Below are 54,365 nucleotides of genomic sequence, written 5' to 3' on the forward strand. Positions count from 1 at the left end.
CGCCTCGCCCTACGGCACGCTGCCGCCCGCCTCGCCCCTGGCGCAGCGCAAGCCCGTGAGCCTGCCGCGACTGGCCGACATGCATGCGCGCGGCGAGAAGATCGCCATGCTCACCGCCTACGACGCCACCTTCGCAGCCATGGCCGACGCGGCCGGCATCGACTGCCTGCTGGTCGGTGACTCGCTGGGCATGGTCTGCCAGGGCCTGAACAGCACCGTGGGCGTGAGCCTGGAAGCCATGCGCTATCACACCGACAGCGTCTCGCGCGGCCTGCGCCGCGTGCAGGGCACGACCTGGCTGATCGCCGACCTGCCCTTCGGCAGTTACCAGGAGTCGCGCGAGCAGGCCCTGGCCAGCGCCACCGTGCTGATGCAGGCCGGCGCGCACATGGTCAAGCTCGAAGGCGGCGGCTGGACCACCGAAACGGTGCGCTTCCTGGTCGAGCGCGGCATTCCCGTGTGCGCCCACCTGGGCCTGACGCCGCAGACCGTGCATGCGCTCGGCGGCTACCGCGTGCAGGGCAAGGGCGACACCGCCGGCGCGCTGCTCAAGCAGCAGGCCCACGCGCTGCAGGATGCGGGCGCCGCCATGCTGGTGCTCGAGATGGTGCCGGCCGCGCTGGCCGCCGAACTCACCACGGAGCTGAAACACTGCGCCACCATCGGCATCGGCGCCGGCAAGGGCACCGCGGGCCAGGTGCTCGTGCTGCACGACATGCTGGGCATCAACCTCGGGAAGATGCCGAAGTTCGTGCGCAACTTCATGGCCGACGCGCCGGGCGTGCTGCCCGCGCTGCAGGCCTACATGCAGGCCGTGAAGAACGGCAGCTTCCCCGACGACCGCCTCCACGCCTGGTAAGCACAGAAGGACACCGACCATGTACATCGCCAAGACCATCGACGAACTGCGCCAGCACCTGTCTTCCAGCCAACGCCCCGCCTTCGTGCCCACCATGGGCAACCTGCACGAGGGCCACCTCGCGCTCGTGCGCCAGGCCAAGCCGCTGGGCGACGCCACGGTGGCCAGCATCTTCGTGAACCGCCTGCAGTTCCTGCCGCACGAGGACTTCGACACCTACCCGCGCACCTGGGACAGCGACTGCGAGAAGCTGCGCGCCGCCGGTTGCGACGTGCTGTTCGCGCCCGACGAGAAGGCGCTCTACCCCGAGCCCCAGACCTGCAAGGTGCACCCCGACCCGGCACTGGCCGACCTGCTCGAAGGGCACTTCCGCCCGGGCTTCTTCATCGGCGTGTGCACGGTGGTGATGAAGCTGTTCCAGTGCGTGCAGCCGCGCGTGGCCGTGTTCGGCAAGAAGGACTACCAGCAACTCATGATGATCCGCCACATGGTGCGGCAGTTCGCGCTGCCGATCGAGATCGTCGGCGGCGAGACCTTCCGCGCCGACGACGGCCTGGCGCTCTCGTCGCGCAACGGCTACCTGAGCGCCACCGAACGCGCCGAGGCCGTGCAGCTGTCGAAGGCATTGCGGGCCATGGCCGAGGCCGTGCGCGCCGGCGAGCGCGACGTGGCCGCCCTCGAGGCGCGCGCCATGCAGTCGCTCGCGCAGCGCGGCTGGCAGCCCGACTACGTGGTGTTGCGCCGCCGCGCCGACCTGCAGGCGCCGCAACCCGGCGATGCGCTCGTGGCCCTGGCCGCCGCGCGGCTGGGCAGCACGCGGCTCATCGACAACCTCGAAATCGACACTCCTCTTTCGGCATGACCTACAGCGTCAAGGAAATCTTCTACACGCTGCAAGGCGAAGGCGGCCAGGCCGGCATGCCGGCCGTGTTCTGCCGCTTCGCCGGCTGCAACCTCTGGACCGGCCGCGAGGAAGACCGCGACACGGCCGTCTGCCGTTTCTGCGACACCGACTTCGTCGGCACCGACGGCACGCTGGGCGGCAAGTTCAAGAGCGCCGACCAACTCGCCGACACCATCGCCGCGCAATGGCCCGCCGGTGACACCGCGCACCGGCTGGTCGTGCTCACGGGCGGCGAGCCGCTGCTGCAGGTCGATGCGGCGCTGGTCGATGCGCTGCACGCGCGGCACTTCCGCATCGCGGTCGAGAGCAACGGCACGGTCGCCGCACCCGCGGGCATCGACTGGCTGTGCATCAGCCCCAAGGCCGGCGCGCCGTGGGTGCAGCAGCGCGGCCAGGAGCTGAAGCTGGTGTGGCCGCAGGCCGGCATCGACCTCGATGCGATGGCGCGCACGGGCGAATTCACGCACCGCTTCCTGCAGCCGATGGACGGGCCCGACCGGCTCGCCAACACCGAGCTGTGCATCGCCGAATGCATGAAGCAGCCGGTGTGGCGCCTGAGCGTGCAGACCCACAAGATCACGGGCATCCGCTGACGCGGCGGCCCCTTTCAGTTTCGAGTTTCTTTTTTGACGATGCGCTTCACCATCAGCCAACGCTTCTTCTTCGACGCCGCCCACACGCTCAAACGCGAGATCGAGGTTGAAGGCAGCCGCCGTATTCATGGCCACACCTACCACGCGGAGGTGTGGCTGGCGGGCGAGCGCGACCCGGTGACGGGCATGGTGATCGACCTGGGCCTGCTGCGCCGCCGGCTCGAGGACGTGCGCGAGCAGCTCGACCACCACCTGCTGGACGACGTGCCGGGGCTGCATCCGCCGACGCTGGAGAACCTGTGCGTGTTCATCGCCGACGCACTGCCCGACCTGCGGCCGTCGCTGGCGCGCGTGCGCGTGTGGCGCGAGGCGCTGGGCGACAGCTGTACGGTGGAGTTCTAGCCGCCCGTCAGGCGGCGCCGATGCCGGCCACCAGGCTGCCCGGCGCCTGGCCGTTCTTCAGCCCGGCGGTGAACGCCAGCATGCGGTCGATCGGCACGCGCGCGCGCACGCCCAGCGCCGGATCGACGTGGATCTCGCCCGCGCCGGTCTCCAGTGCATTCGCCAGTTCGACCAGCCCGTTCATCGCCATCCACGGGCAGTGCGCGCAGCTCTTGCAGGTGCCGCCGTTGCCCGCCGTGGGCGCTTCGATGAAGGTCTTGCCGGGGTTCAGCGTGCGCAGCTTGTGCAGCATGCCGGTGTCGGTCGCGACGATGAACTCGGTCGCGTCGAAGCGCTGCGCCGCGTTCAGGATCGCCGAGGTGGAGCCCACCGCATGCGCCAGCGCGATCACGTCCGAGGGCGACTCGGGGTGCACCAGCACCTTGGCCTTCGGGTGCTCCTTCATGAGCAGCTCGAGCTCGAGCGCCTTGAATTCGTCGTGCACGATGCAGGCGCCGTTCCAGCTGACCATGTCGGCGCCGGTCTGGCGGCGGATGTAGTCGCCCAGGTGGCGGTCGGGGCCCCAGAGGATTTTCTGGCCGGCCGCGTGCAGCGCGTTCACCACGTCGAGCGCGCAGCTGGAGGTGACGAGCCAGTCGGCGCGCGCCTTCACGGCCGCGCTGGTATTGGCGTAGACCACCACGGTGCGGTCGGGATGCTCGTCGCAGAAGGCACTGAACGCGTCGACCGGGCAGCCCAGGTCGAGCGAGCAGTTGGCGTCCAGGTCGGGCATCAGCACGCGCTTTTCGGGCGAGAGGATCTTCGAGGTCTCGCCCATGAAGCGCACGCCCGACACCACCAGTGTGGTGGCGGCGTGGTCGCGGCCGAAGCGCGCCATTTCGAGCGAATCGCTCACGATGCCGCCGGTTTCCTCGGCCAGGTCCTGCAGGTCGGGGTGCACGTAGAAGTGCGACACCATCACCGCGTTGCGCTCGCGCAGCAGGCGGCGGATGCGCTCCTTCAGCGCAATGCGCTCGTCGGGCGAAGGCTCGGGGGGCACGCGGGCCCAGGCGTGGCGCGTGTCGCAGACCGCGCCTTGCGCGGGCTGTTCGTAGTCGACATCGATGACGGAAGCGGTCGTCATGGCGGTTCAGTGGGTCAGGAAGCGCATCGAGTAGTCGATGGCCTTCACGTCCTTGGTCAACGCGCCGATCGAGATCCGGTCGACACCGGTCTCGGCCAGGGCACGCAGGCCGTCGAGCGTGACGCCGCCCGAGATCTCGAGCACGGCCTTGCGGCCCTCGCCCACGGCGTCGTTCAGGCGCACGGCCTCGCGCAGCGTGGGCAGGTCCATGTTGTCGAGCAGCACCATGCGGGCGCCGGCGTCCAGCGCTTCCTGCAGCTGGGCCAGGGTCTCGACTTCGACCTCGACAAAGGCGGCCTGCGCGGCCACGGGCGCCACCGCGCGCAGGGCGGCGGCCACGCCACCGGCCGCGGCGATGTGGTTTTCCTTGATGAGCACCGCGTCGTACAGGCCGATGCGGTGGTTCAGCCCGCCGCCGGTGCGCACGGCGTACTTCTGCGCCAGGCGCAGGCCCGGCAGGGTCTTGCGGGTGTCGACGATGCGGGCACGGGTGCCCTTCACGGCGTCGGCGTACAGCGCGGTCTTGGTGGCGACGGCGCTCAGCAGCTGCAGGAAGTTGAGCGCGGTGCGCTCGGCCGTCAGCAGCGCGCGGGCGCCGCCTTCGATTTCGAGCACGGGCTGGTCGGCGGCGCAGCGCTGGCCCTCGGCGCACAGCCAGGTGATGCGCGCCTGCGGATCGAGCCGCCGCACGGTGGCCTCGACCCAGGGCGCGCCGCACACCACGGCGGTTTCGCGCGCGAGCACGCGGGCATGGGCGGTGCGGGAAGCGTCGACCAGCGAGGCGGTCAGGTCGCCGTCGGCGACGTCTTCCTGCAGGGCGCGGGCGACGTCGGACTCGGCCAGCGCGGCGACGGCCGACGCCGAGAAATCAAAGCGAGGGCTCATGTCTCTGGAATCTCTAATCTTCTTCAGGAGGAATGGCGCGAGGCCGGGCCGGCGGGCGGCTGCACCGACTCGGGCACCGGGTCGCGCCCGGTCAGCGCCGCCACGGCGTCGCGCGGGCTCACCTGGCCGTCGAGCAGCGCGACCACGCCTTCGGCGATGGGCATCTCGATGCCCAGGCCGCGCGCGCGCTGCACCACGGTGCGGGCGCAATACACGCCCTCGGCCACGTGGCCCAGCGAATCGACGGCCTGCGCCAGCGTGCGGCCCTGGGCCAGCAGCAGCCCGACCTTGCGGTTGCGCGACAGGTCGCCGGTGGCGGTCAGCACGAGGTCGCCCAGGCCCGACAGGCCCATGAAGGTGTCGGCGCGGGCGCCGAGCGCCAGGCCGAAGCGGGTCATCTCGGCCAGGCCGCGGGTGATCAGCGCCGCGCGGGCGTTGAGCCCGAGCGCGAGGCCGTCGCACAGCCCGGTGGCGATGGCGAGCACGTTCTTCACGGCGCCGCCGACTTCGACACCGACGATGTCGTCGTTGGCGTACACGCGCAGGGCCGGGCCATGGAAGGCGTCGACCAGCGCATCGCGCACGCTGGCGTGCGGGCTGGCGGCCACCAGCGCGGTCGGGCGCCCTTCGGCGACCTCCTGCGCAAAGCTGGGGCCGCTGAGCACGCCCGCCTTCAGTTCAGGGGCGACCTGCGCCCAGATCTCGTGGGCGAGCAGGCCGTAGGCGGTGGGAGAGGTGCTGTCGAGCGCGGGCTCGACGCCCTTGCACAGCCACGCCACCTGGGCGCTGGTGCCGCGCAGGGCGATCAGCTGGTCGCGCAGCGCGGCCATGGGCGTGGCGACGATGACGAGGTCGGCCCCGGCCTGCGCCTGGGCGATGTCGCCCGCGCGCACGGCCAGCGAGGCCGGCAGGGCCAGCCCGGGAAGGTAGCGGGTGTTTTCACGCGCGGCCGACATGGCGTCGGCCTGGGCGGCATCGCGCGCCCACAGCGTGACCTCGTGGCGGGCCGCCGCGTTGACTGCGACGGCCGTGCCCCAGGCACCGGCGCCATGAACGCAGATCTTCATCGTGCGCTGGCGGCGTCGTGCGGCCGGTTTACTGGGCCAGGGTGGGGGCAGCCTGGCCGGCGGCCTGGGCTTGCTGCTGCTCGTACATGGCCTGGAAGTTGATTTCGGCCAGGTGCACGGGCGGGAAGCCGCCGCGCTGGATCACGTCGGCCACGTTGCCGCGCAGGTACGGGTAGACGATCTGCGGGCAGGCGATGCCCAGGATCGGGCCCATCTGGTCTTCCGGCAGGTTGCGGATCTCGAAGATGCCGGCTTGCTTGGCTTCGACCAGGAACACGGTGCGGTCTTCGATCTTGGTCTGCACGGTGGCCGACACGGTGATCTCGAAGATGCCGTCGGCCACGGGCTGGGCGTCCACGCCGAGCTGGATGTCGACGGTGGGTTGCGTCTGCTCCAGCAGGATCGCGGGCGAGTTGGGTTGTTCGAGCGACAGGTCCTTGAGGTAGACGCGCTGGATCTGGAACACGGGATCTTGGGCTTGCTGGTCGGCCATGGCTGAACTTTCGAGGATCAAAACAATGCCCGCCGGGGAGAGGGTCCCGCAGCGGGCTGCAGATGAGGGAACAAACGATTATCGCCCGACGGCCCGCGCACTTTCGTGACGCCCGGCCGCCGTGGGCTTCAGGCGCCTTGCAGCAACGGAACGAGGCCGCCGCGGCTGTCCAGGGCCATGAGGTCGTCGCAGCCGCCCACGTGGGTGTCGCCGATGAAGATCTGCGGCACCGTGCGGCGCTGGGTGATCTCCATCATGGTGGTGCGGGCTTGCGGGTCGGTGTCGATGCGGATCTCTTCGATCTGCTCGACGCCCTTGGCCTTGAGGATCTGCTTTGCACGCGTGCAGTACGGGCAGACGGCGGTGGTGTACATCTTGACGGCTTGCATGCGCTCTACCTTGGGAACGATCAGGCTTTTTCAACCGGCAGGTTAGCCTCTTTCCAGGCCTTGAGCCCGCCAGCGACGGCTTGGGCCTGCTCGTAGCCGAGCTTCTTGGCCGTGGCCACGGCGCGCTGTGCGCGGGCGCCGGTGGCGCACACCAGCAGCAGCGGCACGTTCTTGTTCTTGACCGTGCTGGCCAGCTTCTCGTCCAGCAGGTTCAAGGGCACGTTCTTGGCGCCGATCATGTGGCCGGTCGCGAATTCTTCGGGTTCGCGCACGTCGACCAGCACCGCGCGTTCGCGGTTGATGAGCTGCACGGCGCCCTGGGCCGTGAGCGTGCCGCCGCCCGCACCCCGGAGCATCGGCCAGGCCAGCATGCCGCCCGAAGTGAGCGCCATCAGGATCAGCATCCAGTTCGCGGTGACGAATTCGATCAATTTCACGGGGGTTCCTTGGATGGCAAACCCGGGATTTTAGAATGCTGGTTTTCCCACGCGCTGCCAAAGGCCTCCGACATGCACAAACTGGTACTGATCCGCCACGGCGAATCGACCTGGAACCTCGAAAACCGCTTCACCGGCTGGACCGACGTCGACCTGACCGAAACCGGCGTCGAGCAGGCCAAGCAGGCCGGCCGGCTGCTCAAGGCCGAGGGCTACGACTTCGACGTGGCCTACACCAGCGTGCTCAAGCGCGCCACCCGCACCCTCTGGCACACGCTCGACGAACTCGACCGCACCTGGCTGCCCGTGGTGCACTCCTGGCGCCTGAACGAACGCCACTACGGCGGCCTGCAGGGCCTGAACAAGGCCGAAACGGCCAAGAAGTACGGCGACGAGCAGGTGCTGGTCTGGCGCCGCAGCTACAGCACCCCGCCGCCGCCGCTGGAAGCGGACGACCCGCGCAGCGAGCGCTCCGACGTGCGCTACGCCAAGCTGTCGCCCGAGCAGATCCCGCTGACCGAATGCCTGAAGGACACGGTGGCGCGCGTGCTGCCGTTCTGGAACGAATCGATGGCCCCGGCCATCCGCACCGGCCGCCGCCTGGTCGTGGCCGCGCACGGCAACTCGATCCGCGCGCTGGTGAAGTACCTGGACGGCATCTCGGACGACGCCATCGTCGGCCTGAACATCCCGAACGGCATCCCGCTCGTGTACGAGCTGGACGACGACCTCAAGCCCCTGCGCCACTACTACCTGGGCGATGCCGCGGCCGCCGAAAAGGCCGCCGCCGCGGTGGCTTCGCAGGGCAAGGGCTGAAGACGTAAGCAAAAGAAGAAAACCCCGCCTGCCGGTTCCTCCGTGGAACCCCGGCAGGCAATTTGCTTCCAAGCTGTGTATATTGGTTCGACAGCCGTCGACATACAGGACATTTCACTCATGATGGGCCAGAAACTGAAGATCACCGGCTGGGTCGCCGCCGGCGCCGTTGCTGGCGTCCTGACCACCGTCTCGCTGCAGACGGTCGCGCGGGGTTCGCTCGCGCCGCTCCCGCTCGAGGAGTTGCAGCAGCTCGCGGCCGTCTTCGGGATGGTCAAGAGCGACTATGTCGAGGCGGTCGACGAGAAGAAACTCATCTCGGACGCCATCTCGGGCATGGTCGCCGGGCTCGATCCGCACTCGCAGTACTTCGACAAGAAGTCCTTCAAGGAATTCCGAGAGGGCACCACGGGCCGCTTCGTCGGCGTGGGCATCGAGATCTCGCAGGAAGACGGCCTCATCAAGGTCGTCTCGCCCATCGAGGGCTCGCCGGCCTTCCGCGCCGGCTTGAAGCCGAACGACCTGATCACCAAGATCGACGACACCGCCGTGCGCGGCCTGTCGCTGAACGAAGCCGTCAAGCGCATGCGCGGCGAGGCCAACACCAAGGTGCTGCTGACCATCTTCCGCAAGGACGAGAGCCGCACCTTCCCGGTCACGATCACGCGCGAGGAAATCCGTACCCAGTCGGTGCGCGGCAAGATGATCGAGCCGGGCTACGGCTGGATCCGCCTGTCGCAGTTCCAGGAGCGCACGGTCGACGACTTCGTCAAGAAGATCGAGGAGCTCTACAAGGAAGACCCGAACCTCAAGGGCCTGGTGCTCGACCTGCGCAACGATCCGGGCGGCCTGCTCGACGCGGCGGTGGCGGTGTCGGCGGCCTTCCTGCCCGAGAACGTCACGGTGGTCACCACCGACGGCCAGCTGGCCGAAAGCAAGTCGATCTACAAGGCGGCGCCCGAGTACTACCAGCGCCGTTCGGGCAGCGACCCGCTGCGCAACCTGCCGGCAGCGCTCAAGAACGTGCCGCTGGTGGTGCTGGTGAACGAAGGCTCGGCCTCGGCCAGCGAGATCGTGGCCGGCGCACTGCAGGACCACAAGCGCGCCACCATCATGGGCAGCCAGACCTTCGGCAAGGGCTCGGTGCAGACGGTGCGCCCGCTCGGCCCGGACACCGGCCTGAAGATCACCACCGCGCGCTACTACACGCCCAGCGGCACCTCGATCCAGGCCAAGGGCATCGTGCCCAACGTGCTGGTCGACGAAAGCGCCGAGGGCAGCCCCTTCGCCGCCCTGCGCATGCGCGAGGCCGACCTCGAGAAGCACCTGGCCAGCGGCCAGGGCCCCGAGGTGAAGGACCCCGAGCGTGAAAAGGCCCGCGACGAAGCCCGCAAGCGCCTCGAGGAAGAAGCCAAGAAGCCGCCGCAGGACCGCAAGGTGCCCGAGTTCGGCACCGACAAGGACTTCCCGCTGGTGCAGGCGCTCAACCGCCTGAAGGGCCAGCCGGTGCTCGTCAGCAAGACGCAGGTCATCGTCGACAACAAGGACGAGAAGAAGGAAAACTGATCCCGGCGAGCGGGCCGCACGCACCGTGCGGTTCGCGCCACCGGCGTTTTCCCCTCCCCCGCACAGGCCCAGGCAGGCGCGCATGGACGATCACGACCTGCTGCGCTATTCGCGGCACATCCTCCTCGAAGAATTCGGCATCGACGGCCAGGCGCGCGTCAGTGCCGGGCAGGTGCTCGTCATCGGCGCCGGCGGGCTGGGCTCGCCGGTGGCCCTGTACCTCGCGGCAGCGGGAGTCGGCCACATCGTGCTGGTCGACGACGACGAGGTCGATCTCACCAACCTGCAGCGGCAGGTCGCCCACACCCAGGCGCGGGTGGGCCAGCCCAAGGTCGCATCGGCCGCGCAGGCCATGCGCGACATCAACCCCGGCATCGCCATCGAGACCCACGCCGTGCGCGCCGACGAGGCGCTGCTGTCGCGGCTCGTGGCCGAGGCCGACGTGGTGGTCGACTGCTGCGACAACTTCGCCACCCGGCAGGCCGTGAACCGCGCCTGCGTGGCGCACGCCAAGCCGCTGGTGGCGGGCGCGGCGATCCGTTTCGACGGCCAGCTGAGCGTGTACGACACGCGCGACGCCGCCTGCCCCTGCTACGCCTGCCTGTTCCCGCCCGAGGCCAGCTTCGAGGAAACCCGCTGCGCGGTGCTCGGCGTGTTCGGCCCGGTCGTCGGAACCATCGGCACGCTGCAGGCCAGCGAGGCGCTCAAGCTGCTGGCCGGCATCGGGCCGTCGCTGGCGGGCAAACTGCTGATGTTCGACGGGCGCAGCACGGGCTTCGACACCCTGCGCGTCTCGCGCGACCCGCACTGCAGCGTCTGCGCGCAGCGGCCCCAGACCGGCGCCTGAGCGCCCGCCTGCCCTCTTCTTTCTTTCGTTAAGGCTGGCGAGCCCCCTTGGCCCGCGCCGCACCGCGCGCGGCGGCCCCGGCCGTGGGCCGGTTCGCCAGTGCCAGCACGCCCGTGCAGTCGGCGTTCTCGCCAGGGCCGGTCTCGATGGTCGCGGCCAGCGCCAGCAGCGGGTTGATGGCGCCGAGCGCCAGCGCCGCCAGACCGCGGCCGGCCAGCGGCCCGATCTCGACGCCGCCCTTGGGCGCGCCGAAGGTGCCGCTCACGACCAGCGGCGTGCGAAGCGACAGGAAGCTCGCGCTCTTGGGCTCGGGCCGGATCACGAAGTCCAGCGACTCGGTCGCGAGGTTGGCCTGGCCGGTGGCGGTGAAGACGGCGTTGGTGGTGTCCAGCACCAGCGTGCGCCCGTTCATCACGCCCTTGTTCACGTCGAAGGCCAGCGCGGCGCAGCGCAGCTCGACGTCGCGGTCGCCGCGCAGCAGGAACTTCAGGATGTCGCCACCCACCAGCGTCGCGAACACCGGCATCAGGTTGCCGAACTGGCCGCGCCCCGACAGCACCGCCATGTCGCCCGACGCGCCGCCCAGCCAGCTGGCCACCGAATTGCCCGCGCCCGACAGGTTGATGCGCCCGTCGAGCCGGCCGACGCTGTTGCCCGAGTTCTCGAGCTTGGGAATGAGCCGGGCCAGCCGCAGCCCGCGCACGTCGAGCGAGGCGCGGATGTCGGCCGGCGTCTTGGTGGCGTCGATGCGGATCGCGCCCACGAGCTTGCCGTTGGCCACGCCCAGGTCCAGCGGGTCGAGCGACAGCACGCCGTCGGTCAGCCGGATCTTGACGCTGCCGCGGTCCAGCGGCACTTCGCGCACATTGCGGATGCGCTCGGCCGTGTAGGCCACGTCGGCGTTCATGGCGTGCAGCCGACCGAAGTCGAAGGGCGTGGTGGGCAGCACCTTGCCGCCGGGCGGTCGCTTGGGCTGGGCCGAGGCGACCGGCGCCACGCCCTCCACCGCGTTGGCGGAACGCGCCGTGGGCGGCAGGCCGATCAGCGGGCCGAGGTCGTCCATGTCCATCACGCGCGAGCGCAGCGTGCCCGACAGGCGCGGCACCTTGCCGGCTTGGTCGAAGGCCATGTCGCCGCCGATGTCCGACAGGCCCAGCCGGCCGTTGAGCCCCGCCGCCTCCCAGAGCTTGCCGCGCTTGCGCAGGCCGCCGCTCAGCGCATAGGGCGGGGTCTGCGGCAGCACGATGCCCAGCAGCGGGTACAGCGCGCTCAGCGTCTGGCCCTTGATCTGGAACGTGGCGTCGATGCCGTCGAAGCCTGCGAGCTGGGCCACGGTGCCGCTGGCCTTCAGCTTCGTCTGGCCGGCGGCGGCATTGATCTCGAGCGGGAACGGCGGCGCGCCCGCGGCGTTGATCTGCAGCACGTTGCCGGTGCGCCCGTCGGCCGTGAGCGGCTGGCCCTTGTAGCGGCCCTTGATGCGGTAGTGCAGCGGCAGCTCGCCGCGGGTGCTGTCGTAGTCCAGGTCGGCGTGCACGTCGACGCCCAGGTGCGTGGCCAGGAAGTCGACGGCGCCCTTGTCGACCTGGATCAGGCCGATGGTGGGCACGGTGCCGGTGTCGGAGGTGTCCTTGCCGAAGGCCCAGGTGCGGCGCCCGTCGGGTTCCATCTGCAGGCCGACGGTGGGCGCGGTCAGCGCCAGGCTCGGAATGACCACCCGCTTGTCGATCAGCGGCCACAGGCGGATCTCGAAGCTCGCGCGCTCGGCCTTCACCAGGTAGGGATCGCGCGCCCAGTCGGGGTTGGCGAACTCGATGCCGTCGACGTGGATGGTGGCGGCCTTCCAGCCCAGGTCCACGTCGAGCCGGCGGGTGATCTCGAACTTGCGCCCGGTCTTCTCGCTCACGAAGCGGTTGAGCGGCTTGCGCAGCGTGTCCCACGGAAAGAAGGCCACGAGGAGCGCGAACGCGGTCAGCAGGACGGCGACCAGCAGCACGAAGGCCGCCAGCAGCTTCTGCCAGCGCGGCCGGGTGCGAAGGGATTGGGTTGCCATGCTCGATTCTTACCCGGATGCGCGCCCGAACCGGGTCGGCGGCGGGCCGCAGACCCCGTGCGGCTTGGCCTACGGGCGGGCGCGAGGCGGCGTGGAGACAGCCGCCTGCACATGCGTCAGAACCCGCCTACAACGCGCGGCCCTTGAACCCTGCATGATCCGCTGCGGGAAAGCCTCAATGTCCATGGGCAGGCTCTCTCCTCCGCAGGGCGCTTGGACACGAGCACCTGCCCACCTCAGAGGAAGCGCGGTTCGGCATGGATTCCAGATTGCAGACCTACGTTGTCGAAGACAACCCCACGATCCGTGAAAACCTCATCGGCACTCTGGAAGAGCTCACCTGCACCACGGTCGTCGGCTTTGCGGAAACCGAGCAGCACGCGCGCGACTGGCTGCGCGACCACGCCGACGAGTGGCACCTGGCCATCGTCGATCTCTTTCTCAAGCAGGGGAGTGGCCTGGGCATCCTGCAGGCCTGCCAGTCGCGCAAGCCCGGCCAGAAGGTGGTGGTGCTCAGCAACTATGCGACGCCCGACATCCGGCGCCGCTGCGCCGAGTTCGGGGTCGACGCGGTGTTCGACAAGTCGAACGAGATCGACGCACTGGTCGACTTCTGCATCCGCCAGGCCGCCGCGCTGCGGTCCGCGCCCGGCGATGCCTAGGCGCAGCTCAATCGATGAGCTTGTTCTTCAGCGCGTAGTAGGTCAGGTCGCTGTTGGAGGACAGGTTCATCTTCTCCATCAGCCGCGTGCGGTAGGTGCTCACCGTCTTCACCGACAGCGACAGCGTCTTGGCGATGTCGCCAGCGGTCTCGCCCTTGGCCAGCTTCAGGAACACCTGGAACTCGCGCTCCGAGAGCTGCTCGTGCGGCGCGGCGTCGTCCTTGCGGTCGAGCTGGCGGGCCAGCAGTTCGGCCACAGCGGGCGTGATGTAGCGCCGGCCCAGCGAGATGGTGCGAATGGCGTTCACGATCTCGATCGGATCGCACTCCTTGTTGAGGTAGCCGCTGGCGCCCTGACGGATCAGGTTCATCGCGTAGTGCTCCTCGGGGTAGCCGCTGAGGATCAGGATGCCCACGTCCGGCGCCTTGGCGCGGATCATGGCGAGTGCATCGATACCACTTTGTCCCGGCATGGAGAGATCCATCACCAGCACGTCCAGTTCGGTGGTGCGTACCAGCTCGATGGCTTCACGGCCGCTCGCTGCCTCGCCCGCCACGCGCAGGTCCACGTGCTCGGAGAAGAACTGCCGGAGGCCCGATCGCACGATGGCGTGGTCGTCCACAATTCCAATTTTGATCATCTGTTACTTTCGTCGTTGTGCCGCAGCTTTGGAAGCCGCAGCATGCCGGTCCCTGATTGTTATCAATTATTCACGAAGTTGCATTGAATGCGACCCTAAGGGTGTCATGCACTGGTTAGCCCCCCAAAAAATGGCCGTGAGCCTGTTGCTCGCGGCACTGGCCGCATTGGCCCTCGTGGGCATCAACGAGGCAGGATACCGGCAATCGAGCCGCGCCCTGGCGGACATCGACGAGGCGCAGCAGATCCGCGGCACGCTCAACCAGATCCTGCAGAACATGCTGGACGCCGAAACCGGCCAGCGCGGCTTCCTGCTCACGGGTGAAGCCGCCTACCGCCAGCCCTACGACATCGCGGTCAAGCAGGTGGACGGCAACCTGGCCACGCTGCGCCAGCTGTACGCCGAACGCCCGGCCGAGCGCACCCAGCTGTCCGAGCTGTCCAAGCACGTGCTGCGCAAGATCGCCGAGATGGACATGAGCGTGCGGCTGCGCCACGAGGGCAACGAGGACGCCTGGAAGTTCGTCATGACCACCGACGTCGGCCGCGAGGAGATGGAAGCCATCCGCGCCACGGCCAACGAGCTGGTGAAGACCAGCAACGCGACGCTGCAGGCCGGCCAGCTGCAGGTGATGAAGTCGCTGCAGCTGGCGCGCGTCGGCACCGGCATCGTGGCGCTCGCGGCGCTGATCGCCTTCTTCCTGTACCTGCGCCAGACGCACGCGCTGCGCTCGGTGGGCGAGCGCCAGCAGGAGGCGCTGCAACGCGAACGCAACGCCCTCGAAGACGAGGTGCGCGAGCGCACCGCCTCGCTGGCCGAACTCGCCACCCACCTGCAGGACGTGCGCGAGACCGAGCGCGGCTACCTGGCGCGCGAACTGCACGACGAACTGGGCTCGCTGCTCACGGCCGCCAAGCTCGACGTGGCGCGGCTGAAGTCGCGCCTGGCCGACTCGCCCGACGCGATCCAGCGGCTGCAGCATCTGACCGAGCTGCTCAACAGCGGCATCGCGCTGAAGCGCCGCATCATCGAGGACCTGCGGCCTTCGTCGCTCTCCAACCTCGGGCTGGTCGCCTCGCTTGAAATCCTGGGGCGCGAGTTCGGAGAGCGCTCGGGCCTGGAGATCGAGATGGCGCTGGAGCCCGTGACCATGGACGAATCGCGCCAGCTCACGATCTACCGCATGGTGCAGGAGAGCCTGACCAACATCGGCAAGTACGCCGAGGCGAGCGAAGCCACCATCGTGCTGAAGAACTACGCCAACCACGTGATCGTGGAAGTCGCCGACAACGGCAAGGGCTTCGACGCGCAGCGCATGCGCCCGTCGACGCACGGCCTGGCGGGCATGCGCCACCGGGTCGAGGCGGCGCGCGGCAAGCTCACCATCACCTCGGCGCCCGGCCAGGGTACGCGGCTCACCGCGATGCTGCCGGTGGTGAAGCCGGCACCGCAGACCGGCACGACGGCGAGCCCCGACACGCCGGCGCCGCGCAGCGCCTGACGCAGGCGCTGGCATTTCTTCACGCCCCGGGCCTGCGGCGACTCGGTCGCCTCCTACGCACCCCCGCCCCGGTCGCTGACAGGGCCGATGCGGCCCTGCCCTTAAGGTGGGTCCTGTGTCATCCGGCACCGGGCCGCGTCTTCAGCGATGCGCCCGGATGCATGGTTTCAAACCACAAAGAGGGAAGCCTCGAAGGAGTTCCGCATGCTGCACTACGCCGTGGTATTTCTGGTCATCGCACTCATCGCTGCCGTGTTCGGCTTCGGTGGCATTGCCGCCAGCGCGGTGGGGATCGCCAAGGTCCTTTTCATCATCTTTGCCGTGCTCGCCATCGCCAGCTTCCTGGCCGGCTTGCTACGACGCAAGTAGCGTAGTTACGATCCATAGGCTCCCGCATTTCATCTTCCCGGAAAGGACTCTCCCATGAACACGACCAAGACCCCTTCGCAACTCGCTGACGACGTGCGCCAGACCGCCCAGGAGGCGGCCGAAACCACCCGCGCCTACGCTCAGAACGCGGTGAATGCGGCGGGCGAAAAGGTCCGCGAACTGCGCCGCGACGCCGAACCGGGTGTCGAGCAGTTGGCCGCACGCGTGCAGCAAGCCGTGCAGCGCGGTCTCGACGCCGCTTCGACCACCAGCGCCCGCGCGCACCGCCGCATCGAACAGGCCGCCGACGTGACCGGCCGCTACATCTCCGACCAGCCCGTGCGCTCGGTGCTGCTGGCCGCCGCTGCCGGCGCCGCCATCACGGCGCTGATCGTGCTGGCCAGCCGCCGCAACCGCGACGACTACTGATCCGTTGCATCGCCACTGACCGACCGACCCCGCCCGACCACCCTCGCACATGCTTCATCCGATCTTCTCGACGGTGCTCGGGCACCCGGAGCTCATTGCCGATCACATCGCCAACTACGCAGCCCTTGTCCGGCAGGAGAGTGCCGTGGCGGGGCGCGGCCTGGTTGCCCGACTGGTCGCGGGCGTCCTGGCCGTGGCCACCGCCGTGCTCGCCCTCGGGCTGATCGGCGTGGCCGTGCTGCTCGGCGTGCTGCACGGCAGCTTCCACTGGGTGCTGGTGGCCGTGCCTGCCGTGGCGGTGGTCATCGCGGCGATCTGCACCTGGATCGCCACCCGCCCGAGTCCGAACTACGGCTTCGACGATCTGCGCGCCCAGCTGGCCGCGGACCTCGACGCGCTGCATGCCGCCGGAGCCCGCCATGAGCAGCCATGACCCCCGCCGCCCTGCCGCAGCGCAGCTGACGCCGCAACAGCGGCTGGCCCTTTCTCGCCGCGCGCTCGTGCGGCAACTGAACGGCGAGCCCGACGCACCGGCGCCCCATCGCGCCTTGGCTGCCGGTGACGCCGACGACGATCTCGAATACGCACACACCGACGCCGGCGATGCGCCACCCGCCTCGCCAGGGCGCCGCCACAACGTCTGGAGCGCGATGGCGCGCGGCGTGGTGCAGCGCTGGTGGCGCCGCCATCCCGCGCACGCGGCGGGCCAGCTGGCCCGCCCCCTGCTCGAACACTACGCTCGCACCGAGCCCGTCAAGCTCATGGCCGCCGCGGCCGCCACGGGCTCGCTGCTGGTGCTCGTGCGGCCCTGGCGGCTGCTCTCGGCCACGGCCGTGATCGCGGCGGTGCTCAAGACCTCCGACGTGGCCGACCTGGTCAACACGCTGCTGCAGAAGCCTGGGCGGCCGCCTCGGCAAGACCCGCCCTGACCTGCACGCCTGCTGCACACAGACAAGAAAAAGCCCGGTCGAACCGGGCTTTTTGCTGGGCGCGGCGGAAGGGCCGATCAGCCCTTCACTTCGAGCTGGTTGTTCACCGACTTCACGCCCTGCACGGCCTTGGCGATCTCCTCGGCGCGCGACTTGGCGGCGGCCGTCGGTGCCGGGCCCTTGAGGCTCACGGCGCCGCCCTTGGTGTCGACGTCGATCTTGATCGCGCTCAGGTCCGGGTCCTTGGCCAGGCCGGCCGAGACCGAGGCGGTGATCGCGGCATCGTCGACCGTGGCGGTCACAGCGGCGGTGGCGTCCTTGGCGGCTTCCTTCACATCGGCGGTGGCACCGGCCATGCCGGTCTTGGCGTCGGCCGCGGCCTGTTCGGTCTTGGCCTTGGCATCGGAGGCCGCCTGCTCGGTCTTGGCGACGGCGCTGTCGAGCTTCTCGCCGGCCGTCTGGTTGCCCGGCTTGTCGCAGGCGGCCAGGGTCAGCGCGGCGCCGGCGGCGAGCACGGCGAGCCAGGTGCGCGAGGTGGCAAAGGGAGCGAGGGAACGGTTCGACGTTGTCATGGGAAATCCTCCTGCGGTCGGAATGGGTGCATGGACCGGCTTGGTCCACGCCAGTCAATCTAGTCCCCGCCGCCCGCGCCCGGGTGTCGCCGCAGGCCCGAAGCGCTGTAGGACAAGCAAGCGACGGCAGGCGGCTCAGGCGCTGACGATCCAGCCTTCGAGCGGGTCCATGGACCCCGGCAATCCGTAGCCCGGACCGGCGCTGCCGGCGCGCTGGCGGGCCCAGGCGGCCTGCAGCAGGCACAGCACCGCGTCGAGTTCGTCGCCCTTGGCGTCGGCGCGCAGCACGTCGCGCTGCGCGACCGTGAGTTGAAGGCGCAGGCCGAGCCGCGTGCGCCCGGCTTCCAGCGCGGCCAGCAGGTCGGCGCGCGCGGCTTCGCGTTCGGGCGACTGGCGCGCGAGGTCGTCGCTCTTGTAGCTGCGCCGGCCGATCAGCTCGCGGGCCAGCAGGCCGGGATACGCCTCCAGCGCGATGCGCTCCTTGTGCGCGCCCGTGTGCAGGCCCGGCAAGGTGGCGCCGACGGCGAGCAGGCGCGGCACGCCGGCATGCAGCATGTAGGCGACGGGCGGGTTCACCCACTTCATCGACGGGCTCGAGCCGGCCGGCGCGTCGGTCGCACGGTGCGCGAACTTGCCGCCGACCGGACGCGCCGCGCAGAAGGCGGCGAAGGTGTCGCGGATCTCGGTGCGGCTCAGGCCGGCGTAGTGGGCGATCAGCGCGTCCCATGCGGTCGGCCACTGCAGGTGCTCGACCAGTTCGCGTGGCAGGCCGAAGGGAAAGTCGAACCCGCCGACCCAGGCGGGCGTGCTGCTGTCGAGCCACTGGCCCCAGGCGTCGAGCGTGGCGAAGCGGCGCAGGCCGGTCAGCGTGACGGCGTCCGTGCCGGCCAGTTCACCGACGGCCACGACGATGGGTTTGCGGGCGGTCGGTGCGCTCGAGAAATCGCAGCCGAAGAGCATCGCCCGCCTTCGGTCAACCCAGTGCGAGGGCGATCACGCCGGCCGCGATGAACAGCGCGCCCAGCAGCCGCAGCATGCGATCGCCTTCGCGCAGCAGGTGCCCGCCGATCAGCGCGGCGAACAGCATCGACACCTCGCGCGCCGGCGCGACGTGCGAGATGGGCGCCTGCTGCACCGCGTACAGCACCAGCACGTACGAGACGGGGCTGATCGCCGCCACCAGCAGCGCGTACTTCCACTGCTCACGCCACATGCGCGCGGTGGTCGCGCGGTCCTGCAGCGCGGCGGGCAGCAGCAGCACGAGGCGCACGAAGTTGCTCATGTAGTCGAGCAGGATCGGCGACATGGCGAGGAACTTGACGGCGTAGCTGTCGGTGACCGTGTAGGCCGCGATGAAGGCGCCGGTCAGCACGCCGTAGCGCATGCCCTTCTGTACGCGCTCGCGCTGCACCGGGTCATGCTTCTTGTGAAAGAGGCGCGGGCCGCCGGCCACCAGGAACACGCCGAGCACCACGCCGAAGATGCCGGCCACGCCGACAAGGCTGATCTTCTCGCCCAGGAACAGGATCGCGACCAGCGACGACAGCAGCGGCCCCGAGCCACGCGCCAGCGGGTAGACCACCGTGAGGTCCGACTTGCGGTAGCCGCGCAGCAGCACGACGTAATAGAAGACGTGCAGCACGCCGCTCAGCACGATGAAGGCCCACTCCTTCGTGCCCCAGGTCGGCACGACGCTCCAGCCGAGCGTGATGCCCACGGGCGCCCACACCACGGCCATGAACACGCCGCTCTGGAACGCGAAGCGCGAATCGCCGTTCGCCTTCTTGGCGGCGATGTTCCAGCTGGCGTGGATGACGCCAGCCAGCAGGATCAGTGCGAAAGCGGAAAGGGGCACCCCGGTCGAACCGGGATCAGTGGCGGCCGACGATGGCCGCGGTGGCCATCAGTTCTTCGAGCAGCGCGAGCGAGACCTTGCCCGAGACCTTGTAGGGGTCGAGTTCGGGCTTCTCGGAGTACTTCAGCAGCGTCGAGGCGTTGAGCTTGGAGAGGTTGACCTGCCCCATCGTCCAGCCACCGAAGCGGCGCTCGGAGATTTCCTCGTAGTGCAGCAGCACCACGTCCTTGTGGCGCGGATCGCGCTGGATGTGGCCGTAGAGGTCGCTGATGGCGTCGCGCCCACCCTCGATGGCCTGCAGGAAGGTGCCGGCACCGTAGCAGAGGATGCCGGTGATGCCGCAGGCCGGATTGTGCGTGCGCGATTTCGCGAGGATCGCCTCGATGGCCTCGGGGCTGGTATCGACGGCGCGACTGGCATAGAGAAGTCGGACCAGCATGGCTCAGCTCTTTCTTGGCAGGAGAGACAGGAATTCGCGGCGCAGGCTCGGGTCTTTCAGGAACACGCCGCGCATGACGGAGTTGATCATCTTGCTGTCCATTTCCTTCACGCCGCGCCAGGCCATGCAGAAGTGCTCGGCCTCCATGACCAGTGCGAGGCCGTCGGGCTGCGTCTTTTCCTGGATCAGGTCGGCCAGCTGCACCACGGCTTCTTCCTGGATCTGCGGACGGCCCATGACCCATTCGGCCAGGCGTGCGTACTTGGACAGGCCGATCACGTTGGTGTGCTCGTTGGGCATCACGCCGATCCACAGCTTGCCGATGATCGGGCAGAAGTGGTGCGAGCAGGCGCTGCGCACGGTGATCGGGCCGACGATCATCAGCTCGTTCAGGTGCTCGGCGTTGGGAAACTCGGTGAGCGGAGGTGCCGGCACATAGCGGCCGCGGAACACCTCGTTGAGGTACATCTTGGCCACGCGGCGCGCGGTGTTGTCGGTGTTGTGGTCGTTCTCGACGTCGATGACCAGGCTCTCGAGCACGCCCTTCATCTTGACCTCGACCTCGTCGAGCAGCGACTCCAGTTCGCCCGGCTGGATGAACTCGGCGATGTTGTCGTTGGCGTTGAAACGCTTGCGCGCTGCATTCAGTCGCTCGCGGATCTTGACGGAGACGGGGGTGCCCTCGTCATCGTCTTTTCGATCGGGAAGCGGTTCGACGTCGGTTTTCCTCAGCATGGCGGGGATCGTACCAGTGAATGGCCCCAGGGGATTCGGGCTGCAACGCCCGCCCCTTCTCGGAGCAATGCTATCAATTAGGTAGCGCGAAGTCGGCTACCAGCGGAAGGTGGTCGGACATGCGGGCCCAGATCGGGCCGCGCGGCACGTTGCAGGCCAGCGGTTCGAGCTGGCGGCCATAGACGAAATCGAGCTGCGTCACGGGCAGGCGCGAGGGGTATGTGAGCGTGCGCGGGCCGCGCAGGTCGCTGGTGTCGCGCAGGCCCATGGCGTTCATGGCGTAGCGCATGCGCGCGCCCCAGTCGTTGAAGTCGCCGGCCACCACCACGGCCTCGTCGGCCGGCACCTCGCGCTCGATGAACTCGCGCAGCCGGGCCACCTGCCGCACGCGGCTGCCCTTGATGAGCCCCAGGTGCACCACGATGGCGTGCACCCGGCGCCCTTCGATGTCGATCACGGCATGCAGCAGGCCGCGCTGCTCGAAGCGGTGGTCGGAGATGTCCTGGTGACCGGTGCGAATCACCGGCCAGCGCGTGAGCAACGCGTTGCCGTGCTCGCCGTGGCGCGTGACGGCGTTGGTCTCGTAGACGGCCGTGTAGCCCTCGGGCGCCAGAAAGTCGGCCTGCGGCAGCTCGGGCCAGCGCGGAAAGCGGGCCGCGGCCTGGCGGTTCATCTTGCGCACTTCCTGCAGGCAGACGATGTCGGCATCGAGCTGCTCGATGGCGTGGCCCAGGTTGTGGATCTCGAGCCGACGCGCCGGCCCGATCCCCTGCACACCCTTGTGGATGTTGTAGGTCGCGACCCGGAGGTTCTGCGTTGCTGCTGCTGCGGCGGCCGGTGGGTTCATCGCGCAAATTCTGGCAGCAACAGAATGGCTTCGGCGTTCGACGGGGAAAAGCAGGCGTCCGCCGCCTCGTGGTACGGCAGCCATTGCCAGTCGGTGTGCTCGCGCGGATCGAGCCCGGGTGTCAGGCGCTCGGGCACGCACAGGCCGAACAGGTGCTCGGTGTTGTGGGTGATGCCGGGTTCGTAGCGCGCGCGCCAGCCGGGGTAGATCTCGTAGACGTTGCGCAGTTGCCAGTCGACCAGCTGCGACGCCAGCGGCGTGCCCTCGCCGCACTGGATGCCGGTTTCCTCGGCCACCTCGCGCGCCGCGGTGAGCGCCAGCGGCTCGTCGAGGGCGTCCTTGCTGCCGGTGACCGATTGCCAGAACTCGTGGGCATCGGCGCGCCGGATCAGCAGCACGTCGAGCACGGGCGTGTGGATCACGACCAGCACCGACTCGGGGATCTTCCAGGGTCGGGTGCCAGTCGTCATGCCGGCATCAGGCTGCGGCTTGGGGCGTGTTGCGCAGCTTGATGTGCAGTTCGCGCAGTTGCTTCTCGTCGACCGGGCTCGGCGCCTGCGTCAGCAGGTCTTGCGCGCGCTGGGTCTTGGGGAAGGCGATCACGTCGCGGATCGACTCGGCGCCGGTCATGAGCATGACGAGGCGGTCCAGGCCGATGGCGATGCCGCCGTGCGGGGGCGCGCCGTACTGCAGCGCGTCGAGCAGGAAGCCGAACTTGAGCTGCGCGTCTTCGGCGCTGATCTTCAGCGCGCGGAACACCTTGCTCTGCACTTCCTCGCGGTGGATACGCACCGAGCCGCCGCCCATCTCGATGCCGTTGAGCACCATGTCGTAGGCCTTGGCGATGCACTTCTCGGGCGCGGTGTCCATGAGGTCTTCATGGCCGTCCTTCGGCGCGGTGAACGGGTGGTGCACGGCGCTCCAGCGCTGGCCTTCCTCGTCGAACTCGAACATCGGGAAGTCGACCACCCACAGCGGGGCCCAGCGGTCCTCGAAGAGGCCGGCCTTCTTGCCGAAGGCGCTGTGGCCGATCTTCACGCGCAGCGCGCCGATGGCGTCGTTGACGACCTTTTCCTTGTCGGCGCCGAAGAACAGGATGTCGCCGTTGCGCGCACCCGTGCGGGCAATGATCTCGGCCAGCGTGGCGTCGTCGAGGTTCTTGACGATCGGGCTTTGCAGGCCTTCGCGGCCGGCGGCTGCGTCGTTGACCTTGATGTAGGCCAGGCCCTTGGCACCGTAGATTTTCACGAACTCCTGGTAGGCGTCGATTTCGCCGCGCGACAGGCCGCCTTCGGCACCGCCGCCGGGCACGCGCAGTGCGACGACGCGGCCGCCGGTCATGGTGGCGGCGTTCGAGAACACCTTGAACTCGACGCGCTTCATCAGCTCGGTGAGTTCGGTGAATTCGAGCTTCACGCGCAGGTCGGGCTTGTCCGAGCCGTACTTGAACATCGCATCGGCGTAGCTCATGGTCGGGAACACCGGCAGGTCGATGTCCGCGGCGTTGCGGAACATGGTGCGGACCATGCCTTCGAACATCTCGCGGATTTCCTCTTCGGCGAGGAACGAGGTCTCGATGTCGATCTGCGTGAATTCAGGCTGGCGGTCGGCGCGCAGGTCTTCGTCGCGGAAGCACTTCACGATCTGGTAGTAGCGGTCGTAGCCGGCCACCATCAGCAGCTGCTTGAAGAGCTGCGGCGACTGCGGCAGCGCGAAGAAGCTGCCGTCGTGCACGCGGCTGGGCACGAGGTAGTCGCGCGCACCTTCGGGCGTGGACTTGCCGAGCATCGGGGTCTCGATGTCGATGAAGCCGTTGGCATCGAGGAACTTGCGCGTTTCCATCGTCACCTTGTAGCGCAGCATCATGTTGCGCTGCATGGCCGGGCGGCGCAGGTCGAGCACGCGGTGCGTGAGGCGGGTGGTTTCCGACAGGTTGTCGTCGTCCAGCAGGAACGGGGGCGTGACCGACGGGTTCAGCACCTTCAGTTCGTGGCACAGCACTTCGATCTTGCCGCTCTTGAGGCTGTCGTTGGTCGTGCCTTCGGGGCGCGCGCGCACCAGGCCGGTGATCTGCACGCAGAACTCGTTGCGCAGGTTCTCGGCCACGGCGAAGGTCGAGGCGCGGTCGGGGTCGCACACCACCTGCACATAGCCTTCGCGGTCGCGCACGTCGATGAAGATCACGCCGCCGTGGTCGCGGCGACGGTTGACCCACCCGCACAGGGTGACGGTCTGGCCCAACAGGGCTTCGGTCACAAGACCGCAATAGTGAGTACGCATGGCCATAGAGATGACTTCCGGCGCCGTCGTGGCGCGTTCGTTTTTATGAGTTGGATGGCTTGATCGCCACCGAGGAGGGGCCGCCTGGAACGACCACGCCCATCGAGACGATGTACTTGAGCGCTTCGTCCACGCTCATCTTCAGTTCGACGCAGTCACTGCGCTTGAGCATGACGAAGTAGCCGCCCGTGGGGTTGGGCGTGGTCGGCACGTAGACGCTGAGGAATTCCTCGCTGCCCAGGTACTCGGCTACCTCGTTGCCCGGCGCGCCGGTCACGAAGGCAATGGTCCACACGCTCTCGCGCGGCCACTGGATCAGCACTGCCGTGCGGAATGCGTTGCCGTTCTCGGAGAACAGCGTGTCCGACACCTGCTTGACGCTCGAGTAGATCGAGCGCACGACCGGAATGCGGCGCACCACGGCGTCGCCCCAGCCGAGCAGGCGCTTGCCGACGAAGTTGCTCGCAATGGCACCGACCACCAGCAGGATGGCCAGCGTGAGCAGCACACCGAGCCCGCGGATGTTGTTGTCGTAGAGCCAGCGCTGCCATGCGCCCGGCAGCACCCACAGCGTCTGGTCGAGCGTGTCGATGATCCACTTCAGCACCGCCAGGGTGATGAACAGCGGAACGATCACCAGCAAGCCGGAGAACAACCATTTGCGCAGGGCGGACATGGGAGAGGGTTCCGTCAGTCGCCGCTCTTGGCGGCAGCCGTTGCAGCGGGGGCCGGCGCGGGAGCGGGCGCCGGTGCGGGGCTGGAGGCGGGGGACGAAGAAGAAGCATCGGCCGACTTGGCACCGTCGCCGGACGCAGCGGGCGCTGTGGCGGCCTCGGACTTCTTGCCGCCGCCCTCGCGGAAGTCGGTCACGTACCAGCCCGAGCCCTTGAGCTGGAAGCCGGCGGCCGTGACCTGCTTTTCAAATGCGCTCGCACCGCATTCCGGGCACACCGAGAGCGGCGTGTCCGACATCTTCTGCAGAACGTCCTTGGCAAAGCCGCAGGAACTGCACTTGTAGGCGTAAATGGGCATGGGAAATCGGGGTGGGAATGAGCGACGCAGCTGCCGCTCGCAAAGCCCTCGATTATAGGGGCGCCCCCGCCCGCAGGGGCCGTGGGGCGCGGCCCAGCCCGCCGTCAGGCCGGCTCGGTCGCCAGGAGGCGGTGCGGCGTGTGAGTGTTCGCTATCCATTGCGGCAGCAGCGAGCCGACAACCATGCCCGCGAACGAGGACAGCACGCCCGCCAGCTGGGCCGGGAAGGCGGTACCCCAAGGCATGGCCATGAACAGCAGCCAGACGCCGATGCCCCCCACGATCGAGGCGATGGCGCCCTGGGTGGTGGCACGGCGCCAGTACAGGCCGCACACCAGCGGCACGAAGGCCCCGACCAGCGGCACCTGGTAGGCGCCCGAGACCAGTTCGTAGATCGGCGTGCCCTGCATGCGGATCGCGTAGGCCAGCACGGCGGCGCTGAACAGCAGCACCGTGATGCGCATGGTCATCAGGTTCTCGCGGTCGGTGCCGGCGGGACGAAACTGGCGCCAGATGTTCTCGGTGAAGGTGACGCTGGGCGCCAGCAGGGTGGCCGAGGCGGTCGACTTGATGGCCGACAGCAGCGCGCCGAAGAACAGCACCTGCATCACGAAGGGCATCTTCTGCAGCACCAGCGTGGGCAGCACCTTCTGCGGATCTTCCTTCAGCAGCACAGCCACCTCCTCCGGCATGATCAGCAGCGCGCTGGCCACGAGGAACATCGGCACGAAGGCGAACAGGATGTAGGCCACGCCGCCGATCACCGGACCGCGGGTCGCGGCCTTGACGCTGTTGGCCGACATCACGCGCTGGAACACGTCCTGCTGCGGAATGGAGCCCAGCATCATCGTGATGGCCGCGGCGAAGAAGAACACCATGTCGTGCCAGTTGGGCTCGGGCCAGAACTTGAAGAGGTCCTTGCTGACCGCGAAGGCCACCACCTTGTCGGCGCCGCCGGCCATGTCGCCCGCGAACATCGCGATGACCGCGAGGCCGACGACCAGGATGATCATCTGGATGAAGTCGGTCACGGCCACCGACCACATGCCGCCGAACAGCGTGTAGGCCAGGATCGAGACCACGCCGATCACCATGCCCAGCGGGATGCTGATGGCGCCGGCCGACAGCACGTTGAACACCAGCCCCAGCGCCGTGACCTGCGCCGACACCCAGCCCAGGTAGCTCAGCATGATGATCAGCGAACAGGCCACTTCCACGCTGCGGCCGTAGCGCTCGCGGTAGTAGTCGCTGATGGTCAAGAGCGTCATGCGGTACAGCTTGCCCGCGAAGAACAGGCCCACCAGGATCAGGCAGGTGCCCGCGCCGAACGGGTCTTCGACCACGCCGCTGAGGCCACCCTCGATGAACTTGGCCGGGATGCCGAGCACCGTCTCGGACCCGAACCAGGTCGCGAAGGTGGTCGTGATGATCATGAACAGCGGCAGGTGCCGCCCCGCGATCGCGAAGTCGGTGGTGTTCTTCACCCGTTTGGCCGCATACAGGCCGATGGCGATGGTGACCAGCAGATAGACGATGACCAGCGTCAACAACACGGCAAAACTCCTCCAGCCTCTAGAACAAACGCACGCGCACCAGCACTTGCATGGCGAGCAACCCCAGGACGAATCCGATGCCGCCATAGAGGATGGCCTGCAGCAGCCGGTTGGTGCGCTTTTGCGCGGCCAGCAGCTCCTGCAACTCGCGGCGGTGATCGGGCGGCCGATTTTCCAGGAAATCGTGCAGCAAGCGCGGCAATTGCGGCAGCAATTTCGCGTAGCGCGGCGCCTCGGCCCGCAGCTGCTGGAACAGCTTCTTCGGCCCGATCTGGTCGATCATCCACTTCTCGAGGAAGGGCTTGGCCGTGGCCCAGAGGTCGAGCTCGGGGTCGATGCTGCGGCCCAGGCCCTCGATGTTCAGCAGGGTCTTCTGCAGCAGCACCAGCTGCGGCTGGATCTCGACGTGGAAGCGGCGCGAGGTCTGGAACAGGCGCATCAGCACCATGCCCAGCGAGATCTCCTTCAGCGGCCGGTCGAAGTACGGCTCGCACACGGTGCGGATCGCGGCCTCGAGCTCGTCGATGCGCGTGCCCTGCGGCACCCAGCCGCTCTCCAGGTGCAGCTCGGCCACGCGCTTGTAGTCGCGCCGGAAGAAGGCCGCGAAGTTCTGCGCGAGGTACTCCTTGTCGGACTCGGTGAGCGTGCCGATGATGCCGAAGTCGAGCGAGATGTAGCGCCCGAAGGTCTCGGGCGCCAGGCTCACCTGGATGTTGCCCGGGTGCATGTCGGCATGGAAGAAGCCGTCGCGGAACACCTGTGTGAAGAAGATCGTCACGCCGTCGCGCGCGAGCTTGGGAATGTCGACGCCGGCGGCGCGCAGCTTGTCGATCTGGGCAATGGGCACGCCGTTCATGCGCTCCATCACGATGACTTCGGGGTGGCAGAAGTCCCAGAACATCTCGGGGATCAGCACCAGGTCGAGCGAGGCCATGTTGCGGCGCAGCTGCGCGGCGTTGGCGGCCTCGCGCACGAGGTCGAGCTCGTCGTGCAGGTACTTGTCGAACTCGCCGACCACCTCGCGCGGCTTCAGGCGCTTGCCGTCGGGCGAGAGCTTCTCGATCCAGCCGGCCATCATGGCCATGAGGGCCAGGTCCTTCTCGATCACGCCGCGCATGTTGGGGCGCAGCACCTTCACCGCCACGTCGCGGATCTCGCCCTGGTTGGTGCGGATGGTCGCGAAGTGCACCTGCGCGATCGAGGCGCTGGCGATGGGCGTTTCGTCGAACTGCACGAACACGTCGCTCACCGGGCGGCGGAAGGCGCGCTCGATGGTCGCGACCGCCACCGCCGAGGGGAACGGCGGCACGCGGTCCTGCAGGAAGGCGAGCTCGTCGGCGATGTCGGGCGGCAGCAGGTCGCGCCGCGTGGACAGCACCTGGCCGAACTTCACGAAGATGGGGCCCAGCCGCTCCAATGCCTCGCGCAGGCGCTGGCCGCGCGGCGCGTCGAGGTTGCGTCCAACGGAGACGATGCGTGCCACCACGCGCAGCCAGGGCTTCTGGAAGCTCGTGAGCACGAGCTCGTCCAGGCCATAGCGCAGTGCGACCCAGACGATGAACAGGCCGCGATAGAAGCGACTCATTCGGCGTGGCCCGCCGCACCGCCGGCACGGGCCGAGCGGTCGCCGACGAACTGGCGCAGCGCGCCGACCACGCGCCGCACGCCGTTGCCCAGCGTGTGCGCGGGCACGTCGCCGATCACGCGGGCCAGGTCGTCCTCGACGTCCCAGCGCACGTGGTCGACCAGCCAGTTGACCTCGGCCGCGAGCTGCACGTCGCCGACGATCTGCACGGAGGGCTTGTCGCCGCGCAGCGTGGCGCGGGCGATGTCGAAGGGGGAGTCATCGATCACGGTGAGCGTGAGTTCGGGCGTGGAGCCGGCAGGTGCCAGGTCGAGCAGGCCGGCCGGCGTGGCCACCAGTTCCATCGTCACGAAGCGCCACTGGAAGCGCACCACCCTGCCCTGCTGGCGCAGCAGCCGCTGCTGCGCTTCGGGCTCCTGCTGCAGCACGTGGTTCAGGAACAGGACCGCGCGGTGCTGGATCTCGTGGACGGCCCAGGCCGGCGGTTGCAGGCGTTCGCCGATGCGGTTGAACAGGTCGCCGAGCAAAGAAAAAGGGGACGATGGTGTAGCCATGGTCCCCATTATCCCGTCAGTGCTACGGCCGGGTGACGGCCGTGGCTCAGGTTTTTGTCACTGCAGCGCTTGCACGCCCGCCACCAGCCAGCCGGCGCTGCCGGTCTTGGTCATGTTCCAGACTTCGCGGAACGGGGCCGGGCCCGCCGAGGCGTCTTCGCGGATCATGCCGGAGAACTCCACGCTCGCCATGTAGGCGTCGGGCAGCTCTTCGATGCCCAGCAGCTTCGCGTCGAGCATCACGACCTCGGTCTTGTTGAGCGCACCGCCCGTGTGGCTGGCGCGGTCGGCCAGCTGCGTGCGGATCTCTTCGACCATGCTGTCGGTCATCATGGAACGCAGCATCGACACGTCGGCGCGGTCCCAGGCGTCTTGCAGGGTCACGAAGTTGCGCTTGGCGGCGGTGAGGAAGCCGTCGGCATCGAAGCCCGCGGGGATGCCCCAGGACTGCGAACCGGCCAGTGCCGAACCGATCATGCTGCCGCCGGCTGCGGCACCCGCGGCCGAGAGGCTGCTGCCGTGCGATGCCGGCGCGGCGTCGAACGCCGCGGTGTTGCGCTCCCACGGCCGTGCCGAGGCGTCGTTGCCGACGTTGGCCGGGCTGTACTGTGCCGGTGCGCGTGCATCGGCGGGGCTGCCGGCGCCCTGGAAGGCGAAAGCGCCCTGGCGGTTGGCGTTGCCCGACGACGCGGCCGAGCGCGCCTTGAAGATGCGCCACACCGCGAGCGCGGCAAAAGCCAGCAGCGCGATCAGCAGGATGTTGGCGAAGCCGGCACCCAGGCCCAGCGAATTCGCGAGCCATGCCAGGCCCAGGCCGGCGGCGAGACCGCCGAGCATCGCGCCCCATGGACGCTTCGGTGCAGCGGCTGCGGGCGTTGCGGGCTTGGGCGCCGCATTGGTCGCGTTCTGCTGCGCGGGGGCCGCGGGCTGCGTGGCCTGGCGCTGCGTCACGTTGGACGACTGGCGACCGACGGACTTGCCGCCACCCATGCGAGCAGCTTCCGCCTGAACGCTCACCAGCACCAGTGCTGCTGCCAAGAACAAAGAACCCAAACTCTTCATGCCGTCTCCTCTTGAGCGAAAAATTCGCGTCGTCATCGTGATCAACACTTGATTCCAACATGGAGGGCTGCAATTCCCCCCGTCATGTTGTGATAGTCCACATGTCCGAAACCGCCCTCTTTCATAAGGGTCTTGAGCTCCTCTTGCGAGGGATGCATCCGGATCGATTCAGCCAGGTAGCGGTAGCTCGCATCGTCGCCGGCCACGAGCTTGCCCAGGCGCGGCAGCACGTTGAACGAATACCAGTCGTAGGCCTTCGTGAGCGGCTTGGCGACCTTCGAGAACTCGAGCACCAGCAGCTTGCCGCGCGGCTTGAGCACGCGGTTCATCTCCTTGAGTGCGATGTCCTTGTGCGTCATGTTGCGCAGGCCGAAGGCCACGGTGACCACGTCGAAATGGTCATCGGGAAAGGGCAGCTTCTCGGCGTCGCAGACCGTGGTGGGCAGCACCACGCCGGCGTCGAGCAGGCGGTTGCGGCCGGTGCGCAGCATGGCTTCGTTGATGTCGGTATGGACCACCTGGCCCGTGGCGCCGACCTTCTTGGAGAAGGCGAGTGCGAGGTCGCCGGTGCCGCCCGCGATGTCGAGCACGCGCGAGCCTTCGCCCACGTTCGCGACCATCACGGTGTAGGCCTTCCAGGCCCGGTGCAGTCCGGCCGACATCAGGTCGTTCATGATGTCGTAGCGCGACGCCACCGAGTCGAAGACGCCGCGAACGCGTTGCGCCTTCTCGCTTTCGTCGACTTTCTCGAAGCCGAAGTGGGTTGTACTCATGCGCTGGATGTTAGGCCGGAAGGCATTCCTTCAAGGCGACGACCCCGCGGGCACGGCGGACATTTGTTGCTTTTTCCTCCAACGGAGGGCCGCCGCAACGCGCGTCTTTGCTGTGTGTAAGGCTATCTTTTCAATAGCAACAGGGTATGTTTACCCTCGGTTCCCGCGGCGCTCAGTGGCTGCTGCAGGCGTGGCCGCCCTTGTCGGCCATCGGGGCATCGCGGTCCACGCCGGCCGCGGCCAGGCGCCGCTCGTAGTCGGCCCACAGCTCGGCCTGCCGCGCGCCCAGGTCGTACAGCAGGCTCCAGGTGTAGATGCCGGAGTTGTGGCCGTCGCTGAAGGCCGGCTGCACGGCGTAGTTGCCCACCGGCTCGAGCCCGACCAGGTCGACATCGCGCTTGCCGGTCTGCAACACCTCCTGCCCCGGGCCGTGGCCCTGCACCTCGGCCGACGGCGAGTAGATGCGCATCAGCTCGAAGGGGATGCGGAAGGTGGCGCCGTCCGAGAAGCCGACCTCGAGCACGCGCGACTGCCCGTGCACGGTGATCGATTGGGGTGTCGGCGCGCCGGCTTGCAAACCTGCCATGGGGAATCCGTTCGGAAGAAGAGAGAAAGAGAAAAGGGGTGGGACTCGCGCAGTATGCCGCGCGCTGCGCGCCAGCGTGCCGACCGCCTGCGCTTAGCATCGCTGCATGCCGTCACGCACACGCTCTCCCCTCCTCCTGTCGCGTCCGAACCGGGCCGCCCTCGTCCTCTGCGCCGCGCTCGCGGGCACTGCCCTCGCCCCACCGGCCCATGCCTTCTGGGGCCTGATCGGCAAGGCGGCAGGCAAGGCTGCAACCGCCGGCAAGGCGGCCGGCGTGGCGGGCAAGGGCGCGGCGGTCGGCGCCGGTGCGGTGGCGGCCGAAGGTGCAACCGGCGTGGCCGCGAAGGGCGCGATGGCGCTGGGCGACGACGCAGCACATGCCGCCCAAGCGGGCTCGCGCGGCTTCGGCGGCGCGCATGAACTGAGCACCGTGAACGCCGCGCTGCCGCCCGAGGTCGCGGCCTACCTCGCCAAGCCGGCGAAGGAGCTCACGCCCAAGGACACGTCGTTCATGATGGACAGCTACCGGCAGATGGTCGAGCGCGCTGGCAAGAGCGGCGACTTCACCGCCGTCGAGCGCATGCCGACCTCGGCGGGCACCGCGCGCACGCTGCCTGCGGAGCCGGTCAAGGCTGCAGCAACACCACAGCCGACGACCACTGCAGCAACCGCGTCACCCGGCAGCTCGGGCGCACTGCCCTTCCACGCGGTGCGCCTGCTGGCCCACGCCGCACATGCGGGCAACAAGAGCGCGCAGGCCGAGCTCGATCGCGTGTGCAGGGATGGCAGCGTGGCCTCGAAGCGCTTCTCGAAGGAAACGCGCGCCACGCCGGAATTCAAGCAGGCTTGTGCGGACCGCAAGGCAGGCAGCGCGACGCGCACCGCCGCGGCCAGCTAGGAAAAAGCGACGGCCTCAGGCCAGCGACGCGAGCCGGCGGACCATGTCGGCTTCCGCCTGCGGCAGCAGCGCCTGAACGGCGGCCAGCCGCTCGGCCGGCGCGGTGCGCTGCACGGCAGCCCAGACCGAACCGGGGAAATGGCTGTCCCAGTCGAAACGCGCGATCACGTGCCAGTGCAGGTGCGCCACCATGTTACCGAGCGCGGCGATGTTGAGCTTGGTGGGCGCCAGCGCGTCGCGCAGGCACTGCTCCACGCGCACCACGGCCTCCATGCACAGCACGCGGTCGGCCGCGTCGAGGTCGGAGAACTCCGCCGCATGGTCGCGCCACACCACGCGGTAGAAGGCCGGAAAGCCTTCTTCCTGCGCATGGATGACGCGCAGCTTCGCGCCTTCGAACACGACACGCCCGCCGGGCGTGTCGCACAGCGGGCAACCCGCCACTGCCGTCATACGAGCACCCGCTCGATGCCGCCCTGGTTGGCGGCCGCCACGTAGTTCGGCATCCAGTCGTCGCCGAGCAGCTTGTTCGCCATCTCGACCACGATGTAGTCGGCTTCGAGCAGGCCGTTGTTCAGGTCGTTGCCGTAGCGCGAGAGGCCTTGCAGACAGCTCGGGCAGCTGGTGAGGATCTTCACGTTGTCGGTCGCGCCAACATTGCCGCTCTCGCGCAGCGCGGCCTCGCCCTTCTTCAGCTCTTCCTCCTTGCGGAAGCGGATCTGCGTCGAGATGTCGGGCCGCGACACGCCCAGCGTGCCCGACTCGCCGCAGCAGCGGTCGTTCTTGAGCACGTTGTCGCCGACCAGCGCCTTCACGGTCTTCATCGGGTCCTGCTGCTTCATCGGCGAATGGCAGGGGTCGTGGTACAGGTAGCCGCCACCGCCCGCATCGGCCAGGGTGATGCCCTTTTCGAGCAGGTACTCGTGGATGTCGATGATCCGGCAGCCCGGGAAGATCTTGTCGAACTGGTAGCCCTGCAACTGGTCGTAGCAGGTGCCGCAGCTCACCACCACCGTCTTGATGTCGAGGTAGTTGAGCGTGTTGGCGACGCGGTGGAAGAGCACGCGGTTGTCCGTGATCATCTTCTCGGCCTTGTCGAACTGGCCGCTGCCGCGCTGCGGGTAGCCGCAGCACAGGTAGCCCGGCGGCAACACCGTCTGCACGCCCGCATGCCAGAGCATCGCCTGCGTGGCCAGGCCGACCTGCGAGAACAGCCGCTCCGAGCCACACCCCGGGAAGTAGAAGACCGCCTCGGTTTCCGAGCTGGTCGTCTTCGGGTTGCGGATGATCGGCACGTAGTCCGCATCTTCGATGTCGAGCAGCGCGCGTGCCGTCTTCTTCGGCAGGTTGCCCGGCATCTTCTTGTTGATGAAGTGGATCACCTGCTCCTTGATGGGCGCAGGCCCCAGCGTGGCCGGCGGCGCGCCGGTCTGCTTCTTCGCAAGGCCGCGCAGCAGGTCGTTGGCCATGCGCTGCGCCTTGAAGCCGATGCCCACCATGCCCGCGCGCACCGCCTTGATGGTCTGCGGGTTGGTCGCGTTCAGGAAGAACATCGCGGCCGCGTTGCCGGGGCGGAAGCTCTTCTGGCCCATCTTGCGCAGCAGGTTGCGCATGTTCATCGACACATCGCCGAAGTCGATCTTCACGGGACACGGCGTGAGGCACTTGTGGCACACGGTGCAGTGGTCGGCCACGTCCTCGAACTCTTCCCAGTGCTTGATGCTGATGCCGCGCCGCGTCTGCTCCTCGTAAAGGAAGGCCTCGACCAGCAGCGAGGTCGCGAGGATCTTGTTGCGCGGGCTGTAGAGCAGGTTGGCGCGCGGCACGTGCGTGGCGCACACCGGCTTGCACTTGCCGCAGCGCAGGCAGTCCTTGACGCTGTCGGCGATGGCGCCGATGTCGCTCTGCTGCATGATCAGCGACTCGTGCCCCATGAGGCCGAAGCTCGGCGTGTAGGCATTGGTCAGGTCGGCGTGCAGCGTCTGCGCCTGCCCCGCGGGCGCGCGCAGCAGCTTGCCCTTGTTGAAGCGGCCCTCGGGGTCGACCCGGGCCTTGTACTCGGTGAAGGGGCGCAGCTCTTCATCGGTGAGGAACTCGAGCTTGGTGATGCCGATGCCGTGCTCGCCCGAGATCACGCCGTCCAGGCTGCGTGCCAGCGCCATGATGCGCACCACCGCGGCATGCGCGGTCTGCAGCATCTCGTAGTTGTCGCTGTTGACGGGCAGGTTGGTGTGCACGTTGCCGTCGCCCGCGTGCATGTGCAGCGCGACCCACACGCGGCCCTTGAGCACCTGCTTGTGGATGGCGGTGCACTCGGCCAGGATCGGCCCGAACTCGGCGCCCGAAAAAATCTCCTGCAGCGGCTGGCGCAACTGGGTCTTCCAGCTGGCGCGCAGCGTGTGGTCCTGCAGTTGCGGGAACAGTGAGTCGACGTTCTCGAGCCAGCCGGCCCACAGCGCGCGCACCTCGTGCACCAGCGCCACGGCCTGCGCCACGCGGTCTTCGAGCAGCTCGGCCGCCGGAATCTCGTGCGCGTCGTCGGTCTTGCCCAGCGGCAGGTTGCCGCGCGTGAGGAAGGCTTCGAGCGCGTCGGTGAGCGCCAGCTTGTTCTGCAGCGACAGCTCGATGTTGATGCGCTCGATGCCGTCGCTGTACTCGGCCATGCGCGGCAGCGGGATCACCACGTCTTCGTTGATCTTGAAGGCGTTGGTGTGCTTGCTGATGGCGGCCGTGCGCTTGCGGTCGAGCCAGAATTTCTTGCGTGCCTCGGGGCTGATGGCAATGAAGCCTTCGCCGCTGCGCGAGTTGGCGATGCGCACCACTTCCGAGGTGACACGGGCCACCGCGTCGGCGTCGTCGCCGGCGATGTCGCCGAACAGCACCATCTTGGGCAGGCCGCCGTGCTTCTTCGACTTGGTGGCGTAGCCCACGGCCTTCAGGTAGCGGTCGTCCAGGTGCTCGAGGCCGGCCAGCAGCACGCCCGAGCGCTTTTGCTCGGCGAACATGAAGTCCTTGATCTCGACAATGCTGGGCACGGCGTCCTTCGCATTGCCGAAGAATTCGAGGCACACGGTGCGCGTGTGCGCCGGCATCTTGTGCACCACCCAGCGGCAGCTGGTGATGAGGCCGTCGCAGCCCTCTTTCTGGATGCCCGGCAGGCCCGAGAGGAACTTGTCGGTCACGTCCTTGCCCAGGCCTTCCTTGCGGAAGGTGCGGCCCGGGATGTCGAGGCGCTCGGTGCGCAGCTTGGTCTTGCCGTCGGCGGCGTAGTACTGCAGCTCGAACACGGCGCTCTCGGCGTCGTGGATCTTGCCCAGGTTGTGGCCGATGCGGGTCACTTCGAGCCATTCGGCCTGCGGCGTGACCATGCGCCACGAGGCGAGGTTGTCCAGCGCCGTGCCCCACAGCACGGCCTTCTTGCCGCCGGCGTTCATGGCGACGTTGCCGCCGACGCACGAGGCCTCGGCGGAGGTCGGGTCGACCGCGAACACGAAGCCCGCGCGCTCGGCCGCGTCGGCCACGCGCTGGGTGACCACGCCTGCCTCGGTCCAGATGGTGGGCACGGGGTGGTCGAGGCCGGGCATCGACACGTGCTCGACCTCGGTCATGGCCTCGAGCTTCTCGGTGTTGATGACCACGCTCTTCCAGGTCAGCGGGATCGCGCCGCCGGTGTAGCCGGTGCCGCCCCCGCGCGGAATGATGGTCAGGCCCAGCTCGATGCAGCCCTTGACCAGCAAGGCCATCTCGGCCTCGGTGTCGGGGCACAGCACGACGAAGGGGTACTCGACGCGCCAGTCGGTGGCGTCGGTCACGTGCGACACGCGCGAGAGGCCGTCGAACTTGATGTTGTCCTTGGCCGTGAGCCGGCCCAGCACGCGGGTGGCCTTGCGGCGCAGCGCGGCGACGTCGCGGAAGGTGTCGTCGAAGGCGGCGACGGCCTGGCTGACGAGCCCGGTGAGCTCGCCCACCAGCTGGTCGCGCGGCAGGTCGCTGTCGGGGGTGCGGCGCTTCTGCACCTCGCCCAGGCGGTGGCGCAGGGCGTCGACCAGCTGGCCGCGGCGGCGCGGGTTGTCGAGCAGGTCGTCGACGAGGTAGGGGTTGCGCTGCACCACCCAGATGTCGCCCAGCACCTCGTAGAGCATGCGCGCCGATCGGCCGGTGCGGCGCTCGGCGCGCAGGGTCTGCAGCAGGTCCCAGCCGCGTTCGCCCAGGAGGCGAATCACGATCTCCCGGTCGGAGAAGCTGGTGTAGTTGTAGGGGATCTCGCGCAGTCGTACAGGCTCTGCGGCCTGTGACAACAGCGTATTCAACGCGGTCGGAGCATTCATCGGGTGGGGCCCTTGGCCAGGCGCTGCGCGCCCATGTAGCCGGGGGGTCGATTTTAGGGCAGGCCCCGGGGGCTTTGCCGTGCCCGGCCGCTATTCCCTATCGCGGGGCCCGCAGGGGCCCCGGCGGGCTCAGAACAGCACGCGGCTGCGGATCGTCCCGCCCACCTTCGCCAGCTTTTCCAGCGCCAGGTCGGACGAGGCGGCGTCGATGTCCATCACGACGTAGCCGATCTTCTCGTTGGTCTGCAGGAACTGGGACGAGATGTTGATGTTGTTGTCCGAGAAGATCTTGTTGATCTCGGACAGCACGCCCGGCACGTTGCGGTGGATGTGCAGCAGGCGGTGCTTGCCCGGGTGCGCCGGCAGCGCCACCTCGGGGAAGTTGACCGACGAGGTCGAGGTGCCGTTGTCGCTGTACTTGACCAGCTTCTCGGCCACTTCGAGCCCGATGTTGGCCTGGGCTTCCATGGTCGAGCCGCCGATGTGCGGCGTGAGGATCACGTTGTCCAGCCCGCGCAGCGGCGACTGGAACTCGTCCTTGTTGGTGCGCGGCTCGACCGGGAACACGTCGATGGCGGCGCCCAGCAGCTTCTTGCTCTTCAGGGCCTCGGCCAGCGGCTCGATCTCGACCACGGTGCCGCGCGAGGCGTTCAGCAGGATGGCGCCCGGCTTCATGGCGGCGATCTCGGCCGCGCCGATCATCCATTGCGTGGCCTGGGTCTCGGGCACGTGCAGGGTCACGATGTCGCTCTGGGCCAGCAGCTGGTGCAGCTCGCGCACCTGGCGGGCGTTGCCCAGCGGCAGCTTGGTGACCACGTCGTAGAAGGCCACGTGCATGCCCAGCGCCTCGGCCAGCACCGACAGCTGCGCGCCGATCGAGCCGTAGCCCACGATGCCCAGCGTCTTGCCGCGGATTTCGAAGGCGTTCTCGGCCGACTTGAGCCAGCCGCCGCGGTGCGCCACGGCGCTTTTCTCGGGCACGCCGCGCAGCAGCAGGATGGCTTCGGCCAGCACCAGCTCGGCCACCGAGCGGGTGTTGGAATACGGGGCGTTGAACACGGCCACGCCGTGTTCGCGGGCGGCTTCGAGGTCGACCTGGTTGGTGCCGATGCAGAAGCACCCGGCGGCCACCAGCTTGTGGGCGGCAGCGAACACCTCGGCCGTCAGCTGGGTGCGCGAGCGGATGCCCACGAAGTGCACGTCGGCGATCTTGGCCTTGAGTTCGGCGTCGGGCAGCGCACCCGGCAGCGACTCGATGTTGGTGTAGCCGGCGGCGCGCAGCACCTCCACGGCCGAGGGGTGGATGCCTTCGAGCAAAAGGAACTTGATCCTGCTTTTGTCGAGGGAGGTTTTGCTGCTCATGACGTACTCAAGGAAGCCCCGGCCATGGCGACAAGCTAGGCCAAAAAAGGGAGGGCGATGCTAGCATGGTGCAGCGCAGCATGAGGCCCGCAACCCGCGCCGGGCTTGACGCCAAAGGGGTTTCCCCGATTGGAGGAACCCTTCGGTCCGTGCCCCAATGTGACGCGGCTGTGTCACGCACATGCCCTAGCATTCGCGCTTTCCATTTTTTCCCTTCAGGAGTCTTCATGCGATTCAAGACGCTCGCGTTGGCATCGGCGCTGGCCGCCACGCTGTTCAATGCAGCCCAGGCCCAGACCGAGATCCAGTGGTGGCATTCCATGACCGCCGTCAACAACGAGTGGGTCAACGACCTGGCCAAGCAGTTCAACGAGAGCCAGAAGGAATACAAGATCGTGCCGACCTTCAAGGGCACGTACGACGAATCGATGACGGCCTCCATCGCGGCCTTCCGCGCCGGCAACGCACCGCACATCCTGCAGGTGTTCGAAGTGGGCACCGCCACCATGATGGCCAGCAAGGGCGCCGTCATTCCGGTCGGCCAGGTCATGAAGGACGCGGGCGAGAAGTTCGACCCGTCCGCCTACATCCCCGCCGTGGCCGGTTACTACACCGCCCCCAACGGCCAGATGCTGAGCTTCCCGTTCAACAGCTCGACCACGATCTTCTATTTCAACAAGGACGCCTTCAAGGCCGCCGGCCTGCCCACCGACAAGGCACCCGCCACCTGGCCCGAAGTAGTGGCCGCCGCCGCCAAGCTCAAGGCCAGCGGCCACAAGTGCCCGTTCACCACGGCTTGGCAGAACTGGACGCAGGTCGAGAGCTTCTCGGCCTGGCACAACGTCGAGTTCGCCAGCAAGGCCAACGGCCTGCAGGGCCTGGACGCGCGCCTGAAGGTGAATTCGCCGCTGCACCAGCGCCACATCGAGAACCTGGCCAGCATGTCCAAGCAGGGCCTGTTCATCTACAAGGGCCGCGGCAACGTGCCCGAGGCCTCGTTCGTGTCCGGCGAGTGCGCCATGATCAACACGTCGTCGGGCTTCTACGGCAACGTGGCCAAGAACGCCAAGTTCGCCTACGGCCTGGCCCCCCTGCCCTACTACCCGGACGTGCCGGGCGCACCGCAGAACACCGTGATCGGCGGCGCCAGCCTGTGGGTCATGTCGGGCAAGAAGGCCGCCGAGTACAAGGGCGTGGCCAAGTTCTTCAGCTTCATCTCGACGCCTGAAGTGCAGTCCGCCAGCCACAAGCGCACCGGCTACCTGCCGGTGACCACCGCCTCGTACAAGCTCACCGAAGAGTCGGGCTTCTACAAGCAGAACCCCGGCACCGACGTGGCCGTGACGCAGATGATCCGCAAGGTCACCGACAAGAGCCGCGGCATCCGCCTGGGCAACTACGTGCAGATCCGCGCCATCGAGGACGAAGAGCTCGAACAGGTCTGGGGCGGCAAGAAGACCGCCAAGGAAGCCCTCGATTCGATCGTGACCCGCGGCAACGAACAGCTCGAACGCTTCCAAAAGGCGAACAAAAGCTAACGATTGAAGATCCGGGCTCCGTGTCCGGCTAATATCGCCCGCCCCCGCACGCCCTTCTTCCAGGGTGCGCCGGGCGGGATTTTTTATGTAGGGGCTTCATGGAAAAACGCGTTTTCTTTCGCTCGGGCTGGTTGCCCTGGCTGCTGCTGACACCGCAGATGGCGGTGATCCTCGTGTTTTTCTTCTGGCCGGCCGGCCAGGCGCTGTTGCAGTCGCTGCAGCAGCAGGACGCGTTCGGCACGTCGGTCGAGTTCGTCGGGTTCGACAACTTCCGCCACCTGTTCGACGACCCGGCCTATGCCGAGTCGTTCAAGACCACCGCCCTCTTCTCGGTGCTGGTGGCCGGCATCGGCATCAGCCTGTCGTTGATGCTGGCCGTGTTCGCCGACCGCATCGTGCGCGGCGGCATGTTCTACAAGACCATGCTGATCCTGCCGTACGCCGTGGCGCCCGCCGTGGCGGCCGTGCTGTGGGTCTTCATGTTCTCGCCCTCGCTGGGCGTGGTGGCCTATGCCCTGGGCAAGATCGGCATCAACTGGAACCACCTGCTCGACTCGGGCCACGCCATGACGCTGATCGTGATGGCCTCGGTGTGGAAGCAGATCTCCTACAACTTCCTGTTCTTCCTGGCCGGGCTGCAGTCGATCCCGAAGTCGCTGATCGAGGCCGCGGCCATCGACGGCGCGCGCCCGTGGCGCCGCTTCTGGACCGTGCAGTTCCCGCTGCTGTCGCCCACCACCTTCTTCCTGCTGGTGATCAACGTGGTCTACGCCTTCTTCGACACCTTCGCGATCGTCGATGCGGCCACGCAGGGCGGCCCGGGCAAGGACACGACCATCCTGGTCTACAAGGTCTACCACGACGGCTTCAAGGGCCTGGACCTGGGCGGTTCGGCCGCGCAGTCGGTGGTGCTGATGGTGATCGTGGTGGCGCTGACCGTCATCCAGTTCCGCTACGTCGAGAAGAAAGTGCAGTACTGATGAAGCAACAAGAACAAATCGAATCCGGCGGAGCGCAGCATGGTTGAAAAACGCGGCACACAGGGCATCCTGGCCCACGTCATCATGATCCTGGGCGTGTTCATCGTCGCCTTCCCGCTCTACCTGGCGTTCGTGGCGTCCACGCACACGGCCCAGGAGATCGTGCAGGCGCCGATGCCCCTGACACCCGGCTCGAACATCGTCGACAGCTACAAGGGCGCGCTGTTCGGGCGCGAGAGCAGCGCGGGCTCCAACGCCCCGGTGGCGCACATGATGTGGGTGAGCTTCGTGACGGCCATGGTCATCGCCATCGGCAAGATCACCATCTCGCTGCTGTCGGCCTTCGCCATCGTGTACTTTCGCTTCCCGTTCAAGAAGATCTGCTTCTGGGCCATCTTCGTGACGCTGATGCTGCCGGTGGAGGTGCGCATCCTGCCCACCTACAAGGTGCTGTCCGACCTGAACATGCTGAACACCTACGCGGGCCTGACGGTGCCGCTGATCGCGTCGGCCACGGCGACCTTCCTGTTCCGCCAGTTCTTCCTCACGGTGCCCGACGAGCTCACCGAGGCGTCGCGCATGGATGGCGCAAGCCCCATGCGCTTTTTCTTCGACGTGCTGCTGCCGCTGTCCAAGACCTCGATCGCGGCGCTGTTCGTGATCCAGTTCATCTACGGCTGGAACCAGTACCTGTGGCCGCTGCTGGCGACCACGAGCGAAGACATGTACCCCGTGGTGGTCGGCATCAAGCGGATGATTGCCGGCGGCGACGGACAGAACGAATGGAACGTCGTGATGGCCACCGCCATCCTGGCGATGCTGCCGCCCGCGCTGGTGGTGATCCTGATGCAGAAATGGTTCGTCAAGGGCCTTGTTGATACCGAGAAATAGGCTCGCCCCCAGGCTTCGCGCACTTCGTGTCGCTTCGCCAACCCCCTACCGGGGGCACCACCAGCGGCCCGGCAAAGCCGGTTCCGCGGTGGTTCTGGAAATAACAGTGCCTCGAGATAGAGGTCGAAATCGAGAAGAACATGGCTGCACTTTCCCTACGCAACGTCATCAAGCGCTACGGCCACGGGCCGAAAGCCAACCAGGTCATCCACGGCGTGAGTGCCGAGATCGCCGACCACGAATTCATCGTCATCGTCGGCCCTTCGGGCTGCGGCAAGTCGACGCTGCTGCGCATGGTCGCTGGCCTGGAGGAAATCTCCGCCGGCGAAATCTGCATCGGCGGCAAGGTGGTGAACCAGCTCGAACCCTCCGAGCGCGACATCGCCATGGTGTTCCAGAACTACGCGCTGTACCCACACATGAGCGTGTTCGCGAACATGGCCTACGGCCTGAAGATCGCCAAGGTGCCGACGGCCGAGATCAAGGTGCGCGTCGACAAGGCCGCCAAGATCCTCGAGCTGGGCCACCTGCTCGAGCGCAAGCCGCGCGAACTCTCGGGCGGCCAGCGCCAGCGCGTGGCCATGGGCCGCGCCATCGTGCGCCAGCCGCAGGTGTTCCTGTTTGACGAACCGCTGTCGAATCTGGACGCCAAGCTGCGCGCCCAGACCCGCCTCGAGATCCAGAAGCTGCACCGCGAGCTCGGCATCACCTCGCTGTTCGTCACGCACGACCAGGTCGAGGCCATGACGCTGGCGCAGCGCATCATCGTGATGAACGGCGGCGTGATGGACCAGTTCGCCACGCCCGAAGAGGTGTACTCCCGGCCCGCCACCACCTTCGTGGCGAGCTTCATCGGCTCGCCGCCGATGAACCTGCTCAAGCACGCACCGGGCGTGCGTCCGGGCCAGATCCTGGGCATCCGCCCCGAGCACATGAAGCTCGACGAAAGCGGCTGGACGGTGCAGGTCGAGCAGGTCGAACTGCTGGGCGCCGAGCGCCTGGTGTACGGCCGCATCGGCGAGGAGCAGATCATCATGCGCACCGACGAAGGCGACCACCCGCCGGTGGCCGGCGACACGGTGAAGATCGCCGCGCGCGAAGACAAGCTCCATTGGTTCGACGCCGGCTCCGGCAAGCGCGCCGACTGAGCGATGGCCGAACGCAGCCCCTGGCCCTACCCCCGCTGGGTCGCGCACCGCGGCGCCGGCAAGCTGGCGCCCGAGAACACGCTCGCGGCCTTCCGCTTCGGCGCCTCGCACGGCTACCGCATGTTCGAATGCGACGCCAAGCTCAGCGCCGACGGCGTGGTGTTCCTGATGCACGACGCCACGCTCGATCGCACCACCAACGGCCACGGCATCGGCGGCCAGCAGGCGTGGAGCGCGCTGTCGCAGCTCGACGCCGGCGGCTGGCATTCGCGCGCCTTCGCGGGCGAGCCGCTGCCCACGCTGGAGAACCTGGCGCGCTTCTGCCGCGCCAACGACCTGCTGCTGAACATCGAGATCAAGCCCACGCCCGGCACCGAACGCGAGACCGGCGAGGTGGTGGCACGCGAAGCCGCGCGGCTGTGGCAAGGTGCGGCCGTGCCGCCGCTGCTCACTTCGTTCCAGATCGATGCGTTGAAAGGCGCACAGGCCGTGCAACCCGAGCTGCCGCGCGGCCTGCTGCTCGACACGCTCTGGAACGGCTGGCTCGACACGGCATTGAGCCTGGGTTGCCAGGCCATCGTCTGCAACCACGCGCTGTGGGACGCCGCCACGGTGGCGCAGGTGCATGGCGCGGGCCTGCGCTCGCTGAGCTACACGGTGAACGACGACTGGGCCGCGCAGCGGCTCATCGACCTGGGCACCGACGGCATCATCACCGACCGGGTGGACCTGTTCAGCCCCGCGGGCTGACGCTGCATTTCTTACCCGTTCTTACGTCATGGCGGCTTCTATGATGCGGCCATGAATCGGACCTCTCGCCTGGCGGGCCTGTGCCTTCCCGCCCTCCTGGCTCTGTGGGCCCTGCTGACGTGCGGCGGCGCCTTCGCGCAGCCGGACGCCAGCATGAACGCAGGCAACGGCAACCCCAACAACAGCGCCAACACCGCGGCGGCGGCCGCCCCGCCCCCCACCATCGCCGAACTGCGCGCGCAGTTCGCCCGCATCGCGCCTTCAGGCAAGGGCAACGCCAGTGTCGTTCCGGGCGCCGAAGACGACGCACGCAAGCAGCTCGCGCAGATCAACGAGATCGGCGTGCAGGCCGACAAGTTCGTCGCCGCCCGTACCAGCGAACTGGCCGACCTGAATGCGCGGCTCGGCGAACTCGGCAACCCGCCCGCCGCCGGCGCCACCGAAGACCCCAACATCACGCGCCAGCGCGCGCAGCTGACCAAGGAGCGCAACGCGCTCGATGCGGACATCCGCCTGGCCAAGCTGCTGGCGATCGACGTGCGCCAGCGCGGCACCGACGTGGTATCGCAGCGGCGCCAGCAGTTCGAGGCCGAACTCACCAGCCGCGCCGCCTCGCCGCTCAGCGGCGAGTTCTGGGACGACCTGAGCGAGGCCTGGCCCGACGACTTCGAACGGCTGCAGGCGATCGGGGCGGCGCTCGGCGACGGCTTCGACCAGGCGCTGCAGCCCGAAAGCCGCACGCCCGTGATCGCCTCCTTCATCGGCGCGCTGCTGCTCGCCTGGCTCGGCGTCTGGGCCGCCGAGCGCGGGCTGGCGCGGCTGGCCACGCGCGTGCTGCCGGCCGGGCGGCTGCGCCGCTCGCTGCTGGTGATCGCCATCGTCGCCACGCACGTGCTGCTGGTCGCCGTGGCCGCGCACGGCGTCGTCGAAGTGCTCAAGGCCCACGCGATGTGGGACGCGCAGGCGCGCAAGGCGCTGCAATCGACGGCGCAGACGCTGACCTTCATGGCCTTCATCATCGGCCTGGGGCGCGGGCTGCTGGCCACGGGGCGGCCGTCGTGGCGCCTGCCGGCCATTCCCGACCTCACGGCGCAGCGCCTGTCGGCGCTGCCGTGGCTGGTGGCGCTGGTGGCCGCGTTGGCGTGGACGCCGGCCGAGATCAACGCGCTCATCGACGCCAGCTTTGCCGCCGTGGTCACGACGCACGTGGCGACGGCGCTGCTGCTCACCGCGCTGGTCGGCACCGTCGTGTACCGCCTGAAGGCGCTGCGCGCCGACGCGCCCGAGGCCGGCCTGCCGGAACGGCCGATGTGGGTCGGGGTGCTGGTGGCGCTGATCGTGGTGCTGGTGATCGCGATCTGGGTGCTGGTGGCCTTCGGCTACGTGGCGCTGGCGAGCTTCCTGGCCTCGCAGCTCACCTGGAGCGGCATCGTCGCGGCGGCCTTCTATGTGCTGTTCAAGTTCGCCGACGACCTGTTCATGGCCGTGGTGTCCTCGCGCAGCGCCTCCGGCCAGCGGTTGCAGAAGAGCTTCGGCCTGGCGCCGCAGACGCTCGACCAGGCGGCCACGGTGCTCTCGGGCCTGAGCCGCGTGGCGCTGTTCTTCTACATGCTGGTGGCGCTGGCCGCGCCGCTGGGCACGGGCCCGGGCGAGGTGTTCCAGCGCGGCGGCAAGCTCGGCACCGGCGTGAAGGTGGGCGAGTTCCAGCTGGTTCCGGGCGCGATCCTCAGCGCCGTGGCGGTGGCAGTGATCGGCTTCATCGTGCTGCGGGTGTTCAAGCGCTGGCTCTCGCGCAGCTACCTGCCGAGCACGCAGTTCGAGCCGGGCATGCAAAGCTCGATCACCACGCTGCTGGGCTACGTGGGCGGCATCCTGGTGGTGGCGTTCTCGCTGTCGGCGTTGGGCATTGGCATCGAGCGCATCGCGTGGGTGGCGAGCGCGCTGTCGGTGGGCATCGGCTTCGGCCTGCAGGCCATCGTGCAGAACTTCATCTCGGGGCTGATCCTGCTGGCCGAGCAGCCGGTGAAGGTGGGCGACTGGGTGGTGCTGGGCACCACCGAGGGCGACGTGCGGCGCATCAACGTGCGCGCCACCGAGATCCAGCTGGGCGACCGCTCGACGCTGATCGTGCCGAACTCGGAGTTCATCACCAAGACCGTGCGCAACATGACGCTGGCCAACGCCGAGGGCCGCGTGCTGATCCGCCTGCCGATGCCGCTGACCACCGACGCGCAGCGCGTGCGCGAGCTGATCCTCGAGGCCTGCCGCGCGCACGAGGGCGTGCTGGAAACGCCGGCGCCCTCGCTCACGCTCGAGGGCATCGAGAACGGGCTGCTGATCTTCCAGGCCATCGCCTACGTGCCGAGCCCCCGGCTGGCGGGCGGCGTGCGCAGCGACCTGCTGTTCACAATCCTCGACGCGCTCAAGCAGGCCGACCTGCCGCTGGCCACGCCCACGACGCTGGTGATGGCGGCGCCCGCGCCGGTGCTGCCCGCCGAGCCGTCCCCGGCCCCCGCCACGCCGGCCTCTCCGCTGCCGGGCACCACCAGCACCTGAAGCGCCCGTTGCGTCTGCTGCCCTATTCGAGCGGCAGCGCCCCCGTGCACTTGATCTCGTTCAGGCACACGCTGGAGCGCACCGCCGACACGCCCGGCATGTGCATCAGCGTGTGCATGAGGAACTGCGACAGCGCCTCCAGGTCGCGTGCGACCACCTTGAGCACGTAGTCGAAGTCGCCGGTCACCGAGTAGCACTCCAGGATCTGGCGCATGTCGGCGATCAGGTCCTGGAACTTGGGCAGCTCGTCGACATGGCCGCGCGCCATCGTGACGTGGATGAAGGCGATCACGCCCAGCCCGATGTGGCGCGCATTCAGCCGCGCGGCGTAGCCGCTGATCAGCCCCAGTTCCTCGAGCCGCCGGTGGCGCCGCAGGCACTGCGCTGGCGACAACTGGGCCACCTCGGCCAGGTCCAGGTTGGACGCGCGGCCGTGCGCCTGGAGGTGGTCCAGAATCCGCCGATCGGTCCGGTCGAGTTCGATGATCTGCAATTTCGTCTCTCCATACGCATCAATGATGCAATTATGTTTCCTAAAGCGGGGAAAGCCCGAGGCATTCATGCACCTTAATTGTGCAAAGTACGATCTAGACTTCGACGCGCCCGGACGGCGTTGCGCCACGCCGGGCCGCTGAATTGCGCGCCCTGGTGCTTTGCCGGTGCCTTGCCGGCGGCTTCGAACGCACCCACACCCCTTTCCCCACCCGGAGACCCTTACGTGAAAAACGCTTTGCTTCGCACCCCCTTCAGCGCCGTGGCCCTGGCCCTCGGCGTGCTCGCCGCCGCACCGGCCCTGGCCGCCGACAAGTCGGTCGCCGTGACCGCCATCGTCGAGCACCCGGCACTGGACGCCGTGCGCGACGGCGTGAAGGAAGAGCTGAAGGCCGCCGGCTACGAAGCGGGCAAGAACCTCAAGTTCACCTACCAGAGCGCCCAGGGCAACGTGGGCACCGCCGCCCAGATCGCCCGCAAGTACGTGGGCGACGCGCCCGACGTGATCGTCGCCATCGCCACGCCGTCGGCGCAGGCGACCGTGGCCGCCACCAAGACCATTCCCGTCGTGTACTCGGCCATCACCGACCCGGTGGCCGCCAAGCTGGTGAAGAACTGGGAGCCCTCGGGCACCAACGTGACCGGCGTGTCCGACCTGTCGCCGCTCGAAAAGCACATCGACCTGATCAAGAAGGTCGTGCCGAACGCCAAGCGCGTCGGCGTGATCTACAGCCCCGGCGAAGCCAACTCGGTGGCCATCGTCGAATCGCTCAAGAAGGCCGCCTCGGCCGCCGGCATGACGGTGGTCGAAGCCGCCGCCGCGCGCACGGTCGACGTGCCCACCGCCGCCCAGAGCCTGGTCGGCAAGGCCGACGTGATCTACACGCCCACCGACAACAACGTGGTCTCGGCCTTCGAGGGCATCGTGAAGGTGGCCCAGCAGGCCAAGCTGCCCGTGGTGGCCGCCGACACCGCCACCGTCGAGCGCGGCGCCGTGGCCGCGCTGGGCCTGAACTACACCGACATCGGCCGCCAGACCGGCAAGATCGTGGTGCGCATCCTCAAGGGCGAGAAGCCCGGCACCATCGCCTCGCAGACCAGCACCAACTTCGAGCTGGTGGTGAACCCCGGCGCGGCCAAGCTGCAGGGCGTGACCCTGTCGGACGCGCTGCTGAAGTCGGCGAAGGTCGTCAGCACCAAGTAAACGCCGCCCCGGCGGGCCTTCTGCTCCCGGCGCTCGCCGGGCGCCGGGGCCCGCCGACTGCGCTCCCGCCGGAAGCCCCCATGTCCCTCATTGCTTCGCTGGGCGCCATCGAGATCGGTCTGATTTTCGGACTGGTCGCGCTGGGCGTCTTCATGTCGTTTCGCATCATCAACTTTCCCGACCTCACGGTGGACGGCAGCTTTCCGCTGGGCGCCGCCGTGGCCGCGACGCTGATCGTCGCGGGCTGGAACCCCGCCGCCGCCACGGCCGTGGCCTGCGTGGCCGGTGCCGCCTCGGGCTGGCTCACGGCCTGGCTCAACGTCAAGCTGAAGATCATGCAGCTGCTCGCGAGCATCCTGGTGATGATCGCGCTGTACTCCATCAACCTGCGCGTGATGGGCAAGCCCAACGTGGCGCTCATCACCGAACCCACCGTGTTCAGCATGGTCAGCTTCGGCGGCATGCCCGAGCAGTGGGCCAAGCCGCTCTTGCTGCTGATCATCGTGATCGCCGCGAAGATCGTCGTCGACCTGTTCTTTGCCTCCGAAGCGGGTCTCGCGATGCGCGCCACCGGCGGCAACGCGCGCATGGCGCGGGCCCAGGGCATCTCGACCGACTTCCAGACCATGGCGGGCCTGGCGCTCTCGAACGCGCTGGTGGCGCTGGCCGGCGCGCTGTTCGCGCAGAGCCAGGGCACGGCCGACATCTCGATGGGCGTGGGCACGATCGTGATCGGCCTGGCCGCCGTGATCATCGGCGAGACCCTGCTGCCCGCGCGCAGCATGGTCATCACCACGCTGGCCTGCGTGCTGGGTGCGCTGCTGTACCGCTTCTTCATCGCGATGGCGCTGAACACCGACTTCATGGGCCTGCAGGCGCAGGACCTGAACCTGGTCACCGCCGTGCTCGTGGCGTTCGCGCTGCTGGTGCCCGCCTACAAGCGCAAGCTGGGCGGACTCTTCAAGGGGAAGAACTGATGCTGCGCGCCCAACAACTCGAAATCACCTTCAACCCGGGCACGCCGATCGAGAACCGCGTGCTGCGCGGCCTGAGCCTGGACATTCCGACCGGCCAGTTCGTCACCGTGATCGGCTCGAACGGCGCGGGCAAGTCGACCTTCCTCAATGCGATCAGCGGCGACCTGATGGTCGACAAGGGCCGCATCGACATCGACGGCAAGGACGTGACGCGCCTGAACGCCTGGCAGCGCTCGGGCATGGTGGCGCGCGTGTTCCAGGACCCGATGGCCGGCACCTGCGAGGCGCTGACCATCGAGGAAAACATGGCGCTGGCGTGGAAGCGCGGCGAGCGACGCGGCTTCGGCTTCTCGCTCAACCGCAACCTGCGCGAACTGTTCCGCGAGAAGCTGTCGATCCTGAAGCTGGGCCTGGAAAACCGCCTGGCCGACCGCATCGGCCTGCTCTCGGGCGGCCAGCGCCAGGCCGTGAGCCTGCTGATGGCCTCGCTGCGGCCCTCGCGCATCCTGCTGCTCGATGAGCACACGGCCGCGCTCGACCCGAAGACCGCCGCCTTCGTGCTGGAGCTCACCGCCAAGATCGTCGAAGGCAGCCAACTCACCGCGATGATGGTCACGCACAGCATGCGCCAGGCGCTGGACTACGGCACGCGCACCGTGATGCTGCACGAAGGCCAGGTCATCCTCGACGTGGCCGGCGACCAGCGCGCGGGCCTGGACGTGCCCGACCTGCTGCGCATGTTCGAGCAGACGCGCGGCGAGAAGCTGGACGACGACAAGCTGCTGCTGGCCTGATGGACGCGGCGCCTTCCCCTCTCCTCGTGCGCGACATGCGCGCCGACGACCTCGACGCGGTGCTGGCGATCCAACTCGCCTGCTACGGCGCGGGGTTCGTGGAGGACGGCGTGCTCATCGCGCGGCGGCTGGCGGCCTCGCCGCACACCGGCTGGGTGGCCGAGCACGGCGGCGCCGTGCGGGCCTACCTGGCGGCCTACCCGTCGCAGCGCGGCAAGCTCACGCCGTTGCACGGCGACTTCGAGGTCGCACCCGACGCCGACGCGCTGTACCTGCACGACCTGGCCGTGCACCCCGAGGCCTCGGGGCTGGGCCTGGGCCCGCGCCTCGTGCGCCACGCCTGGGCCCACGCGCTGCGCGCCGGCTGGCGGCATTCGACGCTGGTGTCGGTGCAGGCTTCGGTCGGGTTCTGGGAACGCCAGGGCTACGCGGCCACGGTGCCGGCCGACGGCCTGCAGCAGGCCCGGCTGGCGACCTACCCCGGGGACTCGGTCTACATGGCCCGCCGGCTGGACTGAGGCCGGCTCAGCGGCCCCAGCCGCGCATCGCGATCCACTGCACGGTGCCGCAGACCACAGCCAGCGCGGCATAGGTGGCCATCGAGCCGTCGCGTCCCGTGAGGATCAGCCCGGCCAGCGAGGTCAGCAGGCCGGCCCCGAAGGTGATCGCCCATTGCTTCCACCAGTGCGGAATGCCGGTGCGCGGGCCGCCGAGGAAGCGCCCGACAGCCACGAGCACCAAGGCGATGAAGGCCGCCGGTGCCGCAAAATTAAGCAGGTGGTTGAAGAGATCCAGCAGGTCCATGAGGGGCTGTGAGTGAGCGCAAGGCCATGTGGCGGCGCATATGGCTGTCATAGGGAAAGCCATTTGCCCCTCGGCAAACCTCGCCCGGCTGCTGATTTTATAATCATGGACATGTCAGTCTGGGCTCTCGGCTTGAACCACACGACCGCGCCGCTCGATCTGCGCGGTCGTTTCGCGTTCGCGCTCGACCAGATCGCCCCGACGCTGCACAGCCTGCGCAGCTCTTTCGCTGGCAACAGCCACCCGCAGGTCGAGGCCGCGATCATCTCGACCTGCAACCGCACCGAGATCTACTGCGCCTCCGAGCACATCGCGCTCGACCACACCTTCGGCTGGCTGGCCCAGAGCGGCGGCGTGGCCCCCGCCCTGCTGCGCTCGCACGCCTACACCCTGCACGACGACGAAGCCGCGCGCCACGCCTTCCGCGTGGCCAGCGGGCTCGACTCCATGGTGCTCGGCGAGGCCCAGATCCTCGGCCAGATGAAAGACGCCGTGCGCGCGGCCGAAACCGCCGGCGCGCTCGGCAGCACGCTCAACCAGCTGTTCCAGCGCTCGTTCGCGGTCGCCAAGGAAGTGCGCACCGCCACCGAGATCGGCGCCCATTCGATCAGCATGGCCGCCGCCGCCGTGCGCCTGGCCGGCCAGCTGTTCGAAGACCTGCGCAAGACCCGCGTGCTGTTCGTCGGCGCGGGCGAAATGATCGACCTCGCGGCCACGCACTTCGCGGCCAAGGAACCCAAGGCCATCGCCATCGCCAACCGCACACTGGAGCGCGGCGAAAAGCTGGCCTCGCGCTTCGGCGGCGAAGCCATGCGGCTGGCCGACCTGCCGGCGCGGCTGGCCGAGTTCGACATCGTCATCAGCTGCACCGCGAGCACGCTGCCGATCATCGGCCTGGGCGCCGTGGAGCGCGCGCTCAAGGCTCGCAAGCACCGCCCGATGTTCATGGTCGACCTGGCCGTGCCGCGCGACATCGAGCCCGAAGTGAAGGCCCTCGAAGACATCTACCTGTACACCGTGGACGACCTCGCCCAGGTCGTGCAGCAGGGCCAGGCCAACCGCCAGGCCGCCGTGGCGCAGGCCGAGGTCATCATCGACGCCGGCGTGCAGAGCTTCATGCACTGGCTGGGCCAGCGCGGCACCGTGCCGCTGATCCAGCAGCTCAACGCGCAGGCCGACGAATGGCGCGCCACCGAGATGGCCCGCGCGCGCAAGCTGCTGGCCAAGGGCGAATCGATCGATGCGGTGCTCGAAGCCATGTCGCGCGGCCTCACGCAGAAGATGATGCACGGCGCCATGGCCGAGCTGCACGCGGGCGATGCCGCCTCGCGCGAACAGACGGCGCAGACGCTGTCGCGCCTGTTCCTGCGCAAAGAGCGTTAGCGACGACGCGCGTCGATGGCCCGCCCGCCGCGCGGGCCGCGCTTTTCATGCGCCCTGCCGCTGCACTGCGGCGTTCCCCTCCCCCTTTTCGAGCCCCTTCCGTCGTGAAATCCTTTCTGCGCCACCAACTCGAACGCTACGTCCAACGCCTGGGCGAGCTCGACTTCCTGCTCTCGCGCGAAGACATCATGAGCGACATGGCGCAGTACCGCACCATCTCGCGCGAGCACGCCGAGGTCACGCAGATTGCCGGCCGCTACGAGCGCTTCAAGCAGCGCGAGGCCGACATCGCGGGCGCCCAGGAGATGCTCGACGACCCCGACATGGCCGAGATGGCCAGGGAAGAAATCGCCGGCGCCGAGGCCGAGCTGGTGCAGCTCGAAGACGAGCTGCAGCGCCTGCTGCTGCCCAAGGACCCCGACGACGCACGCAACGCCTTCATGGAAATCCGCGCCGGCACGGGCGGCGACGAATCGGCCCTCTTCGCGGGCGACCTGCTGCGCATGTACACGCGCTACTGCGAGCGCGCCGGCTGGCGCTGCGAAGTGGTGAGCGAAAGCGAGAGCGAGCTCGGCGGCTACAAGGAAGTGGTGATCCGCATCGTCGGCGACGACGTGTTCGGCCACCTGCGCTTCGAGTCGGGCGGCCACCGCGTGCAACGCGTGCCGGCCACCGAGACGCAGGGCCGCATCCACACGAGCGCCTGCACGGTCGCCGTGCTGGCCGAGCCCGACGAGACCGTGGCGGTGCAGATCAACCCGGCCGACCTGCGCATCGACACCTACCGCGCCAGCGGCGCCGGCGGCCAGCACATCAACAAGACCGACTCGGCCGTGCGCATCACGCACATCCCGACCGGCATCGTGGCCGAGTGCCAGGACGACCGCAGCCAGCACCGCAACAAGGCGAAGGCGCTGCAGGTGCTGTCGGCGCGCATCCAGGAAAAGGAGCGCAGCGAGCGCGCCGCCAAGGACGCCGCCATGCGCAAGGGCCTGATCGGCAGCGGCGACCGCTCGGACCGCATCCGCACCTACAACTTCCCGCAGGGCCGGCTCACCGACCACCGCATCAACCTCACGCTCTACAAGCTGCTGGCCATCATGGAAGGCGACCTGGGCGACGTGCTCGAGGCGCTGCGCGCCGCGCGCGAGGCGGAGCAGTTGGCCGAACTCGAATCAAGCCTGCCCGCGTGATGACCGAAGCCTCCGCACCCTCCACCGTGGCGCAGGCGCTGGCCGCGGCCATGGCCCTGGGCATCGACCGCCTGGACGCCCAGCTGCTGCTGCTGCACGCGCTGGGCCGCCCCGTGAACGACCGCGCCTGGCTGCTCGCACACGACACCGACCCGTTCCCCGGCGAGGCCTGGCCCGCGTTCGCGCGCCAGCTGTCGCGCCGCACGGCGGGCGAACCGGTCGCCTACCTGCTGGGCGAGAAGGAATTCCACGGCCTGCAGCTGCAGGTCGATGCCCGCGTGCTGGTGCCGCGCCCCGACACCGAGACGCTGGTCGAATGGGCCCTGGCCTGCCTCGATGGTCGCCCCGCCCCGCGCGTGCTCGACCTCGGCACGGGCAGCGGCGCGATCGCGCTGGCGCTGCAGCATGCACGCCCCGATGCGCAGGTCGACGCGGTCGACGCCAGCGCCGACGCCCTCGCGGTGGCCCGCGCCAACGCGCAGCGCCTGGGCCTGCCCGTGCGCTTCACCGAATCGAGCTGGCTCGACGGCGCCGCCGACGGCTACGCGGTCATCGCCAGCAACCCGCCGTACATCGCCGCCGGCGATCCGCACCTGCCCGCGTTGCGCCACGAGCCCACCCGCGCGCTGGTCGCAGGCGCCGACGGCCTGGACGACATCCGCCAGATCGTGCGCGACGCGCCCACCCACCTGGCCGACGGCGGCTGGCTGCTGCTGGAGCACGGCCACGACCAGGCCGAGGCCGTGCGCCAGTTGCTGGCCGAACGCGGCTTTGCCGAGGTGCAAAGCCGCGACGACCTCGCCGGCATCGCGCGCTGCTCCGGCGGCATCTGGCGCACGGTGAAATAATCCCCCCAGCCCACTTTTCTTCAGGAGTCCCCATGTCCGACGCTCAACAACGCATCGACGACCTCGTCAAGTCCAACGAACTCGTGCTCTTCATGAAAGGCAACGCCAGTTTCCCGATGTGCGGTTTCTCGGGCCGCGCCATCCAGATCCTCAAGGCCGTGGGCGTCGACACCAAGACGCTCAAGACCGTCAACGTGCTCGAAGACGACGGCATCCGCCAGGGCATCAAGGAATACAGCAACTGGCCCACCATCCCCCAGCTCTACGTGAAGGGCGAATTCGTGGGCGGCTCGGACATCATGATGGAGATGTACGAGTCGGGCGAGCTGCAGCAGGTGATCGGCGGCGGCGCGTCCGCCTGAGCCTTCCGCTCCCCGTTTGACGGGCGCCGCGCCCCGCGCGCGCCCGAACCCGGTGCCAGTCATGGCACCATGGCGGTCTACGACGTGCCGCCATGACTCTCACCCAAAGCCTGCTCATCATCGCGCTGCTGATCGCGATGAGCGCCTTCTTCTCCCTCGCCGAAATCTGCCTGGCCGCCTCGCGCCGCCTGCGTCTGCGCCAGATGGCCGACGAGGGCGACCCGCGCGCGGAAAAGGTGCTGCGCGTGCAGGAGCAGCCGGGCCACTACTTCACCGTGGTGCAGATCGGCCTGAACGCGGTGGCGATCCTCGGCGGCGTGGTGGGCGAAGGCTCGTTGAGCCCGTATTTCGCCCGCTTCTTCGAGAACTGGCTCAGCGTCGAGGTGGCGGCCAACATCGCCTTCCTGTGCTCGTTCGTGATCGTGATCGCGGTGTTCCTGGTGTTCGCCGACCTGTTCCCCAAGCGCCTGGGCATGAGCGCGCCCGAGCGGCTGGCGGTGCGCATCGTCGGGCCGATGCTGCTGCTGATCACCGCCTTCAAACCGCTGGTGTGGTTCTTCACGCGCGCGACCGACCTGTTGTTCAAGGTGCTCGGCATGCCGATGGCGCGCGACGACAAGATCACCTCGGCCGACATCCTGGCCATGACCGAGGCCGGTGCGCAGGCCGGCGTGCTGGCGGCGCGCGAGCAGCAGGTGATCGCCAACGTGTTCGAGCTGGACACGCGCCTCGTCAGCAGCGTGATGACCGCGCGCGAGAGCATCGCCTGGTTTTTGCATGACGACCCCGAGTCGGTGCTGCGCGCGCGCATCGTGGCCGAGCCCTATTCCGCCTACCCGGTGTGCGACGGCGACATCGACCACGTGCTGGGCTACGTGGATGCCAAGGACATGTTCCAGCGCGTGCTCAGCGGCCAGCCGCTGGCCTTCGACCAGGGCCTGACGCTGCACAAGGCGCTGGTGATTCCCGACCGCCTCTCGCTCACCGAGGTGCTCGAGCAGTTCCAGCAGGCGCACGAAGACT

58 protein-coding genes (1 of these 58 running past the window's edge) are annotated in these 54,365 nt (G+C 68.4%); 29 read left to right on the top strand and 29 right to left on the bottom strand.

Annotation, left to right across the window (positions count from 1 at the left end; genetic code table 11):
- The 4 genes from panB to AC07YS_RS07860 form a co-directional block, all read left to right on the top strand.
- The coding region (gene panB, locus AC07YS_RS07845) for a 3-methyl-2-oxobutanoate hydroxymethyltransferase (protein ID WP_495270042.1) at positions 1-859 on the top strand (859 nt) is incomplete at its 5' end.
- 19 nt (positions 860-878) lie between these two features.
- Positions 879-1,721: a pantoate--beta-alanine ligase gene (gene panC / locus AC07YS_RS07850; protein WP_495270043.1), complete on the top strand. Its 843-nt coding sequence runs from the start codon at positions 879-881 to the stop codon at positions 1,719-1,721.
- Positions 1,718-2,356: a 7-carboxy-7-deazaguanine synthase gene (gene queE, locus AC07YS_RS07855; protein WP_307637119.1), complete on the top strand. Its 639-nt coding sequence runs from the start codon at positions 1,718-1,720 to the stop codon at positions 2,354-2,356. The genes panC and queE overlap by 4 nt, the downstream gene beginning before the upstream one ends.
- A gap of 39 nt (positions 2,357-2,395) precedes the next feature.
- Complete coding sequence (locus tag AC07YS_RS07860) at positions 2,396-2,758, top strand: 6-carboxytetrahydropterin synthase (protein ID WP_062477101.1); 363 nt, start codon at positions 2,396-2,398, stop codon at positions 2,756-2,758.
- A 7-nt stretch (positions 2,759-2,765) separates the two neighbouring features.
- Here AC07YS_RS07860 and nadA read toward each other — a convergent pair whose 3' ends face one another.
- From nadA to AC07YS_RS07890, 6 genes are all read right to left on the bottom strand, one after another.
- Positions 2,766-3,881: a quinolinate synthase NadA gene (nadA, locus tag AC07YS_RS07865; RefSeq protein WP_390346122.1), complete on the bottom strand. Its 1,116-nt coding sequence runs from the start codon at positions 3,879-3,881 to the stop codon at positions 2,766-2,768.
- 6 nt (positions 3,882-3,887) lie between these two features.
- The gene (gene nadC, locus AC07YS_RS07870; RefSeq protein ID WP_495270044.1) at positions 3,888-4,766 is read right to left on the bottom strand and encodes a carboxylating nicotinate-nucleotide diphosphorylase; all 879 of its coding nucleotides are present in this window, start codon (positions 4,764-4,766) and stop codon (positions 3,888-3,890) included.
- 23 nt (positions 4,767-4,789) lie between these two features.
- On the bottom strand, positions 4,790-5,833 hold the full coding sequence (locus AC07YS_RS07875; protein ID WP_495270045.1) for an NAD(P)H-dependent glycerol-3-phosphate dehydrogenase: 1,044 nt from the start codon (positions 5,831-5,833) through the stop codon (positions 4,790-4,792).
- A gap of 28 nt (positions 5,834-5,861) precedes the next feature.
- On the bottom strand, positions 5,862-6,326 hold the full coding sequence (secB, locus tag AC07YS_RS07880; protein ID WP_056578332.1) for a protein-export chaperone SecB: 465 nt from the start codon (positions 6,324-6,326) through the stop codon (positions 5,862-5,864).
- Between the two features lie 128 nt (positions 6,327-6,454).
- Positions 6,455-6,715 carry a glutaredoxin 3 gene (gene grxC / locus AC07YS_RS07885; protein ID WP_062477087.1) on the bottom strand — a complete coding sequence of 87 codons (261 nt, stop codon included), beginning with the start codon at positions 6,713-6,715 and terminating at the stop codon, positions 6,455-6,457.
- A gap of 20 nt (positions 6,716-6,735) precedes the next feature.
- Positions 6,736-7,119, bottom strand: coding sequence for a rhodanese-like domain-containing protein (locus AC07YS_RS07890; protein WP_370681259.1), 384 nt, complete (start codon positions 7,117-7,119; stop codon positions 6,736-6,738).
- A 105-nt stretch (positions 7,120-7,224) separates the two neighbouring features.
- On the opposite strand from AC07YS_RS07890, the gene gpmA reads away from it, so the two are divergent.
- The 3 genes from gpmA (at position 7,225) to AC07YS_RS07905 (ending at position 10,381) form a co-directional block, all read left to right on the top strand.
- Positions 7,225-7,968, top strand: coding sequence for a 2,3-diphosphoglycerate-dependent phosphoglycerate mutase (gene gpmA / locus AC07YS_RS07895; RefSeq protein WP_013543140.1), 744 nt, complete (start codon positions 7,225-7,227; stop codon positions 7,966-7,968).
- A 123-nt stretch (positions 7,969-8,091) separates the two neighbouring features.
- On the top strand, positions 8,092-9,534 hold the full coding sequence (locus AC07YS_RS07900) for a S41 family peptidase (RefSeq protein ID WP_062477129.1): 1,443 nt from the start codon (positions 8,092-8,094) through the stop codon (positions 9,532-9,534).
- Between the two features lie 82 nt (positions 9,535-9,616).
- A complete protein-coding gene (locus AC07YS_RS07905; protein ID WP_495270046.1) occupies positions 9,617-10,381 on the top strand; it encodes a HesA/MoeB/ThiF family protein in 765 nt (254 codons plus the stop codon).
- A 28-nt stretch (positions 10,382-10,409) separates the two neighbouring features.
- Here AC07YS_RS07905 and AC07YS_RS07910 read toward each other — a convergent pair whose 3' ends face one another.
- Complete coding sequence (locus tag AC07YS_RS07910) at positions 10,410-12,431, bottom strand: AsmA family protein (RefSeq protein ID WP_495270047.1); 2,022 nt, start codon at positions 12,429-12,431, stop codon at positions 10,410-10,412.
- A 257-nt stretch (positions 12,432-12,688) separates the two neighbouring features.
- On the opposite strand from AC07YS_RS07910, the gene AC07YS_RS07915 reads away from it, so the two are divergent.
- On the top strand, positions 12,689-13,093 hold the full coding sequence (locus AC07YS_RS07915; protein WP_095743933.1) for a response regulator: 405 nt from the start codon (positions 12,689-12,691) through the stop codon (positions 13,091-13,093).
- Positions 13,094-13,100: 7 nt separating this feature from the next.
- On the opposite strand, the gene AC07YS_RS07920 is transcribed toward AC07YS_RS07915, so the two are convergent.
- Positions 13,101-13,733, bottom strand: a complete 633-nt coding sequence (locus AC07YS_RS07920) for a response regulator (RefSeq protein WP_007837167.1) — start codon at positions 13,731-13,733, stop codon at positions 13,101-13,103.
- A 130-nt stretch (positions 13,734-13,863) separates the two neighbouring features.
- Between AC07YS_RS07920 and AC07YS_RS07925 the strand changes: the two genes are divergently transcribed.
- The 5 genes from AC07YS_RS07925 (at position 13,864) to AC07YS_RS07945 (ending at position 16,961) form a co-directional block, all read left to right on the top strand.
- Complete coding sequence (locus AC07YS_RS07925; protein WP_495270048.1) at positions 13,864-15,234, top strand: CHASE3 domain-containing protein; 1,371 nt, start codon at positions 13,864-13,866, stop codon at positions 15,232-15,234.
- Between the two features lie 204 nt (positions 15,235-15,438).
- Positions 15,439-15,603 carry a DUF1328 domain-containing protein gene (locus AC07YS_RS07930; RefSeq protein WP_070063586.1) on the top strand — a complete coding sequence of 55 codons (165 nt, stop codon included), beginning with the start codon at positions 15,439-15,441 and terminating at the stop codon, positions 15,601-15,603.
- Between the two features lie 54 nt (positions 15,604-15,657).
- Complete coding sequence (locus AC07YS_RS07935; protein ID WP_062477074.1) at positions 15,658-16,032, top strand: hypothetical protein; 375 nt, start codon at positions 15,658-15,660, stop codon at positions 16,030-16,032.
- A 49-nt stretch (positions 16,033-16,081) separates the two neighbouring features.
- The gene (locus tag AC07YS_RS07940; protein WP_062477071.1) at positions 16,082-16,465 is read left to right on the top strand and encodes a hypothetical protein; all 384 of its coding nucleotides are present in this window, start codon (positions 16,082-16,084) and stop codon (positions 16,463-16,465) included.
- Positions 16,452-16,961 (top strand): hypothetical protein, encoded by a 510-nt coding sequence (locus AC07YS_RS07945; RefSeq protein WP_495270049.1) that lies wholly within the window; start codon positions 16,452-16,454, stop codon positions 16,959-16,961. The genes AC07YS_RS07940 and AC07YS_RS07945 overlap by 14 nt, the downstream gene beginning before the upstream one ends.
- A gap of 77 nt (positions 16,962-17,038) precedes the next feature.
- Here the strand turns inward: AC07YS_RS07945 and AC07YS_RS07950 are convergent, their stop codons facing one another.
- From AC07YS_RS07950 to AC07YS_RS08025, 16 genes are all read right to left on the bottom strand, one after another.
- Entirely contained in the window at positions 17,039-17,533 is a 495-nt protein-coding gene (locus AC07YS_RS07950; protein ID WP_062477068.1) for a BON domain-containing protein, read from the bottom strand.
- A 135-nt stretch (positions 17,534-17,668) separates the two neighbouring features.
- Positions 17,669-18,493: a DUF429 domain-containing protein gene (locus tag AC07YS_RS07955; protein ID WP_495270050.1), complete on the bottom strand. Its 825-nt coding sequence runs from the start codon at positions 18,491-18,493 to the stop codon at positions 17,669-17,671.
- Between the two features lie 13 nt (positions 18,494-18,506).
- Positions 18,507-19,388, bottom strand: coding sequence for a DMT family transporter (locus tag AC07YS_RS07960; protein WP_070063589.1), 882 nt, complete (start codon positions 19,386-19,388; stop codon positions 18,507-18,509).
- A gap of 16 nt (positions 19,389-19,404) precedes the next feature.
- On the bottom strand, positions 19,405-19,827 hold the full coding sequence (locus AC07YS_RS07965) for a BLUF domain-containing protein (protein ID WP_062477059.1): 423 nt from the start codon (positions 19,825-19,827) through the stop codon (positions 19,405-19,407).
- Positions 19,828-19,830: 3 nt separating this feature from the next.
- Entirely contained in the window at positions 19,831-20,562 is a 732-nt protein-coding gene (gene folE / locus AC07YS_RS07970; protein WP_062477056.1) for a GTP cyclohydrolase I, read from the bottom strand.
- 73 nt (positions 20,563-20,635) lie between these two features.
- Positions 20,636-21,409, bottom strand: a complete 774-nt coding sequence (locus AC07YS_RS07975; protein WP_070063590.1) for an endonuclease/exonuclease/phosphatase family protein — start codon at positions 21,407-21,409, stop codon at positions 20,636-20,638.
- Positions 21,406-21,879, bottom strand: coding sequence for a dihydroneopterin triphosphate diphosphatase (nudB, locus tag AC07YS_RS07980; protein WP_495270051.1), 474 nt, complete (start codon positions 21,877-21,879; stop codon positions 21,406-21,408). The genes AC07YS_RS07975 and nudB overlap by 4 nt, the downstream gene beginning before the upstream one ends.
- Positions 21,880-21,886: 7 nt before the next feature.
- Positions 21,887-23,695: an aspartate--tRNA ligase gene (gene aspS / locus AC07YS_RS07985; RefSeq protein ID WP_495270052.1), complete on the bottom strand. Its 1,809-nt coding sequence runs from the start codon at positions 23,693-23,695 to the stop codon at positions 21,887-21,889.
- A 37-nt stretch (positions 23,696-23,732) separates the two neighbouring features.
- Positions 23,733-24,365: a DUF502 domain-containing protein gene (locus tag AC07YS_RS07990; protein WP_062477045.1), complete on the bottom strand. Its 633-nt coding sequence runs from the start codon at positions 24,363-24,365 to the stop codon at positions 23,733-23,735.
- 14 nt (positions 24,366-24,379) lie between these two features.
- Entirely contained in the window at positions 24,380-24,721 is a 342-nt protein-coding gene (locus AC07YS_RS07995) for an FmdB family zinc ribbon protein (RefSeq protein ID WP_062477042.1), read from the bottom strand.
- A 104-nt stretch (positions 24,722-24,825) separates the two neighbouring features.
- Entirely contained in the window at positions 24,826-26,274 is a 1,449-nt protein-coding gene (locus AC07YS_RS08000; protein ID WP_493194558.1) for a high affinity choline transporter 1, read from the bottom strand.
- Between the two features lie 19 nt (positions 26,275-26,293).
- Complete coding sequence (gene ubiB, locus AC07YS_RS08005) at positions 26,294-27,859, bottom strand: ubiquinone biosynthesis regulatory protein kinase UbiB (protein ID WP_139700161.1); 1,566 nt, start codon at positions 27,857-27,859, stop codon at positions 26,294-26,296.
- Positions 27,856-28,413 (bottom strand): ubiquinone biosynthesis accessory factor UbiJ, encoded by a 558-nt coding sequence (locus AC07YS_RS08010; RefSeq protein WP_062477123.1) that lies wholly within the window; start codon positions 28,411-28,413, stop codon positions 27,856-27,858. The genes ubiB and AC07YS_RS08010 overlap by 4 nt, the downstream gene beginning before the upstream one ends.
- A 57-nt stretch (positions 28,414-28,470) precedes the next feature.
- Complete coding sequence (locus AC07YS_RS08015) at positions 28,471-29,475, bottom strand: Tim44 domain-containing protein (RefSeq protein WP_095743925.1); 1,005 nt, start codon at positions 29,473-29,475, stop codon at positions 28,471-28,473.
- Between the two features lie 41 nt (positions 29,476-29,516).
- Positions 29,517-30,248, bottom strand: a complete 732-nt coding sequence (gene ubiE, locus AC07YS_RS08020) for a bifunctional demethylmenaquinone methyltransferase/2-methoxy-6-polyprenyl-1,4-benzoquinol methylase UbiE (protein ID WP_062477029.1) — start codon at positions 30,246-30,248, stop codon at positions 29,517-29,519.
- Positions 30,249-30,420: 172 nt separating this feature from the next.
- A complete protein-coding gene (locus tag AC07YS_RS08025) occupies positions 30,421-30,834 on the bottom strand; it encodes a gamma-butyrobetaine hydroxylase family protein (protein ID WP_062477026.1) in 414 nt (137 codons plus the stop codon).
- A 106-nt stretch (positions 30,835-30,940) separates the two neighbouring features.
- Between AC07YS_RS08025 and AC07YS_RS08030 the strand changes: the two genes are divergently transcribed.
- On the top strand, positions 30,941-31,732 hold the full coding sequence (locus AC07YS_RS08030; RefSeq protein ID WP_495269080.1) for a hypothetical protein: 792 nt from the start codon (positions 30,941-30,943) through the stop codon (positions 31,730-31,732).
- Positions 31,733-31,747: 15 nt separating this feature from the next.
- Here AC07YS_RS08030 and AC07YS_RS08035 read toward each other — a convergent pair whose 3' ends face one another.
- The 3 genes from AC07YS_RS08035 to serA form a co-directional block, all read right to left on the bottom strand.
- Positions 31,748-32,185, bottom strand: coding sequence for an HIT family protein (locus tag AC07YS_RS08035; protein ID WP_495269081.1), 438 nt, complete (start codon positions 32,183-32,185; stop codon positions 31,748-31,750).
- Positions 32,182-36,060: a DUF3683 domain-containing protein gene (locus AC07YS_RS08040; RefSeq protein WP_495269082.1), complete on the bottom strand. Its 3,879-nt coding sequence runs from the start codon at positions 36,058-36,060 to the stop codon at positions 32,182-32,184. Before AC07YS_RS08040 ends, AC07YS_RS08035 begins: the two co-directional genes overlap by 4 nt.
- Before the next feature lie 129 nt (positions 36,061-36,189).
- Entirely contained in the window at positions 36,190-37,422 is a 1,233-nt protein-coding gene (gene serA / locus AC07YS_RS08045) for a phosphoglycerate dehydrogenase (protein WP_487847830.1), read from the bottom strand.
- 227 nt (positions 37,423-37,649) lie between these two features.
- Here serA and ugpB point away from each other — a divergent pair, with 227 nt between their 5' ends.
- The 6 genes from ugpB to AC07YS_RS08075 all read left to right on the top strand — a co-directional run bounded on the left by ugpB (position 37,650) and on the right by AC07YS_RS08075 (position 45,285).
- A complete protein-coding gene (gene ugpB / locus AC07YS_RS08050) occupies positions 37,650-38,960 on the top strand; it encodes a sn-glycerol-3-phosphate ABC transporter substrate-binding protein UgpB (RefSeq protein ID WP_062474479.1) in 1,311 nt (436 codons plus the stop codon).
- 98 nt (positions 38,961-39,058) lie between these two features.
- The gene (ugpA, locus tag AC07YS_RS08055; protein WP_062474481.1) at positions 39,059-39,940 is read left to right on the top strand and encodes a sn-glycerol-3-phosphate ABC transporter permease UgpA; all 882 of its coding nucleotides are present in this window, start codon (positions 39,059-39,061) and stop codon (positions 39,938-39,940) included.
- A gap of 39 nt (positions 39,941-39,979) precedes the next feature.
- On the top strand, positions 39,980-40,831 hold the full coding sequence (ugpE, locus tag AC07YS_RS08060) for a sn-glycerol-3-phosphate ABC transporter permease UgpE (RefSeq protein ID WP_062474482.1): 852 nt from the start codon (positions 39,980-39,982) through the stop codon (positions 40,829-40,831).
- Between the two features lie 140 nt (positions 40,832-40,971).
- Positions 40,972-41,979 (top strand): sn-glycerol-3-phosphate ABC transporter ATP-binding protein UgpC, encoded by a 1,008-nt coding sequence (ugpC, locus tag AC07YS_RS08065; protein ID WP_062474484.1) that lies wholly within the window; start codon positions 40,972-40,974, stop codon positions 41,977-41,979.
- A gap of 3 nt (positions 41,980-41,982) precedes the next feature.
- A complete protein-coding gene (gene ugpQ / locus AC07YS_RS08070; RefSeq protein ID WP_495269083.1) occupies positions 41,983-42,729 on the top strand; it encodes a glycerophosphodiester phosphodiesterase in 747 nt (248 codons plus the stop codon).
- 51 nt (positions 42,730-42,780) lie between these two features.
- Positions 42,781-45,285: a DUF3772 domain-containing protein gene (locus AC07YS_RS08075; protein ID WP_495269084.1), complete on the top strand. Its 2,505-nt coding sequence runs from the start codon at positions 42,781-42,783 to the stop codon at positions 45,283-45,285.
- 22 nt (positions 45,286-45,307) lie between these two features.
- On the opposite strand, the gene AC07YS_RS08080 is transcribed toward AC07YS_RS08075, so the two are convergent.
- Positions 45,308-45,778 carry an Lrp/AsnC family transcriptional regulator gene (locus AC07YS_RS08080; RefSeq protein ID WP_056578260.1) on the bottom strand — a complete coding sequence of 157 codons (471 nt, stop codon included), beginning with the start codon at positions 45,776-45,778 and terminating at the stop codon, positions 45,308-45,310.
- Positions 45,779-46,003: 225 nt separating this feature from the next.
- On the opposite strand from AC07YS_RS08080, the gene AC07YS_RS08085 reads away from it, so the two are divergent.
- From AC07YS_RS08085 to AC07YS_RS08100, 4 genes are all read left to right on the top strand, one after another.
- On the top strand, positions 46,004-46,981 hold the full coding sequence (locus AC07YS_RS08085) for an ABC transporter substrate-binding protein (RefSeq protein ID WP_174250233.1): 978 nt from the start codon (positions 46,004-46,006) through the stop codon (positions 46,979-46,981).
- An 80-nt stretch (positions 46,982-47,061) separates the two neighbouring features.
- A complete protein-coding gene (locus AC07YS_RS08090; RefSeq protein WP_062474491.1) occupies positions 47,062-47,958 on the top strand; it encodes an ABC transporter permease in 897 nt (298 codons plus the stop codon).
- Positions 47,958-48,752: an ABC transporter ATP-binding protein gene (locus tag AC07YS_RS08095; RefSeq protein WP_062474493.1), complete on the top strand. Its 795-nt coding sequence runs from the start codon at positions 47,958-47,960 to the stop codon at positions 48,750-48,752. Before AC07YS_RS08090 ends, AC07YS_RS08095 begins: the two co-directional genes overlap by 1 nt.
- Positions 48,752-49,270: a GNAT family N-acetyltransferase gene (locus tag AC07YS_RS08100; RefSeq protein ID WP_495269085.1), complete on the top strand. Its 519-nt coding sequence runs from the start codon at positions 48,752-48,754 to the stop codon at positions 49,268-49,270. The genes AC07YS_RS08095 and AC07YS_RS08100 overlap by 1 nt, the downstream gene beginning before the upstream one ends.
- 7 nt (positions 49,271-49,277) lie before the next feature.
- Here the strand turns inward: AC07YS_RS08100 and AC07YS_RS08105 are convergent, their stop codons facing one another.
- The gene (locus AC07YS_RS08105; protein WP_159278175.1) at positions 49,278-49,556 is read right to left on the bottom strand and encodes a hypothetical protein; all 279 of its coding nucleotides are present in this window, start codon (positions 49,554-49,556) and stop codon (positions 49,278-49,280) included.
- A 111-nt stretch (positions 49,557-49,667) separates the two neighbouring features.
- Here AC07YS_RS08105 and hemA point away from each other — a divergent pair, with 111 nt between their 5' ends.
- The 5 genes from hemA to paeA form a co-directional block, all read left to right on the top strand.
- Entirely contained in the window at positions 49,668-50,939 is a 1,272-nt protein-coding gene (hemA, locus tag AC07YS_RS08110) for a glutamyl-tRNA reductase (RefSeq protein WP_495269086.1), read from the top strand.
- A 104-nt stretch (positions 50,940-51,043) separates the two neighbouring features.
- The gene (gene prfA, locus AC07YS_RS08115; protein WP_159278176.1) at positions 51,044-52,132 is read left to right on the top strand and encodes a peptide chain release factor 1; all 1,089 of its coding nucleotides are present in this window, start codon (positions 51,044-51,046) and stop codon (positions 52,130-52,132) included.
- Positions 52,132-52,980: a peptide chain release factor N(5)-glutamine methyltransferase gene (gene prmC, locus AC07YS_RS08120; protein WP_495269087.1), complete on the top strand. Its 849-nt coding sequence runs from the start codon at positions 52,132-52,134 to the stop codon at positions 52,978-52,980. Before prfA ends, prmC begins: the two co-directional genes overlap by 1 nt.
- 32 nt (positions 52,981-53,012) lie before the next feature.
- Entirely contained in the window at positions 53,013-53,342 is a 330-nt protein-coding gene (gene grxD / locus AC07YS_RS08125) for a Grx4 family monothiol glutaredoxin (RefSeq protein WP_062474501.1), read from the top strand.
- Between the two features lie 92 nt (positions 53,343-53,434).
- Positions 53,435-54,365, top strand: the 5' portion of a protein-coding gene (paeA, locus tag AC07YS_RS08130) for a polyamine export protein PaeA (protein ID WP_062474502.1). The gene runs 389 nt beyond the window's last position; the window shows 931 of its 1,320 coding nt (coding positions 1-931); the start codon lies at positions 53,435-53,437; its stop codon lies off the right edge, out of view.

Source organism: Variovorax sp. GW458-11-26-14-LB1 (assembly GCF_059423965.1).

Excerpts from the sequence above, each read along its gene's own strand:
- panC (WP_495270043.1), top strand. The coding sequence starts at position 879 with ATGTACATCGCCAAGACCATCGACGAACTGCGCCAGCACCTGTCTTCC.
- queE (WP_307637119.1), top strand. The coding sequence starts at position 1,718 with ATGACCTACAGCGTCAAGGAAATCTTCTACACGCTGCAAGGCGAAGGC.
- AC07YS_RS07860 (WP_062477101.1), top strand. The coding sequence starts at position 2,396 with ATGCGCTTCACCATCAGCCAACGCTTCTTCTTCGACGCCGCCCACACG.
- nadA (WP_390346122.1), bottom strand. The coding sequence starts at position 3,881 with ATGACGACCGCTTCCGTCATCGATGTCGACTACGAACAGCCCGCGCAA.
- nadC (WP_495270044.1), bottom strand. The coding sequence starts at position 4,766 with ATGAGCCCTCGCTTTGATTTCTCGGCGTCGGCCGTCGCCGCGCTGGCC.
- AC07YS_RS07875 (WP_495270045.1), bottom strand. The coding sequence starts at position 5,833 with ATGAAGATCTGCGTTCATGGCGCCGGTGCCTGGGGCACGGCCGTCGCA.
- secB (WP_056578332.1), bottom strand. The coding sequence starts at position 6,326 with ATGGCCGACCAGCAAGCCCAAGATCCCGTGTTCCAGATCCAGCGCGTC.
- grxC (WP_062477087.1), bottom strand. The coding sequence starts at position 6,715 with ATGCAAGCCGTCAAGATGTACACCACCGCCGTCTGCCCGTACTGCACG.
- AC07YS_RS07890 (WP_370681259.1), bottom strand. The coding sequence starts at position 7,119 with ATGCTGATCCTGATGGCGCTCACTTCGGGCGGCATGCTGGCCTGGCCG.
- gpmA (WP_013543140.1), top strand. The coding sequence starts at position 7,225 with ATGCACAAACTGGTACTGATCCGCCACGGCGAATCGACCTGGAACCTC.
- AC07YS_RS07900 (WP_062477129.1), top strand. The coding sequence starts at position 8,092 with ATGGGCCAGAAACTGAAGATCACCGGCTGGGTCGCCGCCGGCGCCGTT.
- AC07YS_RS07905 (WP_495270046.1), top strand. The coding sequence starts at position 9,617 with ATGGACGATCACGACCTGCTGCGCTATTCGCGGCACATCCTCCTCGAA.
- AC07YS_RS07910 (WP_495270047.1), bottom strand. The coding sequence starts at position 12,431 with ATGGCAACCCAATCCCTTCGCACCCGGCCGCGCTGGCAGAAGCTGCTG.
- AC07YS_RS07915 (WP_095743933.1), top strand. The coding sequence starts at position 12,689 with ATGGATTCCAGATTGCAGACCTACGTTGTCGAAGACAACCCCACGATC.
- AC07YS_RS07920 (WP_007837167.1), bottom strand. The coding sequence starts at position 13,733 with ATGATCAAAATTGGAATTGTGGACGACCACGCCATCGTGCGATCGGGC.
- AC07YS_RS07925 (WP_495270048.1), top strand. The coding sequence starts at position 13,864 with ATGGCCGTGAGCCTGTTGCTCGCGGCACTGGCCGCATTGGCCCTCGTG.
- AC07YS_RS07930 (WP_070063586.1), top strand. The coding sequence starts at position 15,439 with ATGCTGCACTACGCCGTGGTATTTCTGGTCATCGCACTCATCGCTGCC.
- AC07YS_RS07935 (WP_062477074.1), top strand. The coding sequence starts at position 15,658 with ATGAACACGACCAAGACCCCTTCGCAACTCGCTGACGACGTGCGCCAG.
- AC07YS_RS07940 (WP_062477071.1), top strand. The coding sequence starts at position 16,082 with ATGCTTCATCCGATCTTCTCGACGGTGCTCGGGCACCCGGAGCTCATT.
- AC07YS_RS07945 (WP_495270049.1), top strand. The coding sequence starts at position 16,452 with ATGAGCAGCCATGACCCCCGCCGCCCTGCCGCAGCGCAGCTGACGCCG.
- AC07YS_RS07950 (WP_062477068.1), bottom strand. The coding sequence starts at position 17,533 with ATGACAACGTCGAACCGTTCCCTCGCTCCCTTTGCCACCTCGCGCACC.
- AC07YS_RS07955 (WP_495270050.1), bottom strand. The coding sequence starts at position 18,493 with ATGCTCTTCGGCTGCGATTTCTCGAGCGCACCGACCGCCCGCAAACCC.
- AC07YS_RS07965 (WP_062477059.1), bottom strand. The coding sequence starts at position 19,827 with ATGCTGGTCCGACTTCTCTATGCCAGTCGCGCCGTCGATACCAGCCCC.
- folE (WP_062477056.1), bottom strand. The coding sequence starts at position 20,562 with ATGCTGAGGAAAACCGACGTCGAACCGCTTCCCGATCGAAAAGACGAT.
- AC07YS_RS07975 (WP_070063590.1), bottom strand. The coding sequence starts at position 21,409 with ATGAACCCACCGGCCGCCGCAGCAGCAGCAACGCAGAACCTCCGGGTC.
- nudB (WP_495270051.1), bottom strand. The coding sequence starts at position 21,879 with ATGACGACTGGCACCCGACCCTGGAAGATCCCCGAGTCGGTGCTGGTC.
- aspS (WP_495270052.1), bottom strand. The coding sequence starts at position 23,695 with ATGGCCATGCGTACTCACTATTGCGGTCTTGTGACCGAAGCCCTGTTG.
- AC07YS_RS07990 (WP_062477045.1), bottom strand. The coding sequence starts at position 24,365 with ATGTCCGCCCTGCGCAAATGGTTGTTCTCCGGCTTGCTGGTGATCGTT.
- AC07YS_RS07995 (WP_062477042.1), bottom strand. The coding sequence starts at position 24,721 with ATGCCCATTTACGCCTACAAGTGCAGTTCCTGCGGCTTTGCCAAGGAC.
- ubiB (WP_139700161.1), bottom strand. The coding sequence starts at position 27,859 with ATGAGTCGCTTCTATCGCGGCCTGTTCATCGTCTGGGTCGCACTGCGC.
- AC07YS_RS08010 (WP_062477123.1), bottom strand. The coding sequence starts at position 28,413 with ATGGCTACACCATCGTCCCCTTTTTCTTTGCTCGGCGACCTGTTCAAC.
- AC07YS_RS08015 (WP_095743925.1), bottom strand. The coding sequence starts at position 29,475 with ATGAAGAGTTTGGGTTCTTTGTTCTTGGCAGCAGCACTGGTGCTGGTG.
- ubiE (WP_062477029.1), bottom strand. The coding sequence starts at position 30,248 with ATGAGTACAACCCACTTCGGCTTCGAGAAAGTCGACGAAAGCGAGAAG.
- AC07YS_RS08025 (WP_062477026.1), bottom strand. The coding sequence starts at position 30,834 with ATGGCAGGTTTGCAAGCCGGCGCGCCGACACCCCAATCGATCACCGTG.
- AC07YS_RS08030 (WP_495269080.1), top strand. The coding sequence starts at position 30,941 with ATGCCGTCACGCACACGCTCTCCCCTCCTCCTGTCGCGTCCGAACCGG.
- AC07YS_RS08035 (WP_495269081.1), bottom strand. The coding sequence starts at position 32,185 with ATGACGGCAGTGGCGGGTTGCCCGCTGTGCGACACGCCCGGCGGGCGT.
- AC07YS_RS08040 (WP_495269082.1), bottom strand. The coding sequence starts at position 36,060 with ATGAATGCTCCGACCGCGTTGAATACGCTGTTGTCACAGGCCGCAGAG.
- serA (WP_487847830.1), bottom strand. The coding sequence starts at position 37,422 with ATGAGCAGCAAAACCTCCCTCGACAAAAGCAGGATCAAGTTCCTTTTG.
- ugpB (WP_062474479.1), top strand. The coding sequence starts at position 37,650 with ATGCGATTCAAGACGCTCGCGTTGGCATCGGCGCTGGCCGCCACGCTG.
- ugpA (WP_062474481.1), top strand. The coding sequence starts at position 39,059 with ATGGAAAAACGCGTTTTCTTTCGCTCGGGCTGGTTGCCCTGGCTGCTG.
- ugpE (WP_062474482.1), top strand. The coding sequence starts at position 39,980 with ATGGTTGAAAAACGCGGCACACAGGGCATCCTGGCCCACGTCATCATG.
- ugpC (WP_062474484.1), top strand. The coding sequence starts at position 40,972 with ATGGCTGCACTTTCCCTACGCAACGTCATCAAGCGCTACGGCCACGGG.
- ugpQ (WP_495269083.1), top strand. The coding sequence starts at position 41,983 with ATGGCCGAACGCAGCCCCTGGCCCTACCCCCGCTGGGTCGCGCACCGC.
- AC07YS_RS08075 (WP_495269084.1), top strand. The coding sequence starts at position 42,781 with ATGAATCGGACCTCTCGCCTGGCGGGCCTGTGCCTTCCCGCCCTCCTG.
- AC07YS_RS08090 (WP_062474491.1), top strand. The coding sequence starts at position 47,062 with ATGTCCCTCATTGCTTCGCTGGGCGCCATCGAGATCGGTCTGATTTTC.
- AC07YS_RS08095 (WP_062474493.1), top strand. The coding sequence starts at position 47,958 with ATGCTGCGCGCCCAACAACTCGAAATCACCTTCAACCCGGGCACGCCG.
- AC07YS_RS08100 (WP_495269085.1), top strand. The coding sequence starts at position 48,752 with ATGGACGCGGCGCCTTCCCCTCTCCTCGTGCGCGACATGCGCGCCGAC.
- AC07YS_RS08105 (WP_159278175.1), bottom strand. The coding sequence starts at position 49,556 with ATGGACCTGCTGGATCTCTTCAACCACCTGCTTAATTTTGCGGCACCG.
- hemA (WP_495269086.1), top strand. The coding sequence starts at position 49,668 with ATGTCAGTCTGGGCTCTCGGCTTGAACCACACGACCGCGCCGCTCGAT.
- prmC (WP_495269087.1), top strand. The coding sequence starts at position 52,132 with ATGACCGAAGCCTCCGCACCCTCCACCGTGGCGCAGGCGCTGGCCGCG.
- grxD (WP_062474501.1), top strand. The coding sequence starts at position 53,013 with ATGTCCGACGCTCAACAACGCATCGACGACCTCGTCAAGTCCAACGAA.